Genomic DNA, 57,330 nt, shown 5'->3' with positions numbered 1-57,330 from the left:
CCGCATCGACGGGACGCTCGGCAAGGACTGAAAGGACGCTGACACGGATGTTCCGGCGGACGCGAGGAAGGGCGTGCCCGTGATCGAACACTTCAATTCAAGCGAGGCGGCCTCTGCCGCCTCCATCGTCGGAGAGGGATGATGGTGAAACAGCAATCGACGCGCCGCGGCGCGCTTCCGGGCACGACCAGGCATGCGACGTACCGTCGCAATGCAGGCATCGGTTCGTGGTCGCGGACCGCGCGGAGGGTCTTCGCATGAGCGGCCACGGTATTCCGCGCAAACGCTATCTGATCCTGTTGATGCTGTTCGTCGTCACCACGATCAATTATGCCGACCGCGCCACGCTTTCCATCGCCGGCTCATCGGTCCAGAGCGAGTTGGGCATCAGCTCGATCGAGATGGGCTACATCTTCTCCGCATTCGGTTGGGCCTACGTGCTGGGGCAGATCCCGGGCGGCTGGTTGCTGGACCGCTTCGGTTCCAAGCGGGTCTACGGCATCTCGATCCTGACCTGGTCGCTGTTCACCCTGCTGCAGGGATTCATCGGCTGGGTCCCGGTGGCGATGGCGGTGGGCACGCTGTTCGTGCTGCGCTTCCTGGTGGGCATCGCCGAATCGCCGTCGTTCCCGGGCAACAGCCGCATCGTGGCGGCGTGGTTCCCGACCAAGGAACGCGGCATGGCCGCGGCGATCTTCAACTCGGCCCAGTATTTCGCCACCGTGGCGTTCGCGCCGTTGATGGGCTGGCTGGTGCATGCCTGGGGCTGGGAGCACGTGTTCCTGGTGATGGGCGGCGTCGGCGTGGTGATTGCCATCATCTGGAAGCGGGTCATCCACAGCCCGCGCGAGTATCCGGGGCTGTCGCGGCAGGAGCTGGACTACATCGCCAGCAATGGCGGCCTGGTGGACATGGACAGCGCGTCCAAGGCCGTCAACAAGGCCAAGGGCTCGCAGTGGCACTACATCAAGCAACTGTTGGGCAACCGCATGCTGCTGGGCGTGTACATCGGCCAGTACTGCATCACCACGCTGACCTATTTCTTCCTGACCTGGTTCCCGGTGTACCTGGTCGAGCAGCGCGGCATGTCGATCCTGAAGGCCGGTTTCGTGGCCTCGCTGCCGGCGCTGTGCGGTTTCGCCGGCGGCGTGCTGGGCGGCTTCATCTCCGACTCGCTGATCCGCCGCGGCTTCTCGCTGACCGCCGCGCGCAAGATCCCGATCGTGGGCGGCATGCTGCTGTCCACGAGCATCGTCGGTTGCAACTACGTCAGCGCCGAGTGGATGGTGGTCGGCCTGATGGCGCTGGCCTTCTTCGGCAAGGGCATCGGCGCGCTGGGCTGGGCGGTGGTGTCGGATACCTCGCCGAAGGAAATCTCCGGCCTGTCCGGCGGCCTGTTCAACACCTTCGGCAATACCGCCGGCATCACCACGCCGATCGTGATCGGCTACATCGTCGCTTCCACCGGCTCGTTCGAATGGGCCCTGGTGTTCGTCGGGATCAGCGCCTTCGTCGCGGTGGTGTCCTATCTGTTCGTCGTGGGCGAGATCAAGCGGGTCGAGCTGAAGCACCTCGATGGCGCTCCGGGCGCCCCATCCGCCGTTTCGTCCTGATCTTCCGGTTTCGAGGTAGCCAATGAACATCCCCGCCGTACACACCACCGCGAGCGCCACGCCGCGAGTCACCGAGATCCGCGTCGTGCCCGTCGCCGGCCAGGACAGCATGCTGCTGAATCTCAGCGGCGCGCACGGCCCGTACTTCACCCGCAACGTGCTGATCATCAAGGATTCGGCCGGCAACACCGGCCTGGGCGAAGTGCCTGGAGGCGAGGGCATCCGCCGGACGCTCGAGGACGCCGCTGCGTTGATCGTCGGCCGTCCCATCGCCGACTACCAGCGCATCCTGCGCGAAGTGCGCGAAACCTTCGCCGATCGCGATGCCGGCGGCCGCGGCCTGCAGACGTTCGACCTGCGCATCACCATCCACGCGGTGACCGCGATCGAGTCGGCGCTGCTGGACCTGCTCGGCCAGTTCCTGGAACTGCCGGTGGCCGCTTTGCTCGGCGAAGGCCAGCAGCGCGACGCGGTGGAGATGCTGGGCTACCTGTTCTACATCGGCGACCGCACCAGGACCGATCTGGCCTATCGCGACGGCCGCGGTGCGCGCGATGCGTGGCAGGCGGTGCGCGACCAGGAAGCGATGACGCCGCAGGCGATCGTGCGTCTGGCCGAGGCGGCCTACGAGAAGTACGGCTTTCGCGACTTCAAGCTCAAGGGCGGCGTGCTGCGCGGCGCCGAGGAGGTCGAGGCCGTCGTCGCGCTGCACGAGCGTTTTCCTCAGGCGCGGGTGACGCTCGATCCCAATGGCGCCTGGTCGCTGAAGGAAGCGATCGCGCTGTGCCGCGACCTGCACGGCGTGCTGGCCTATGCCGAGGACCCGTGCGGTGCCGAGAACGGCTACTCGGGCCGCGAGGTGATGGCCGAGTTCCGCCGTGCCACCGGCCTGCCGACCGCGACCAACATGATCGCCACCGACTGGCGCCAGATGGGGCACGCGATCTCGCTGCAGTCGGTGGACATCCCGCTCGCCGATCCGCATTTCTGGACGATGCAGGGCGCGGTGCGCGTGGCGCAGATGTGCCGCGACTGGGGCCTGACCTGGGGCTCGCATTCCAACAACCATTTCGACATCTCGCTGGCGATGTTCACCCACGCCGCGGCGGCCGCGCCGGGCAACGTCACCGCCATCGACACCCATTGGATCTGGCAGGACGGCCAGCGCCTGACCCGCGAGCCGCTGAAGATCGAAGGCGGTCTGGTGCGGGTGCCGGAGAGGCCGGGCCTAGGCATCGAGCTGGACGTCGAAGCGCTGGAAGCCGCGCACGCGGTGTACCAGGGCATGGGGCTGGGCGGGCGTGACGATGCGGCCGCCATGCAGTTCCTGCTGCCCGGCTGGAGTTTCGACAACAAGCGTCCGTGCATGGTGCGTTGAGCATCCGCTGACCAAGCCCCCTTTCGCAGGAGCGGCGCGAGCCGCGACGGCTCCATCGATGACGCCTCGCGGCTTACGCCGCTCCTGCGGCTCGGGTATCGCTCCTTCAAAGCACGACGTGGCGCGCGTTGCGCCACGGCCCGACTGCATCCGCAGTCACACCACATCGGGAGAGGAATGGTGAATCTTCATGCATGCGGGCCCATGCGGCCCTTCGGGAAAACGCTGGTCGGCGCGCTGCTGGCCGCATCGACGCTGGGTGCCGCGGGTATCGCCCAGGCCGAGGTCAAGCTCGACGGTGACGGCTTCAACGCGTCGTCCGACGACGGGCGCTACACGTTCGGCGTACACGGCCGCGTCCAATTCGACGGCGGCTGGTTCGACAACGACGACCGGGGCGCGGACAACGCCAACGGGACCGAGTTGCGCCGCGTTCGCCTGGCGATCTCCGGCAAGCTCGATGACTGGAGCTACCTTGCCGACTTCGATTTCGCCGGGGGCGAGATCACCGGCCAGACCGTGGCGATCTCGCGCGCGCTCGGTCCGGGCACCTGGAGCATTGGCCAGATCAAGCCGTTCTTCTCGCTGGAGTACACCACCGACGATTTGTGGGTGTCGATGCAGGAACGCTCCTGGATCAGCGACGTGATGGCGCCGGGGTATCGCTACGGCACCCAGTGGGTCGGTAACAACGAACACTGGGTATACGGCGTCAATCTCTACAACCAGGCCAACATGGACAGCGATCGCAACAGCGGCGTGGGCGGTTCCGGTCGCGTGGTGTGGCTGCCGCTGGATCGCGATGCGGGCGTGCTGCACCTGGGCGCGGACGTGGGCCGCGACCAGATCGGGCGCGGGCCGGACGACGCATACACAGGCACCAGCGCATCGGTGCGTGCCGCTGGCCACCTGTCCGACCAGTCGCGCTTCACCTTGGTCAAGCTCAACGACGGCCGCGAGGTGGACATCGACAAGTACGTCGGCGAGTTCGCCTATTCGCGCGGTCCGTTCTACGTGCAGTCCGAGTACGGCAAGTCGCACTACGACGACGGCGCGCAGGACGCGGATCTGACCACCGGCTATGCCATCGTCGGCTGGTTCATCACCGGCCAGACCCGCGGCTACGATCGCAAGCGCGCGCGCTTCACCCGGCCTGACGGGATCGGCCCTGGCGGCGCCTGGGAACTGGCCCTGCGCTACGACATGGCGCAGGGCGAGCAGACCGGCCGCGACATCAAGGTGCAGGCCACGGCGCTGGGCGTGAACTGGTACGCCTCGCGCAACGTGCTGTTCCGCCTGGACTACATCCACAGCGAGGCCAAGGACCAACTGGCCAACGCCATATTGGACAAGACCAACGCGGTCACCGGCCGCGTGCAGATCGCGTTCTGAGGTCGCACAATCCGGCGCGTGCCAGGCGGCGGCCCGCGGTATTGAACAGGCAGCAAGCAAGGTGAATCCGATGTCCGCAGTTTCCGCTCGACCGCAATGGCGCAGCATCCAGCTGCGCTCCGAAGACAACGTCGCCGTCGTGGTCAACGACGACGGCGCTCCAGCCGGTGCGATATTCCAGGACGGCATCGTCGCCGTCGAGGCCATCCCGCAAGGGCACAAGGTCGCACTGGTCGATATCCCCGCCGGCGCGGCGGTCACGCGCTACGCCACGCCGATCGGCTATGCCAACCGCGATATCGCGCGCGGGCAGTGGGTGCGCGAGGACATGCTCGACATGCCCGCGGCCCCCGAGCTGGATGCGCTGGACCTGAGCCTGCGTCCGGCCCGCCCGGCCGAACCGCTGGAGGGCTATACCTTCGAGGGTTACCGCAACCGCGACGGCAGCGTCGGCACGCGCAACATCCTCGGCATCATGACCAGCGTGCAGTGCGTGGTCGGCGTGCTCGGCCATGCGGTCGAGCGCATCCGCGCCGAGTTGCTGCCGAAGTATCCGAATGTCGACGACGTGGTCGCGATCAACCACGTCTACGGCTGCGGCGTGGCGATCACCGCGCCGGAAGCGATCATCCCGATCCGCACCCTGCGCAACATCGGCCGCAACCCGAACTTCGGCGGCCAGGCGCTGATCGTCGGTCTCGGTTGCGAGAAGCTGGTGCCGGAGAAACTGCTGCAGGACGACGCCAGCGCCTACGACGGCGGCGTGTATCGCTTGCAGGAAGCGACGATGGGGTTCCAGGACATGGTCGCCTCGATCATGGGGCTGGCCGAGGAACGCCTGAAGCATCTGGACCAGCGCCGCCGCGAGACGGTACCCGCATCCGAACTGGTGGTCGGCATGCAATGCGGCGGCAGCGACGCCTTCTCCGGCATCACCGCCAACCCCGCGCTGGGCGTGGCTGCCGACCTGCTGGTGCGCGCAGGCGCCACGGTGATGTTTTCCGAGAACACCGAGGTGCGCGACGGCATCCACCTGCTGGTGCCGCGCGCCGCCGATGCCGACGTGGCCAAGGCGCTGGTGCGCGAGATGGACTGGTACGACCGCTATCTCGCGCGCGGCGGCGCCGATCGCAGCGCCAACACCACGCCCGGCAACAAGAAGGGCGGGCTGTCCAACATCGTCGAGAAGGCGATGGGGTCGATCGCCAAGTCCGGCAGCAGCCCCATCGCCGGCGTGGTGGCGCCGGGCGAGCGGGTCAAGGGGCGTGGCCTGCAGTACTGCGCCACGCCGGCCAGCGATTTCGTCTGCGGCACCTTGCAGACCGCCGCCGGCATGAACCTGCACATCTTCACCACCGGCCGCGGCACCCCTTACGGGCTGGGCATGGTGCCGGTGATCAAGGTGGCGACCCGCAGCGAACTGGCGCGGCGCTGGTCCGACCTGATGGACGTGGATGCAGGCGTGGTCGCGACCGGCGAAAAGAGCCTGGACGAGCTGGGCTGGGACATCTTCCGCATGTACCTGGACGTGGCCAGCGGCCGCCGGACCTGGGCCGAGCGGCACCGGCTGCACAACGACCTGGCCTTGTTCAATCCGGCGCCGATCACCTGAGCGACGCACGGCGGGCGGACGTGATCTCGCGGCGCGCGGGCCGATACAATGCGCGTTCGTTTTCAGCGTCCACGGAGCCGCCATGTCCCGCCAGATCATCCACACCGACCAGGCCCCCGCCGCGATCGGCCCGTACTCGCAGGCCGTGCGCGCCGGCAACACGGTGTATTTCTCGGGCCAGATCCCGCTGGACCCGGCCACCGGCGAGATCGTGCCCGGCGACATCGGCGCGCAGGCGCGCCGCGCGTTCGACAACCTCAAGGCGGTGGCCGAGGCCGCCGGCGGGTCGCTCGACAGGATCGTCCGCCTGGGCCTGTACCTGACCGACCTGGGCCAGTTCGCCGCGGTCAACGCGGTGATGCAGGAATACTTCCAGGCACCGTTCCCGGCGCGTTCGACGATCGAAGTGTCCGCCCTGCCGAAGGGCGCGGGCTTCGAGGTCGACGCGGTGATGGTGCTCGACTGACCGGTGCCGCGCGCGCGCGCGCCCTCGCCGAACCTGGCTGCAGCCGGCGACGCGGCACTGACGGTGCTGCCCGGCGTCGGCGCCAAGGTCGCCGAGAAGCTCGCCGCGCGCGGCATCGCCACCTTGCAGGACCTCTGGCTGCACCTGCCGCTGCGCTACGAGGATCGCACCCGCCTCACCCCGATCGCGCAACTGCAGGCGGGCGTGCCCGCGCAGGTGGAAGGCCGGGTGGAGGCGGTCGAACGCGGCTTCCGCTACCGGCCGATGCTGCGGGTGGCGCTCGCCGACGATTCGCGTTCGAGGCTGGTGCTGCGCTTCTTCCACTTCCGCGCCGCCCAGGTCGCGCAGTTCGCGCCCGGTGCGCGGGTGCGCGCATTCGGCACGCCCAAGCCCGGCCAGTACGGCTGGGAGATCGTGCATCCCTCCTACCGCGTGCTCGGCGCCGATGAGCAGCCCGGCCTCGGCGATACGCTCGACCCGGTGTACCCGGCGATCGAGGGCGTAGGCCCGGCCAGCCTGCGCAAGCTGATCGGCATGGCCCTGGAGCGCCTGCCCGACAGCGCGTCGCTCGAACTGCTGCCCCCGGACTGGCTGGCCCGGCAGCATCTGCCGTCGCTGCGCGACGCGGTGCTGACCATGCACAAGCCGCCGCTCGGCAGCGATACGGGCGCGCTGCTGGCCGGCAAGCACCCGGCGCAGCAGCGGCTGGCGATCGAGGAACTGCTCGCGCACCAGCTCAGCCTGCGTCGCCAGCGCATCGCCCTGCAGCGCCACGCGGCATCCGCGCTCGATGGCCGCGGCGCGCTGGTGCGCGAGTTGCTGCGCACGCTGCCGTTCCGGCTGACCGGCGCGCAGCAGCGCGTGTTCGAGCAGATCCGGGCCGATCTGGCGCGACCTTCGCCGATGCTGCGGCTGGTGCAGGGCGACGTCGGCAGCGGCAAGACCGTGGTCGCCGCGCTGGCGGCGTTGCTGGCGGTGGAGCAGGGCAAGCAGGTCGCGCTCGCGGCGCCGACCGAACTGCTGGCCGAGCAGCATCTCGCCAACCTGCGCACCTGGCTGGAACCGCTGGGCGTGCGGGTGGTCTGGCTGGCCGGCAAGGTCACCGGCAAGGCGCGCGCCGCGGTGCTCGCGCAGGTCGCCTCCGGCGAGGCGCAGGTCGTGGTCGGCACCCATGCGCTGATGCAGGAGGCGGTGGTGTTCGACGACCTGGCATTGGCGATCGTCGACGAGCAGCACCGCTTCGGCGTGCACCAGCGCCTGGCGCTGCGCGACAAGGGCGCGGCGACCGGCCGCGTGCCGCACCAACTGGTCATGACCGCCACGCCGATCCCGCGCACGCTGGCGATGTCGGCCTACGCCGACCTGGATGTCTCGGCGATCGACGAGCTGCCGCCCGGCCGCACGCCGGTGCAGACCCTGGTGCTCAGCGCCGAGCGCCGCCCTGAACTGGTCGAGCGCATCCGCGCCGCATGCGCGGAAGGCCGGCAGGTCTATTGGGTCTGTACCCTGATCGAAGAGGCGGACGAGCCCGCGAAGACCGCGACGGGACCGGCCCGCGGGGGCGGCCGCCCCGCGAACGGCATCGAGGCGCAGGCCGCGCAGGCCACTTACGAAGCGCTCTCGGCGCAATTGCCCGGCCTGAAGGTCGGGCTCGTGCACGGGCGCATGAAGGCGGCCGAGAAGCAGCAGGTGATGCAGGCGTTCAAGCAGGGCGAGATCGGCCTGCTGGTCGCCACCACCGTGATCGAGGTCGGCGTGGACGTGCCCAATGCCTCGCTGATGGTGATCGAGAACGCCGAGCGCCTCGGCCTGGCGCAATTGCACCAGCTGCGCGGTCGGGTCGGGCGCGGGGCCACCGCATCGAGCTGCGTGTTGCTCTACCAGGCGCCGCTATCGGCCATGGCGCGGCAACGCCTGGAGACGATGCGCCAGACCAGCGACGGCTTCGTGATCGCGGAAAAGGACCTGGAGCTACGCGGCCCCGGCGAGCTGCTCGGTACCCGCCAGACCGGCCTGGCCAGCTTCCGCGTGGCCGATCTCGCGCGCGACGCGGCCTTGCTGCCGCGGGTGCAGCGGCTCGCCGAGGACCTGTTGCGCGACCGTCCCGACATCGCCGACCGCCTGGTCGCGCGCTGGATCGGCGGCGCGGTGCGCTATGCGGCGGCGTGAGGCCGCGATTGGCGATTGGCGATTCGCAAAAGCAGGTAGGCTATCCCCCGAACCACGAATCGCGAATCACATGACCGACAGAATTCCGTTGTTGATCGACACCGACCCGGGCGTGGACGACGCGCTGGCCCTGCTGATGGCCTTCAACGACCCGCGCCACGACGTCGTGGGCCTCACCATCGCCGCCGGCAATGTCGGCTTGCAGCACACCGTGCGCAATGCGCTGAAATTGTGCGAAGTGGCCGGGCGCAGCGACGTGCCGGTGTTCGCCGGCTGCCCCGATCCGCTGGTGCACCCGTCGGTGGACGCCGCCCACGTGCATGGCATCGATGGCTTCGGCGACGTCGGTTTCGAGCCGGCCGGGCGCCAGGCCGAGGCCGAGCACGCGGCGCTGGCGATTCTGCGCCTGTCGCATGAATACGCCGGCGACCTGCTGTTCGTCGCGCTGGGGCCGCTGACCAACGTCGCGCTGGCGCTGAAGCTCGACCCGACCTTGCCGCAGCGGATCAAGCGCTTCGTGGTGATGGGCGGGGCGATCACCGGCCACGGCAACATCACGCCGGCCGCGGAATTCAACATCGCCTTCGACCCGGAGGCGGCCCATATCGTGTTCGGCGCCTTCCCGCACCTGGAACTGGTCGACTGGGAGGCCACCATCGCCCACGGGCTGCTCCACAGCGACGTCGGGCCGTGGCTGGCCGCACCTTCGCCGCGGGCGCGCTTCTACGAGGAAATCTCGCGCAAGACCCGGCTCTGGTCGGAGGACAGCCGCGGCGAGTACTGGTACGCCGCCGACGCACTGGCGATGGCGTACGCGCTGCAGCCGGAAGGCGCCACGCGACTGGAGCCGCGCCCCGTCTCGATCGAGCTGGCCGGGCGCTTCACCCGCGGCATGACCGTCGTCGACTGGAACCGGCAGGAAGGAACCGCGGACAACGCCACGCTGCTGACCGGCTACGACCAGGCGCGCTTTCAGGCGCTGGTCAGGGACGCGCTGGCCGCCGGCTGACGGACGCCGGCCCTGCTTGCGGGGCAGGGCGGCCGTGCAGGCGGTCTGCCCCGCCCTGCAAGGCCCGCTTGGCTCCGGGGAGGAGCCTCTCCCGGGCAATCCGGCCGGCGGCTTGTGCCGGCCGGCCAGGCATGGCTATAATGCCGCTCTTGTCCAGCAGCCCTTAACGGTGCGAGCCCATGAAGGCCGACATCCATCCGAATTACCGCGACGTCGTCTTCCACGACGTGACTTCCGATTTCAAGTTCCTGACCCGTTCCACGATGGCCACCAAGGAAACCATCAAGTGGGAAGACGGCCAGGAATACCCGCTGATCAAGGTCGAAATCTCCTCGGCTTCGCACCCGTTCTACACGGGCAAGCACAAGGTGATCGACACCAGCGGCCGCATCGACAAGTTCCAGAAGCGCTACGCGCGCTGATCCGTCGACGCCAAGGGTTGCAAGCGACGGCCGCGCCCAGCGCGGCCGTCGTTTTTTCGTACCTGGCCACCCGCCCGGGCGGGAATGCAAGCCGTGCCGGAGCAACGGTGCGTCGCGGGCGCGCACCGGCCTCTACGACTTCCGTCCAAGCGACGGGAAAAATGTTGCTGTGCGATAATGGCGGAATCCAATGGGCCCCGTATGGAGCCCGCTGGACGTCCATCACGTACCTGCCCTCGCCAGGGCGGGTGCCTTCCACTGAGGAGCGCACACTGTGTCCGATCTTGATCAGGTCACGCTCAACGCCGGCGACAAGTCGGTCGTTCTGCCGGTTCTGAAGCCCACCCTGGGCAACGATTGCGTCGACATCTCCAAGCTGACCAAGGAAACCGGTCTCTTCACCTACGACTCGGGTTTCACCGCCACCGCCAGCTGCAAGTCGGCCATCACCTACATCGATGGCGACAATGGCGTCCTGCTGTACCGCGGTTACCCGATCGAGCAGTTGGCCCAGCATTCCAACTTCCTGGAAGTGGCCTACCTGCTGATGAACGGCGAGCTGCCGAACAAGGACGAGTTCGCCAAGTTCGAGCACGAAGTGACGCATCACACGATGATGCACGAGTCGCTGAAGGCGTTCCTCAAGGGCTTCCACTACGACGCCCACCCGATGGCCATGCTCGCCGCCTCGGTCGCCTCGCTCTCGGCGTTCTACCACGACAATCTCGACCTCGACGATCCGGAACAGCGCCGCCAGGCCGCGATCCGCCTGATCGCCAAGGTGCCGACGCTGGCCGCTGCCGCCTACCGTTACTCGATCGGCCAGCCGATCCGCTATCCGCGCAACAACCTCGAGTACGTCACGCGCTTCCTGCACATGATGTTCGAGGTGCCGAGCGAGCCGCTGGAACTGAACCCGGTCGTGGCCAAGGCCATGGACCTGCTGTTCATCCTGCACGCCGACCACGAGCAGAACGCCTCGACCTCGACGGTGCGCCTGGTCGGCTCGACCGGCGCCAACCCGTACGCGTCGGTCGCCGCCGGCATCACCGCGCTGTGGGGTCCCGCGCACGGCGGCGCCAACGAGGCGGTGCTGAAGATGCTGGAGGAGATCGGCGATGCCAAGAACGTCGATTCCGCCGTCGCCAAGGCCAAGGACAAGAACTCGTCCTTCCGCCTGATGGGCTTCGGCCACCGCGTCTACAAGAACTTCGACCCGCGCGCCAAGATCATCCGCGAGATGACCCACAAGGTGCTGGGCGAGCTGGGCGTCAACGACCCGCTGCTGGAAGTGGCGCTGAAGCTGGAAGAGGCCGCGCTGAAGGACGACTACTTCGTGCAGCGCAAGCTGTACCCGAACGTCGACTTCTACTCGGGCATCATCTACAAGGCGCTCAACATCCCGGTCGAGATGTTCACCGTGATGTTCGCGATCGCCCGTACCGCCGGCTGGGTCTCGCACTGGCTGGAGCAGCAGACCGACCCGGAAATGAAGATCGGCCGCCCGCGCCAGATCTACACCGGCTACGACAAGCGCGACTACACCTCCGCCAAGCGCTGACCGGCAGGTCCGCGTACCGGAAAACGCCCCGCGACGCGGGGCGTTTTCGTTCGCGGGCGCGGCGCTCCATCCTGGCGGCGTGCCGGCATGCCGCCGGGGTGGCGGTCCTGCAGCGCAACCGGCCGGATGCGTCGCGCCCGGGCTGTACGCAAGCGCCCAAGCTCAGGGCATCGCCTGTTCGTAGCCGCGGATGTCCTCGTCCACCAGCATCTGCCGCAACTGCGGCGCGGAGGCGCGCTGCATGGGGCGTTCGTCCACCTGCGACAACGGCGCTTGGCGCAACGCGATGCGGGGCAGGACGGCGATGTCGAAGGTCAGCTCCTCGGCGCTGAACAACCATACCGGCACGTCGGCGCTGCGTTCGTGGTCCAGGCGCAGGCGCCGCATGCGCGATTCGGCCGGGACGCCCTGTTCCTCCAGGAATCGCTGCACGGTTTCCGGGTCGTCGCTGTGCAGGTGCAGGTGCACCGGCGAATGGCCGTCGGCGGTACCGTCGAGGACCGGCCCGACCAGCCGCGGCGCGAAGGCGTCGAAGAAGTCCATGGCCCGCAGCGCGGCCTCGCGGCGCTGGCGCAATCCCCGGGCGTGCCCGGGGCCGGCGAACAGGCGCTGGTACTCGCGCAACGCCTCTTCGATCTCGCGATTCCGCGGCAGCGAGGCGTCGTCGAAGATGCCGAGCCGGTTGGCGGCCTTGAGCTTGGCCTGGTGGTAGTCGCGGATGCCGCCCTCGGCCATGAGCCGGGCGGCTTCGTGGGCGAGGCGATGGCGGCGTTCGCGGGTGCGGGTCTCGGCGTGCTTGCGTGCGTGATGCATGGCCGGCTGCCCTGTGTGGAACCTGGGCCGACTCTACCGCATGTGGGTTCAAAAGCCGTGATTCGGAGGAGAGAGGCCGGGACCGGGTTGGGGGCCAGGGGGCGGTGCTCGGAAAAGCGACGAGCTGGCTGCGTATCGAAGGCTGTTGTGGAAGGGACTTCAGTCCCGACAGCTGGCCGGTAAAGCCCCGTCGGGACTGAAGTCCCTCCTGCAAAAAGCAAGGGAATCCGCGAAAAGCATCGGATCGCTTGGCGGCCGGACCCAGGCAAAGAGGCTTTCCCGAATCCCGAATCTCGGCCGACCGTCAGAAAATATCGAACGCCTTCTCGTCCGCCTGCTGGTCCTGCAAGCCGTAGTCGTAGTCCTGCAGGCGATCCAGGTCCTCGTTCTTCACCCACTCGACGGCGCCGTTGATCGTGGTCTGGGTCATGCCGTCGGGCGGGTTGTTGGCGGCGATGGGCTGGTCCTTGAGCGCCACCCGCATGTAGTCGATCCAGATCGGCAACGCGGCCTTGCCGCCGTACTCGCGGTATCCCAGCGACTGGAAGTCGTCGCGACCGACCCAGACGGTGGTCACGAACGGCCCGCCGAAGCCCGAGAACCAGGCGTCGCGATGGTCGTTGGTGGAGCCGGTCTTGCCGCCCACGTCCTCGCGGCCGAGCACCTTGGCCGCGGTGCCAGTGCCGCGCTGGACCACGTCGCGCATCATCGAGACCAGCTGGTAGGCGGTGCGCTCGTCGATGGCGCGCGGGGCGATCTTCGCGTCGGCCGGCGGCGCGGGTGCAGGCTCGGCCTCGGCGGCCGGCTTCTGCGCATCCTTGGCGGGCGGCGGCGCGGGCGCGCCGAAGTTGAAACCATCCACCACCTGGCTCACCGGCGCGACCTTGTCGCCCTGCAGGGCGCAGCTGCGGCAGGCGACGGCCGGGTTCTCCTTGAAGAGGACGTTGCCGTCGCGGTCCTTGACCTCGTCGATGACCCAGGTGTCCACGCGCGAGCCGCCATTGGCGAACACCGCATAGCCGCGCGCCACCGACAGCGGGGTCAGCGAAGCGGTGCCCAGCGACATCGACAGGTTCGGCGGCAGTTCGGCTTCGTCGAAGCCGAACTGGTGGATGTACTTGCGCGCGAAATCCACGCCGATCGCGTCCAGCAGCCGCACCGACACCAGGTTGCGCGACTGCACCAGCGCCTCGCGCAGCCGCATCGGGCCCCTGAAGCCGCCGCCGTCGTTCTGCGGCGACCAGGTCTTGCCGCGGCGGTCGCGGAACACGACCGGGGCATCGAGCACGATCGAGGCGGGATTGAAGCCCTTTTCGAACGCGGCCGCGTACACGAACGGCTTGAAGCTCGAGCCCGGCTGGCGGCGCGCCTGGGTGGCGCGGTTGAACTTGTTGCCGGCGAAGCTGAAGCCGCCGACCATCGCCTTGAGCGCGCCGTTGTTGGCGTCCAGCGAGACCAGCGCGGCCTGGCCGCGCGGCAACTGGTCGATGATCCATTCGCCTTCCTTCGCGCCCGCCCGGATCCGGGTCAGGTCGCCGCGCTTGAGCAGGCTGGCCGGGGTCTTGTTGGTCCAGCGGCTGGCGGAGGCGGGCAGGGTGAGTTCGGACTTGTCGTGGCGGACCACCGTGACGCCGCCGTCGGGATGGGTGCGGGCCACCACGACCGGGATCAGGCCCGACTGGGTGAAGATCCCGCTCAGGTGCGAGGCCAGCGCCGCCGCATCGGCATCGGCGGGCACGTCGAAGTGCTGCTCGACGCCGTGCCAGCCATGGCGGTGGTCGTACAGCAGCAACCCGTCGCGGACCGCGGCATCGGCGGCGGCCTGCATGGTCGCGTCGATGGTGGTGGTGACGTGGTAGCCCTTGTTGAGCACGTCGCCGCCATAGCGCGCGATCATCTCCTGGCGCACCATCTCGGCGACGTAGGGCGCGTAGACCTGCACCGGCGGTTCGTGCGGGGTGGCGTGCATCGGCACCGCCTTGGCGGCGTCGGCCTCGGCCTGCGTGATGAAGCCCAGGTCGGCCATGCGCTGCAGCACGTAGTAGTCGCGGCGCTCGCGGGCGCGCTCGGGGTTGCTGATCGGGTTGCCGCTGGACGGGAACTTGGGGATGCCCGCCAGCGAGGCCATCTCGTCCAGGCTCAGTTCGTTCAGCTTCTTGCCGTAGTAGTACTCGGCCGCGGCGGCCACGCCGTAGGCGCGGTTGCCGAAGAAGCTCTTGTTGAGGTATAGCTCGAAGATCTCGTCCTTGGTCAGTTCCGACTCGATCTTGCGCGCCAGCAGGATCTCGGCCAGCTTGCGGGTGTAGCTGTACTCGGAACTGAGGAAGAACTGGCGGGCCACCTGCTGGGTGATGGTCGAACCGCCGGGTACGCGCTTGGCGTCGGTGGTGGCCAGCAGCCAGACCGCGCGGGCGATGCCCTTGTAGTCCACGCCGCCGTGCTCGTAGAAGCGGGCGTCCTCGGTGGCGAGGAAGGCCTGCTTCAGGCGCTCCGGCACGTCCTCGATCCGGATCGGGTAGCGCCGGGTCTCGCCGTAGACCGCCATCAGCCGGCCGTCGCTGGCGTAGACGTACATCGGTTCCTGCAGCTCGACCTGCTTGAGGGACTGCACGTCCGGCAACTTGGACGAGATGGCGTAGTAGACGCCGCCGGCGGCCAGGCCACCCAGCAGTGCGAGCACGACGAACGCGGCCAAGATCCAGCCCAGCCAACGACGGACACGGGGCATCGAGACAGATTCCGATTGCAGATTTCGTGGTCGCAGAGTATAGATTACGCCAGGTCTGGCCGGGGCCGGACCAGGGGATGCCGTTGGACACCGTTGGGGTCGCGTGATCGCCTTCTCGGCTTTCGTGCGAAGTGGTTGCCAACCGAAAAAAAAACTGATTATTAATGCCGGGGTACAGAAGGCGCGTCCAAGTGCCCGCCGGCAGGGGAGTTTCCGTGGGGCTTATTTCCAAGGGGCAGTCGCCGCTCGTCGGCGTCGATATCAGTTCGAGCGCGGTAAAGCTCCTGCAGCTTTCCCGTAGCGGCAACCGTTTCCGTGTGGAGCACTACGCGGTCGAGCCGCTGCCGCCGAACGCCGTGGTGGAGAAGAACATCGTCGAGGTCGAGGCGGTCGGCGAGGCCATCCGCCGGGCGCTGAACCGGTCCGGGTCCAAGGCCAGGTTCGCCGCGGCGGCCGTGGCCGGCTCGGCGGTGATCACCAAGCTGATCCCGATGCCGGCCGAGCTGGACGAGCACGACATGGAGGCCCAGGTCGAGCTCGAGGCGACCAACTACATCCCGTACCCGATCGAGGAAGTGAACCTCGATTTCGAGGTGCTCGGCCCGATTCCCAACAATCCCGAGATGGTGCAGGTGCTGCTGGCGGCCTCGCGCTCGGAGAACGTGGAGTTGCGCCAGTCCGCGCTCGAGCTGGGCGGGCTCGCCGCCAAGGTGATGGACGTGGAGGCGTTCGCGGTCGAGAACGCCTTCGCGCTGGTCGCCAGCGAGCTGCCGGTGGCGCAGGACGCGGTCGTGGCGCTGGTCGACATCGGCGCGACGATGACCACGCTCAACGTGCTGCGCTCCGGGCGCAGCCTGTACAGCCGCGAGCAGGTGTTCGGCGGCAAGCAGCTCACCGACGAGGTGATGCGCCGCTACGGCCTGACCTACGAGGAGGCGGGGCTGGCCAAGCGCCAGGGCGGCCTGCCCGAGAGCTACGAGATCGAGGTGCTGGAGCCCTTCAAGGAGGCGACCGTCCAGCAGATCAGCCGCCTGCTGCAGTTCTTCTACGCCGGCAGCGAGTTCAACCGGGTCGACCACATCGTGCTGGCCGGCGGTTGCGCCGCGCTGGCCGGCCTGCCGGACATGGTGGAGGAGCAACTGGGCGTGGCGACCACCGTCGCCAACCCGCTGGCGCAGATGACGCTGGGGCCGAAGGTCCAGGCCCAGGCGCTGGCGCAGGACGCCCCGGCCCTGATGATCGCCACCGGTCTGGCCCTGAGGAGCTTCGACTGATGGCACGCATCAACCTGTTGCCCTGGCGCGCCGAGCGCCGCAAGCAGCGCGAGCGCGAGTTCTACTCGATGCTCGGCTTCGCCGCGCTGGCCGGCGTGTTGCTCTCCGCGCTGGTCTGGTTCTACTACGACCGGCAGATCGACGGCCAGAACGAGCGCAATGCCTACCTGACCGCCGAGATCGACAAGGTCAAGGCGCAGAACAAGGAAATCGACGAACTCGACAAGAAGCGCGACCGCCTGCTGGCGCGCAAGCGCGTGATCGAGGAGCTGCAGGCCAACCGCTCGCAGATGGTGCACCTGTTCGATTCGCTGGTGCGCACGATCCCCGACGGCGTGGTGCTGACCACGGTCAAGCAGGAGGGCGAGGTCCTGACCCTCGAAGGGCGCTCGCAATCCAACGCCCGCGTCAGCAACTACATGCGCAACCTCGAAGGCTCGGGCTGGATGACCAAGCCCGACCTGTCGATCATCGAGGCGAAGGCGCAGGACAAGACGGCCAATGCCGCGCCGGTGCTGGATACCAAGGCGCTGCCGTACGTGTTCACGCTGAAGGTCACGCTGGCCAACCCGAACCAGAAGGCCGAGGAACAGGCCGGGACCGAGCCGGGCAAGGCCGGCGCGGCGCCGGCGGGCGGCCAGCCGCAGCAGGGGGCAAAGTCGTGAGCCAGAAGAAATTCAGCATCAAGGACCTCGATTTCAACAACATCGGGATCTGGCCGCAGCAGGCGAAGATCGTCTTCTGCGCCCTGGTCGGGGTGTTCATCGTGGCCATGGCGTGGTTCCTGGTCATCAAGGGCAAGAGCGACGAGCTGGAAACCCTGGAGCAGCGCGAGGCGCAGCTGCGCGCCGACTTCGAGAAGGAGCAGGGGCGCGCGGTCAACCTGGAACCGTTGAAGCAGCAGCTGGCGCAGATGGAGCAGGTGCTGCAGCAGATGCTGCGCCAGCTGCCCAGCAGGACCGAGATGCCGGACCTGATCATCGACATCTCGCAGACCGCGCTGTCGAGCGGCCTGAACAACGAGCTGTTCCAGCCCGGCCCGGAGACGCCCAAGGAATTCTACGCCGAGAAGCCGATCGCGTTGCGCATGGTGGGCAGCTACCACCAGTTCGGCGCCTTCGTCAGCGGCGTGGCGTCGCTGCCCCGCGTGGTGATCCTCACCATGCACGACATCAATCTCAAGCCCAAGGACCCCAAGAGCGGCATCACGCAGCGCGGGGCGCTGGAACTGTCCGGCACGGTCAAGACCTACCGCTACCTCGACGACGAGGAAATGGCGGAACAGGAGAAGGCCGCCGCCGAGGCGGCCAAGAAGAACAACAAGAAGAGCTGAGGCATGAGCACGATGTCCTACGAGAGACTTTGTTGTGAGTCCCTCACGAAAGCGGCGCACGTCCCTGTGCGCGGACTCTTTTCCTGCTTCGCTCTGGTGCTCTTGCTGGCCGGTTGCGCGCGCGGGGTGACCAGCACCCCGGGCGATGCCCCGAACCTGGAACGCTGGGTGGCCGAGGTCCGTGCGCGTCCCGCGCCGCCGCTGGAGCCGTTGCCGGTGATGCAGCAGTTCGAGACGTTCGAATACGCCGCGCAGGGCATGCGCGATCCGTTCGCCGACGCCTGGGTCAACCCCGACGGCGGCAACGGCCTGCGCCCGGATCCGAACCGGCGCAAGGAACCGCTCGAGGCTTTCCCGCTGGACAGCCTGGACATGGTGGGGACCATCGGCACCGGTCCGGGGCTGGTGGCGCTGGTGATGGCACCCGACAAGGTGACCTACCGGGTCCGGCCCGGTATCTACATGGGGCAGAGCGATGGGCGCGTGACCGGGGTGTCCGAAGACCACATCGACCTGATTGAACTGGTGCCGGATGGTGCGGGCGGCTGGCTGGAACGGCCGGCTTCGATCGCGCTCGATGATCAATGATTCGATAGGGGATAGCACGATGACTTTTTCCAAAGCCCTGGGCCTGCGTCCGGGCCGGCGCCGGACGACGATCCAGGCTTGCGCGTTGGGGTTCGCGCTCGCCCTGGCGAGCGGTGCCTCGTTCGCAGCCACCGGTGCGGCCGACCTGAACGCCCATGACCCGGCCAAGACGGTGCCGGCCAAGGTGTCGGTGTCCAAGATCGACTTCAAGCGCGGCGAGGACGGTTCCGGGCGCCTGATCCTGCAGTTCGACGGCCAGGGCGCGAGCCCGGACCTGCGCACGCAGGGCAACAGCGTGCTGGTCGAGGTCGGCAACGCGCGCCTGCCTGCCGAGCTGCAGAAACCGCTGAACGTCACCGACTTCGCCACGCCGGTGCAGCGCATCGACGCCAAGCCCCATGGCGGCGGCTCGCAGCTGGTGCTGAGCATCAACGCCCCGTTCGAGTCGCTGGCGTACCAGAGCGGCAACGAGTACGTGGTCGAGATCAGCCCGCGCAAGGGCCAGCCGGCGATGGGCGCGGTCACGGCCGAGTCGGTGAGCAAGGCCGCCGCGCAGATCGCCTCGCGCGGCTACAGCGGCCGCCCGGTGACGTTCAACTTCCAGGACGTGCCGGTGCGCACGGTGCTGCAGCTGATCGCCGAGGAATCCAATCTCAACGTCGTGGCCTCGGACACGGTGCAGGGCAACGTGACCCTGCGCCTGGTCAACGTACCGTGGGACCAGGCGCTGGACATCGTGCTGCGCGCCAAGGGCCTGGACAAGCGCCGCGACGGCAGCGTGATCTGGGTGGGCCCGCAGGCCGAGCTGGCCAAGTTCGAGCAGGACAAGGAAGACGCGCGGATCGCGATCGAGAACCGCGAGGACCTGATCACCGACTACATCCAGATCAACTATCACTCCGCATCGGCGATCTACAAGGCGCTGACCGAGGCCAAGGGGATCGGAAACAGCAACGGCAACAACGGCGGCAGCGGCAACAACCAGAACGAGAACGGTTTCCTGTCGCCGCGCGGGCGCCTGGTCGCCGACGAGCGCACCAACATGCTGATGATCAGCGACATCCCGAAGAAGGTCGCGCAGATGCGCGAGCTGATCGACCACATCGACCGCCCGGTCGACCAGGTCCTGATCGAGGGGCGCATCGTCATCGCCAGCGACACTTTTGCGCGAGATCTGGGTGCGAGATTCGGCATCAGTGGCGCTACCGGCAGGGGCGTCCTGAGCGGCTCCCTGGACAGCAACGTCAACTACATCAATACCTCGGCGCAACGGGCGAACGAGATCGCCAACACCGGGACGAGCGACACCCTGGCTTCGCACCTGTTCCCGAAGGGGTTGAACGTGAACCTGCCTGCGTCCAGCTTCACGAGCGGCACGGCCAGTGGCATCGCCTATACCTTGCTCGGAACCAACTTCAACCTGGACCTGGAGTTGTCTGCGCTGCAGGAGGAAGGTCGTGGCGAGGTCATCTCCAACCCGCGCATCGTCACAGCCAACCAGCGAGAAGGCGTGATCAAGCAAGGCAAGGAAATCGGCTACGTCACCATCACCGGCGGCACGGCCGGTACGGCGGCCACCCCCAACGTGCAGTTCAAGGAAGTGCTGCTGGAACTCAAGGTCACGCCGACCATCACCAACGACAACCGCGTCTTCCTGAACATGAACGTGAAGAAGGACGAGGTCGAGCGCTACATAGAACTGTCCGATTACGGCACCGTCCCCGAGATCAATCGCCGCGAGATCAATACGGCGGTATTGGTGGAGGATGGCCAGACGGTCGTCATCGGTGGCGTCTATGAATTCACGGATCGCAGCAGCGTAAGCAAGGTCCCGTTCCTGGGCGATGTGCCGTTCCTCGGCAACCTGTTCAAGAAGCGCGGCAAGAGCAAGCAGAAGGCGGAGTTGCTGGTCTTCGTCACGCCGAAGGTATTGCGTGTGGCCAAGGCCGGGGGCTGATCGGCTCCGCTTCGGGATCGCGGAAGGGCCGCCGAGGCGGCCCTTCGCTTTTCCTGCATCCCGGCTGAGCGGCGAAGCGGCGGAATTGCCCCCGATGCTGAACCAAACCGGCGCGGATGGGTCAAACTGGGCCTATGAACATGCCTCCCCAGCTCCCTACCGAACCGTTGGGCGGCACCGGCGACGCCCGGTTGCACGCTGCCTTCATCGAGCTCCGTGACGCGCTGTCCGCGCGCATCATCGGCCAGGCCGGCCTGGTCGAGCGCCTGCTGATCGCCTTGCTGGCCGATGGCCACCTGTTGGTGGAGGGCGCGCCCGGCCTGGCCAAGACCACGGCGATCCGGGCACTGGCCTCGCGCCTGGAGGCGGATTTCGCGCGCGTCCAGTTCACGCCCGACCTGCTGCCGGCCGACCTCACCGGGACCGAGATCTGGCGCCCGCAGGAAGGCCGCTTCGAGTTCGTGCCGGGCCCGATCTTCCACCCCATCCTGCTTGCCGACGAGATCAACCGCGCGCCGGCCAAGGTGCAGTCGGCGCTGCTGGAGGCGATGGGCGAACGCCAGGTGACGGTGGGCCGGCACACCTATGCGCTGCCGCCGCTGTTCCTGGTGATGGCCACGCAGAACCCGATCGAGCAGGAAGGCACGTTCCCGTTGCCGGAGGCGCAGTTGGACCGCTTCCTGATGCACGTGCGGATCGGCTACCCGCAGGCCGAGGCCGAGGCCGAGATCCTGCGGCTGGCGCGCGGCAGCGCGCGCGAGGTGCTCGACCGGGCCGAGCATGCGCCGGCGAAGATGCCGCTGGAAGACGTGTACGCGGCGCGCCGCGAGGTGTTGTCGCTGCACGTGGCGCCGCAGCTGGAACGCTACCTGATCGAGATCGTGCTGGCCTCGCGCGACGCGCAGCGCTACGACGCGGCGCTGGCGCGCCGGATCGCCTGGGGCGCCAGCCCGCGTGGATCGATCGCGCTGGAACGCTGCGCCCGGGCGCGTGCATGGCTGGCCGGGCGCGACTACGTCACGCCCGACGATGTGCGCGCGGTGGCGCCGGACGTGCTGCGGCACCGCGTGCTGCCCAGCTACGAGGCGGTCGCCGAGGGCTGGGACGGCGAGCGGCTGGTGCAGGCGTTGCTCGACCAGGTGCCGCTGCCGTGAGCATGCGCTGCGATGGCGGTGCACGGCCGGTAGCGGGCGTGTCGATCGGATGAGATGGGCGTGACGTTGGCGAACGTTCTTTCCGGACAGATGGCCGGATCCGACGGCCTCCGGCCCACGTTGGCCGAACTGGCGGCGCTGCAGCGGAGCGCCGTGCGGCGGCCGCCGCCGCAGCGCGGCCGGTACGGCATGGCCGGGCCGGCCCCGGCACCGCAGCGCGGGCGCGGGATGGAGTACGCCGAATCGCGCGAGTACGTGCCTGGCGACGACGCGCGCCACATCGACTGGCGCGTCACCGCGCGCAGCGGCCGGGCGCATACCAAGCTGTTCCAGGCCGAGCGCGAACAGCTCAGCCTGATCGTCGCCGATACCGCGCCCGCGCTCTATTTCGGTACCCGGGTGCGCTACAAGTCGGTCCAGGCCGCGCGCGCGGCCGCGGTCGCGGCATGGGCGGCGCAGCGGCGCGGCGATCGCATCGCGGCGTTGCGCGGGAGCCTGGCCGAGGCGCCGGTCGCGCCCGCGACCGGCCAGCGCGGCGTGCTGCGGGTGCTGGATGCATTGGTGCGCTGGTATGCGCAGCCGCCGCGTGAGGATGCCGGGCTTCCGGTCGCGCTCGACCATGCCGGGCGGCTGCTTCGGCCGGGCGCACGCCTGTACGTGTTCGCCGATCCGGCGAGCGCGGGTGCGGTGCCGCTGGCACGCTGGGCCGCATTGGCGGCGCACCACGACGTCACCGCCGTGCTGCTGGTCGATCCGCTCGAAACGGCGCCGCCCTCGCAGGCACTCGCGTTCATGGCCGGCGATGCGCAGGTGCAGGTCGACCTGGGAAGCGCCGAGGGCATGCAGCGCTGGCACCAATGTTTCGGCGAGGCAGCGGCGTCGTTGCAGCGCGAGCTGGCGGCGCGGGGCGTGCGCGCGCACCTGCTGTCCACGCCCGATCCCAGCGATGCCTGGATGGGCGGCGGCGTCCGGGAGGGCGTTCCGCAATGAGCCCGGCGCAGCTGCCGTTGCGGGACGTCCACCTGCCGCCCGCGCCGTCGTGGTGGCCGCCGGCGCCGGGTTGGTGGATCGTGTTCGGGATCCTCGCGCTGCTCCTCGGCGTTGCGTCGGCATGGTGGTGGCGCCGTCGGCGGCAGCGTGCGCGCTGGCTGGCGTCGTTCGACCGCGAGGTCGCGGCCGCGCCGGACGATGCCGGCCGCCTGGCCGCGTTGTCCTCGCTGCTGCGCCGGGCCGCGCGCCGGGTCGAGCCGGGGGCGGACCGCTTGCAGGGCGAAGCGTGGTTGCGGCTGCTCGACGGCGCCGAGCGGCGCGACTTCAGCCAGGGCATCGGGCGGGTGTTGCTGGAAGGCGGCTTCCAGCGCGATCCGCAGGTCGAACGGTTGGCGCAGGTCGAGGCGTTGGTGCGCCGGCGCTTCGTCGAACTGATGGCGGGGCGGCGATGAACGGCTTCGATCCGGCGCAATGGCAGCCGTGGTTCTCGCAGTTCGCCTGGCCGTGGGCCTGGGCGCTGCTGCCGCTGCCGTTGCTGATGCGCCTGCTGCCGCGTCGGGCCGAACGCCAAGCGGCGCTGAAGGTGCCGTATCCGGAACGGATCCGCGAGCTGGCCCAGGCGACGACGCTGTCGCACCTGCGTCCGGGACGCTGGCTGGCCTGGTTGGCCTGGGCGCTGCTGTGCGCGGCCCTGGCGCGCCCGCAGGTGCTCGGCGAGCCCATCAGCCCGCCCCAGCAGGCGCGGCAGATGATGCTCGCGGTGGACCTGTCCGGCAGCATGAGCGAACCGGACATGGAGCTGGGCGGCCGCGTCGTCGACCGGCTGACCGCGGCCAAGGCGGTGCTGGCCGATTTCCTCGACCGCCGCGAGGGCGACCGGGTCGGCCTGCTGGTGTTCGGGCAGAAGGCGTATGCGCTGACGCCGCTCACCGCCGACCTCGCTTCGGTGCGCGACCAACTGCGCGACAGCGTGGTCGGGCTGGCCGGGCGCGAAACCGCGCTGGGCGACGGGATCGCGTTGTCGGTCAAGCGCCTGCGCGACCAGCCGAGCGGGCAACGCGTCCTGATCGTGCTCACCGATGGCGTCAATACCGCCGGCGTGCTCGATCCGCTCAAGGCCGCCGAGCTGGCCAAGGCCGAAGGCGTGCGGGTGTACACGATCGCCTTCGGCAGCGATGGCGGCGGCATGTCGCTGTTCGGTATTCCCGTGCAGGCCGGCGACGAGGACCCGGTGGACGAGAAGACCCTGCGCGCGGTCGCCGAGCAGACCGGCGGGCGTTTCTTCCGCGCCCGCGATACCGCGGGATTGGCGCAGATCTACGCCGAGCTCGACCAGCTCGAGCCGGTCGCCGCCGCGGCGCCGGCGGTGCAGCCGCGGATCGAACGCTATGCATGGCCGCTGGCGGCGGCGCTGGTGCTGGCCGGCTTGGCTTTCGTGTTGCCGGCGAGGTGGCGATGAACGCCGCGCTGCAGGACTGGAACGCCTTCCTGGGCACGCTGCATTTCCTGCGCCCGGGCTGGCTGTGGGCGTTGCTCGCGGTACCGCTGGCGGTCGCGCTGTGGGTGTTGCGCCGGCGTCGTGGCGAGGTGTGGAAGCACAACGTCGACGCGCACCTGTTGCCGCACCTGCTGGTTCCGGGCACGCGGCGCGCCTGGGGCGGGCTGGTCGCGCTGGTGCTGGGCACGGTGCTGGCGATCCTGGCGTTGGCCGGGCCGAGCTGGCGCCAGCAGGAACAGCCGCTGTATCGCCCGCACCAGCCTTTGGTGATCGCCCTCGACCTGTCCACCAGCGCGCTGGCCGGCGATCTGCCGCCGTCGCGATTGCTGCAGGCGCGCGCGAAGCTGGCCACGCTGCTGCGCGAGCGCCGCGGCGGCGACGTCGCGTTGCTGGCGTATGCCGGCGAGAGCTTCACGGTGGCGCCGCTGACCGAGGACGCGGCCAACGTCGCGCTGTTCCTCGATGCGCTGTCGCCGGACGTGATGCCGGTGGACGGCAAGCGGGCCGATCGCGCGATCGAGGCGGCGGCGTCCCTGCTGGCGCAGGCGGGCTACCGCCAGGGCGACATCCTGCTGCTGACCGACCAGGCCGATGCGCGCACGCGCGCCGCGGCCGCGGCGGCGCTGCAACGGGGTTTCCGCGTGTCCGCGCTGGGCCTGGGCACCGCAAATGGCAGCGCCTACCGCGATCTGCAGGGACGGATCGAGCAGGCGCGCCTGGACGAGGACGCGTTGCGGGCGCTGGCCGGCAGCGGCGGCGGCCGCTATGCACGCCTGACCGTCGACGACGCCGACCTGCGCAGCCTGGGCGTGCTGGATCCGGCACGGGCGCAGGCGGGAGCCGATGCGTCGTCCAATGGCCAGGCCTGGCTCGACGATGGCTACTGGCTGCTGCCGCCGGTGATGCTGCTGGCCCTGCTGGCGTTCCGCCGGCGCGGGGTCGCGGCCTCCGTGCTGGCGTTGGGCCTGTGCCTGCCGCTGGCCTTTCCGGCGCGGGCCGCCGACGAGGGCGGCTGGTGGCGCCGTGCCGACCAGGTGCGGCAGCAGCGCATCGAGCAGGGCGTGCAAGCGTATCGCAAGGGCGATTTCGCGCGCGCGCAGCAGGCGTTCGACGGCATCGACAGCGACGAGGCGCAGTACAACCTCGGCAATGCGCTGGCGAGGCAGGGGCGCTACGACGATGCCATCGCCGCTTACGACCGCGCGCTCGCGTTGCACCCGGGCATGCCCGACGCCGTCGCCAACCGCGCCGCGGTCGAGGCGGCGCGCAAGCGCCGGCAGAACGGCCAGAAGCAGGGCCAGTCGGGCCAACAGGAGGGACGGCAGGCGCCATCCTCGTCGTCCCCCGGCAATGGCACGTCGCAACCGCCGCAGGACGCGCGCGACCGGTCGTCGCAGCAGGACGATGGGCAGGCGCCCTCGCAGCAGGAGGATCCTCGGCAGGACAAGCCGCAGGCCGGCCAGGGCCGCAACGGCAAGGAACCGCCGCCACAGGACGCGAAGGCCGAGGATGCCCAGGCGCAGCAACAGGCCAACCGGGCGCAGCAGCAGCGCATGCAACAGGCCCTGGACCGGCAGGACCCGGCGCGCAAGCAGGACGCGGCGGCGACGCGGGCGGATGAAACGCCGCAGCAGCGCGAGCAGCGCCAGGCGGTCGAGGCATGGATGCGGCGCGTGCCGGACGATCCGGGCAGCCTGCTGCGGGCCAAGTTCCGGCTCGAATACGAACGCAAGCAACGGGAAGGGCAATGAATCCTCGGCAAGCCTCGTCGACATGGGGATGGATGCCGTCCGTGCTGCTGCTGGCGCTGGCCGGCGCGGCGCAGGCGGAAACGCGCGCCTGGCTCGACCGCGATGCGGTGGCCGTCGGCGAGCCGGTCACGCTCAACATCGAGACCGACCAGGGCTCGGTGGTGCCCGATTACTCGCCGTTGCGCGGCGATTTCTCGCTCAGCGGCGAGAGCAGCAGCCGGCAGATGCAGGTGGTGAACGGGGCGATGTCGGTGCGCGCGCTGTTCGGCGTCGTGCTGACGCCGCGGCGCGCCGGCGACCTGGCGATCCCGGCGCTGCGGGTCGGCGGCGAGACCACCGCACCGCTGCGGCTGCGCGTCTCCGGCGACGCGCGGGACGCCGCGCCGGCGGCCGTGCAGGGCAACGAGCGGGTGTTCGTCGAGACCGTCGTGGACGACAAGCAGCCCTACGTGCAGCAGAGCGTGGGCGTGGTGGTGCGGCTGTACTTCGCCACCCAACTGGCCTCGGGCGAACTGGACCTGGCCACGCCGGACGGCGCCTCGCTGCAGCGTGTCGGCGACGACGTCAGTTCGGTGAAGACGGTCAACGGCCGCCAGTACAACGTGGTCGAACGGCGCTTCCTGCTGGTGCCCGAGCGCAGCGGCCCGCTGACCTTGCCGGGCGCGCGGTTCGACGGCCGCGCGATAGGCGGCTTCTTCGACGATTTCTTCGATCGCGGGAGCGGCACGTTGAGCGCCCGCGGCGCCAACCAGACGCTGCAGGTGCGTGCGCAGCCGGACGACGCGCCGCAGCCGTGGCTGCCGCTGCACGACCTGCGCCTGCGCTATACCGCCACGCCGCAGCAGGCCATCGCGGGGCAGGCGGTGCAGGTAGTGGTGGAGGCCACCGCCGAAGGCGCGACCCGGTCCCAGTTCCCCGACCTGCCGACGCCGACCGTGGCCGATGCCCAGGTATTCGCCGAGCCGGCGCAGTACGACGAGCGCTTCGTCGGCGGCACGCCGCAGCTAAAACTCACCCGTCGCTATTCGATCGTGCCCAACCGGGCCGGCGCGCTGGTGGTGCCCGGCCTGCGCATGGACTGGTGGGACGTGGCGGCCGGTGCCGCGCGCGAGGCGCGCCTGCCCGACATCAAGTTGCAGGTGGCGCCCGGCAGCGGTGGCTTCGCCACGCCGCCACCGCCGGTGCCGGCGCAGTCCGCGCCGGCGGAAGCGAGCACGCGAGCGCCTGGCAACGACGTGGAGGCTGGCGCGGCCGCGCCACGGCCATGGCGCTGGATCGGCCTGACCGGCCTGTTCGCGTTGCTCTGGCTGGCGACGCTGGCCTGGGCGCTGGTGCGCCGCCCGGCCGCGCGCGCGCCGGCTGCGGCCGTGGCGAACGGGGCGGGCGCCACGCCGGCGCCGCGCTACGCCCTGGCCGACCTGCGCCGCGCGCTGGACGCCGACGGCCTGGACGAGGTCGGGCGGGTGCTGTGCGCGATGGGCGGCGTGCCCGACCTGGACCAGGTCGTGGCGAAGCTGGATTCCGCGCCGCAGCGCGAGGCCATCGTGCGCCTGCAGCGGGCGCGCTGGGCCGGCGAGGGCGACGTGGCCGGCGCCCGCCAGGCCTTGCGCGAAGCGTTCCGGCAGGGGCCGCAGTGGCGCGCCGCCGCACCCCGGGAGCAGGAGGTGCTGGAATCGCTGTATCCGCGGTGATCGCGGATACTCCGCTCTCGTGCAGGAGCAGCTTTTGTGGGAGCGGCTTCAGCCGCGATGGGGCTTTCCCGATAACGCTCCATCGCGGCTGGAGCCGCTCCCACATGGCGCTTGTGAGGGACTCGGGTCTCGGCGCGGTTGAGAGCGCCCGGCGCGGCCTTCGGGCCGGGCCTGCTAAGCTCGCGGTTTGTTCAGCCGACAGCAGGTAATGCCGATGATCCCAGCCCCCTCCGCGCCTCGCAAGAAGCTTCCGCTGCATTGGAAGATGGGCATCGGCTTCGGCGTCGGCCTGCTGCTGGGACTGGTGAGCTACTACCTGGCCGGGGACGCCGGCTGGGTGCGCGGGGTGACCACCTGGGTCACCACGCCGCTGTCCAAGCTGTTCCTCAACCTGATCTTCATGCTGATCGTGCCGCTGCTGTTCTCGGCGCTGGTGATGGGCGTGACCGAGATGGGCGACATCCGCGCGCTCGGCCGGATCGGCTGGAAGACCCTGGGCTACACCGTGGTGTTGTCCGGCGTGGCCGTGCTGCTGGGGCTGGTGCTGGTCAACGTGCTCAAGCCGGGCGCGGGCGTGGACCCGCAGCTGGCGCAGCAGTTGCTGGCCGAGAACGCCGAGCGCAGCCGCGAGATCGTCGCCTCCAGCGGCACCCAGCCCAAGGGCATGGACATGCTGATGTCGATCGTGCCGAGCAACGTTGTCGAGGCGGCCTCCAGCAACGGCGCGATCCTGTCGCTGATGTTCTTCGCGGTGATGTTCGGCGTCGGCATGGTGCTCGCGCCGCAGGACAAGGTGGATACGCTCCGGCGCGGCATCGAGGGCGTGTTCGAGATCTCGATGACGCTGATCGGGCTGGTGATCCGCCTGGCGCCCTACGCGGTGGCCTGCTTCATGTTCAACCTGGCCGCGCTGTTCGGCTTCGACCTGCTGGTGAAGCTGGGCGCCTATGTCGGCGTGGTGGTGCTGGCGCTTGGCCTGCACATGGTGGTCAGCTACGGGCTGGCGGTGTGGTTCGCCGGGCGCTCGCCGCTGCGCTTCTTCCGCGAGACGCAGGAGGCGACGGTGATGGCGTTCTCGACCGCCTCGAGCAATGCCACGCTGCCGACCGCGTTGCGCGTGGCCGACCAGATGGGGCTGCCGCACAAGGTATCGCGCTTCGTGCTGACGGTGGGCGCGACCGCCAACCAGAACGGCACCGCCTTGTTCGAGGGCGTGACGGTGATCTTCCTGGCGCAGTTCTTCGGCGTGGAGCTGAGCCTGTGGCAGCAGTTCACGGTGATGCTGGTGTGCATCCTCGGCGGCATCGGCACGGCCGGCGTGCCGTCCGGTTCGCTGCCGGTGGTGGCGCTGATCTGCGCGATGGTGGGCGTCAACCCGGTCGGCATCGGCCTGATCCTGGGCGTGAACCACTTCCTGGACATGTGCCGGACCGCGCTCAACGTCACTGGCGACCTGGCCCTGACCACGCTGGTGTCCAAGGGCGAGAGCGACGAGGCGGAAAAGCCGGGATCCGGGGCGCAGGGACCCGGGAAGAGCGTCGGTGCGGAGGGAGCCGCGTGAAGGCCCCGTCGCGGCCTGCGCCGTTCTTGCAAGCACGAAAGCAGGGGATGCTGGTGGAAGCGGCTTCGGCAGCCACTCCATCGGCGTAGGCGTTTGCGGGACCCGGAGCCCGGGTCCGGCTTCTCATGACTTATCCGGACAGGGGTGGGACAATGTAGGGCCCGGGCGCCCTGCGGCGCCCATCCCGTCGCCTCCGGAACCTCCCTCGCCGCTCATGACCCAGCCCACCCGCCGCCAGCTGGCCAACGCCATCCGTTTCCTCGCCGCCGATGCGGTGCAAGCCGCCAACTCCGGCCATCCCGGCATGCCGATGGGCATGGCCGACATCGCCGAAGTGCTGTGGAACGACTTCCTCCGCCACAACCCGAACGACCCGAAGTGGTTCAACCGCGATCGCTTCGTGCTGTCCAACGGCCACGGCTCGATGCTGCAGTACGCGCTGCTGCACCTGTCCGGCTACGACCTGCCGCTGGACGAACTCAAGCGCTTCCGCCAGCTGCACAGCAAGACCGCCGGGCATCCCGAGCGCAGCGAGACCCCCGGGGTGGAGACCACCACCGGCCCGCTCGGCCAGGGCTTCGCCAACGCGGTCGGCTTCGCGCTGGCCGAGAAGCTGCTGGCGCAGCGCTTCAACCGCCCCGAGCACGAGATCGTCGACCACCGCACCTGGGTGTTCATGGGCGACGGCTGCCTGATGGAAGGCGTCTCCCACGAGGCCGCCTCGCTGGCCGGCACCTGGGGCCTGGGCAAGCTGACCGCGTTCTGGGACAACAACCACATCTCGATCGACGGCAACACCGAAGGCTGGTTCACCGACAACACGCCTGAGCGCTTCGAGGCCTATGGCTGGCACGTGATCCGCGACGTGGACGGCCATGACCCGGACCAGATCAAGGCCGCGATCGAGGCCGCCCTGGCCGAGGAAGGCAAGCCGACGCTGATCTGCTGCCGCACCGTCATCGGCTTCGGCTCGCCGAACAAGGCCGGCAAGGAATCCTCGCACGGCGCCGCGCTGGGCAAGGACGAGCTGGAGGCCACCCGCAAGGCGCTGGACTGGCCGTACGGCCCGTTCGAGATCCCGCAGGAAATCTACGACGGCTGGCGCGCCACCGGTGCCGGCGCGCTGCGCCAGGCCGAGTGGGAGCAGGCGTTCGACAAGTACGCGCGCCAGTACCCGGCCGAGGCCGCCGAACTGACCCGCCGCTCGCATGGCGAACTGCCGACCGCGTTCCTGGCCGAGGCCGATGCGTTCATCGCCAAGGTCCAGGCCGACGGCCCGACCATCGCCTCGCGCAAGGCGTCGCAGAACACCATCGAGGCGTTCGCGCCGCTGCTGCCGGAACTGGTCGGCGGCTCGGCCGACCTGGCGCATTCCAACCTGACCTTGTGGAAGGCCAGCAAGTCGGTCGCCACCGACGACCCGAACGCTAACTACGTCTACTACGGCGTGCGCGAGTTCGGCATGACCGCGATCGCGAACGGCCTGGCGCTGCATGGCGGCTTCATCCCGTTCGACGCGACGTTCCTGGTGTTCAGCGACTACGCGCGCAACGGCGTGCGCATGAGCGCGCTGATCCCGGCGCACGCGATCCACGTCTACACCCACGATTCGATCGGTCTGGGCGAGGACGGCCCGACCCACCAGCCGGTCGAGCACCTGGCCTCGCTGCGCTACATCCCCAACAACGACGTATGGCGCCCGTGCGACGCGGTCGAGTCGGCCGTGGCCTGGAAGGCGGCGATCCTGCGCAAGGACGGCCCGAGCTGCCTGGTGTTCAGCCGCCAGAACCTGCAGCACCAGCCGCGCAGCGCCGAGCAGGTGAGCCTGATCGAGCGCGGCGGCTACGTGCTCGCCGACAGCGAAGGCCACCCGGAGGTGATCCTGATCGCCACCGGCTCGGAGGTCGGCCTGGCGGTGGAAGCGAAGAAGACGCTGGACGCCGAAGGCATCAAGACGCGCGTGGTGTCGATGCCTTCGACCGACGTGTTCGAGCGCCAGGACGCGGCCTACCGCGAGGCGGTGCTGCCGAACGCGGTGCGCAAGCGCGTGGCGGTGGAAGCCGGCGTCACCGGCTTCTGGCGCCAGTACGTGGGCCTGGACGGCGCGGTGGTCGGCATCGACACCTTCGGCGCCTCGGCGCCGGCCGACGAGCTGTACAAGCACTTCCGCATCACCGCCGCGCACGTGGTGGAAGCGGCCAAGGCGCTGTAAGCCCGGGCTGCCTTCGATCCGGCGATGCTCGAGAAGGGCCGGCGCAAGCCGGCCCTTCGACCTTGACAGGATCGCCGCGCCCGCCGGCCGGGATTTCCCCGGTCCCGTGCCGCGCTCCGCGTCGATCAGCGCCGTGCGGTGCGCGCCAGCGCGAGCCGCAGCAACCGCGCCTCGACCCGTTCGCCCACGCCTTGGGGACGCTCCAAGGCCATCCGCTGCAGCGCGGCGCGGTGGTCGCCGGGCCGGCCGGAAGCGGCCAGCGCTTGCCCGAACGTGCGCAGCTTGCCGATCGGCGTTCCCGTGGCGCGCTTGAGCCAGCCGAGCGCACGCAACAGGTCCTGTTCGACCGGGGTGAAGTCGCTGCCGAGCGGGTAATCGGGGAGCGTGCCGTCGGCACGGAACGGGGCGAGCGCGCCGGCCACGTGCCGGCGCGTGTTGCGTTTCCATCGAGTCGGCGCCCGGAAGTCCTCGCGCAGCTTGCGATGGGCGCGCGCCTGGCCGAGCAGGTCGTCCTGGAAGCGCGCATCGCAGATCGAGGTCATCGCGATCACGCAATCCTCGTCGGTGCGGCCGCGCAGGTCGGCGATGCCGTATTCGTTGAGATAGACGTCGCGCAGGTGGCGCGGGATGGTGGCATGGCCGTAGTTCCAGCGCACGTTGGACTGCGCGTGCCGGCCGTCCTCGCGCACGGCGCGGAACATCAGCACGCTGCGCGCGTCCGCCAGCGCATGCGCCATCGCCACGAAGTTGTACTGGCCGCCGACCCCGGACACCACGCGCCCGTCCTCCAGGCCGTCCGAGACCGCCGCGCCGAGCGCGGTCGCCATCATGCAGGTGTTGAAGAAGCGCGCGTCGCGGCGCTGCAGGCGTTCGAGCGCCTCGTTGCCGCCGTAGAGCTGGTTGATCTCGCTGATCCGGCGCATGCCGACGGCGCGGCGGGTGGCATCGTCCATCCCGCGCAGCCAGCGATAGAAGTCCGGCGAACCCAGGTAGAAGGCGCCGTGCAGGAACTCGCCCTCGGCCTCCAGGCGCGCCTGGTCTTCCGGCGATGCCTCGCCTCGCGCCAGCCGCTGCATCAGTCCCGGGTCGTCGTGCACCTTGCGCCGGATCACGCCGCTCTCGACCAGGCGCTTGAAGCCCTCGTTGAGCATCTCGCTGCACCCGTACAACCCCGTCTCGAACGGCCCCAGGCCGCCGCTCTCGACTACCGCCGGATGTCGCTCGATGTCCGGCGCCAGCGCCCGCAGCACGCGCCGGTAGCCGGCGTTGTCGGTATGCCGCAGCACCAGCGCATGGCTGAGCGCGTCGGCCAGCGTGCCGATGCCGATCTGCAACGTGCCGCCGTCGCGCACCAGCGCGCTGGCGTACAGGCCGATCGCGTAATCGACGTCGCCGACCGGCTGGCGCGGCAAGCCGAACAGGCGCGGATGCGGCCCCGGCGGCGCGACCACGAGGTCGAAGAAATCGCGCTCCACCACCGCGCTGCCGCCGATCCACGGCAGCTCCGGATCGATCTCGGCCACCATCAGCGGGCGCGGCAGGCCGCGCGCGCGCATCGCATCGAGCAGGTCCTGGGTGATGTCGGTGTTGGACGACAGCGACAGGCGCGTGCCATCCGGTTCCGCGGCCACTTTCTGCACCACCACGTTGGGTTCGCGCGTGGCGATCGCATCGGCCGCCATCGTGTAGTTGAGGCTGGTGTAGGCGCGCTGAGCCTGGCGCGAATGCAGCAGCGCGCCCGACTGCATGTAGAACTCCTCGACCTGCACGTGCGGTGGCAGGGCGTCGGCCTGCAGCGCATCGACATAGGCCAGGCGCGGGAAATCGTCGCCGAAATGGCGCGCCAGGAAGGGCTTGGCGAAGCGTGCCTGCAGGCCGCTGCCGGGCGAGGGCGGGTTCAACGAGAGCGCGGTGTACAACTGCATCGGCCGCGAGGGATCGTCGACCACGCGTGCGTACAGCGCATTGATCAGCCGGTGCGGCTTGCCGATACCCAGTGGCGCGCCGACGCGCAATTCGCCGGGACGCCGTTCGAGGATGCGGCTGGCGGCGGCGTCGAGATCGGTCGTCAGGTCGGTCATGCATCCAGCCCGGGCTTCGTGTCCTGCGGGAACTCTAAGCGGTCGTTCCGTGAAGCGGTAATCCACGCGAGGCCGGGACCGGGCATCTTCGGCATCCCGGGCGGACGCGGGCAGGGGGTTGACAGGGTGAATATTTACGTGCGTAATCATTAAAAATTACGGGCGTAATCGTATGGCCATCAGCGAAGCCGAAGCCGTGGTGATGCAGGTGCTGTGGGAGCGCCACCCGTTGGGTGCGGACGAGGTGGTCGCGGTGCTGGCCGAGCGCAGCGATTGGGCGGAGCCGACGATCAAGACCCTGCTCAATCGACTGCTCAACAAAGGGGCCGTCCGCGCGGCCAAGCAGGGACGCCGCTACCTGTACTCGCCGGTGCTGCAGCAGGCGCAATGGGTAGCGCAGCAGAGCGAAGGCCTGCTCGAACGCCTGTTCGGCGGCCGCGTGACCCCGCTGGTCGCGCACTTCAGCGAGCGAGGCAAGTTGTCGCGCGAGGACATCGCCGAACTCAAGCGCCTGGTCTCGGAGCTGGACGATGAACCCTGATCCGATCATCGCCGCATTGGCGAAGTCCATGCTTGCCGCGAGCGCGGCGGTACTGATGGTATTGCCGCTGCGCTGGCCGGTCCGCCGCGTGTTCGGTGCAGGAGCGGCGTATGCCTTGTGGTGGTGCGTGCCGGCGGCGATGCTCGCCGTGCTGTTGCCGGTGCGGCGCATCGTGGCCGCGGCGGTACGCCCGGAGCTGGCGGTTCCCATCCACGACGCGGCGTTTCCTGCCGGAAGCGCCGGCATCGCCGGCGCATGGGGGCTGTTGGCGCTCTGGCTGTCCGGCGCGCTGCTCGCGGCGGTGGCGCTCGCGCGCCGCCAGCGCCGTTTCGTGCGCGGGCTTGGAGCCTTGCACGCATGGGAAGGAAGCCGGGTGTTCCGCGCCGAACGTGGCGACGGACTGCCGGCGCTGGTGGGATTGCTGCGCCCGCGCATCGTGGTGCCGCACGATTTCGCCGAACGCTACACCGCGGACGAACGGCGGCTGGTGCTTGCGCACGAGTGGGCGCACCTGCGTCGTGGCGACGGCTGGGCCAATGCCGCCGCATCGCTGCTGCTCTGCGTCCATTGGTTCAATCCGCTGCTGCACCTGGCCATGCGTCGCTTCCGCCTCGACCAGGAACTGGCCTGCGATGCGCTCGTGGTCGCAAGCCATCCCACGGCACGCAAGGCCTACGGCAGCGCGCTGCTCAAGACCCAGGTCGCGGGCCCGCTCGCGCCGGTCGCATGCCAGTGGGCGCCCCACCATCCGCTGAAGGAGCGTATCGCCATGTTGAAAAGGAAAACCCCCTCGCGTGCGAACCGGATGTCCGCCCGCGCGCTGGTGCTGGGACTGTGGGTCGCCAGCGGTTACGCGGCGTGGGCACAGCAGCCGGCGCGGGTCGTCGGCCCGCCACCGGGCAACGCGATGGCCGGGCCTGCCTCGAACGAAGCAGGCGCTTCCTCCCGGGGGGCGCCACCGCAGCCGTCCCAGCCGCCCAGGTATCCCGCCGCCGCGCTCAAGCAGGCGCAGAGCGGCAAGGTCATGCTGCTGATCGACATCGACGCGCAGGGCGTGCCGACGAATGTGCGGGTGGAGAGCAGCCAGCCCAAGGGCGTATTCGATGCCGCGGCCATCGAAGCGGCATACAAATGGCGCTTGCGGCCGGAGACCAGGGACGGACAGCCCGTTGCCGGCCGCGTGCGCGTGCCGGTGTCGTTCGACGCCCAGATGCAGCCGGTGGCGGCGCCTGCCGGTCATGCGGGCGACGCATACGCCTGGTACCGGGTGAACTGGGATCCCTCGGGCAAGCAGATATGCGACCTGGTGTTGTCCGAGCCGGGCGGCGGTCCCGATGCGCCGCCGCTGTGCGGCATCCGCAAGGTGGCGAAGAAATGAGCCTGCGGCTGCCGTGGCCGATACTCGCGACATGCTTGCTGGCGGCCTGTGCCGGCCGGCCCGTGCGCGAGGCCGAACAGGCGGTGTACCGGCAGGACGTGGCCATGCAGATGCTGCCGCCGTCGTCCGGCGGGATGGGTACGGGAGCGGCGCAGAGTTATTCGTTGCAGCCGGGCGAACGTTTCCGCATGCCGGAGCCGTTGGTGGATACGGCGCCGGTGCTGCCGGAACCGGTGTTGACTCGCGAGCTGGCCCCGACCCGGATCTGCGCGCGGGTGGCGATCGGCGCGGATGGCGCGGTGATGTTCGCCGACAGCCTCACGGCACGCGAGGCGTGTACCGCCGGTGACGATCCGGCCAATGCGGCCCTGGTCGAGGCGGCCTTGGCCGCGGTGCGCGGCTGGCGGTTCCGTCCGGCGGTGCTATGCCGGTTTGCGGTCGGTGCGCCGCTGCCGGCCGGTGACGGTTGCGACGGCGCGCGGGAGGTCGAGCCGGTGCCGGTGACGCTGCAGTTCGCCTTCACCTTCGCGGTGCACGCGGGGCGCGCCGAGGTGCATCGCGACGGCATGGCACGCTGAAGGCCTTGGGCCCGGGGCAGCAGCCTGCGAGGGAAGCGTCATTCCAATCGATGCACCGTCTCGGCGATGCGCTCCACCTCGTCGATGTGGTGGCTGACGTAGAGCATCGGCAGCCGTACTTCGTCGCGCACGCGCTGCAGGTAGGGGATCAGTTCCTCGCGGCGCGCGCGGTCCAGCGCGGACAGCGGCTCGTCGAACAGCAGCAGCGCCGGCTGCGCGAGCAGGGCACGGCCGATCGCCACCCGCTGCGCCTCGCCGCCGGATAGGTTGCGTGGCCGCCGTGCCAGCAGCGCGCCGATGCCCAGCAGCGCCACCACGTCGTCGAAACGGAAGCTCGCGTCGCGGTTGCCGTGGCGGCCGTAGCGCAGGTTGCCGCGCACGTCCAGGTGCGGGAACAGCCGCGCGTCCTGGAACACGTAGCCGACCCGGCGCCGGTGCGCGGGCAGGTCGATACGCGCGGCGCTGTCGTACAGCACGCGCCCGTCCACCGCGATGCGGCCGCGCTGCGGGCGCACCAGCCCGGCGATCGCGTTGAGCACGCTGGTCTTGCCGGCGCCGGAAGGACCCACCAGCGCCAGCACGCGCGAGTCGCCGCGGATGGCGACGTGCCGCCGGAAGCTGCCGCGCTGCAGTTCGACGTCGATCTCGAGCATCAGTCCTCCCGCCGGGCGGGGTGCCGTCGGACCAGCCATTCGGAAAGCAGCAGCGCGGCCAGCGAGATCGCCAGCGCGACGCAGGCCAGGCGCCAGATCCCGGATTCCATCCCCGGCACCTGCATCAGGCCGTAGATCGCCGCCGACAGCGTCTGGGTCTCGCCGGGGATGTTGGAGACGAAGGTGATGGTCGCGCCGAACTCGCCCAGCGCCTTGGCGAAGGCGAGCACGGTGCCCGCGACCAGTCCCGGCCAGGCCAGCGGCAGGGTGATGGTGAGGAACACGCGCCATGGCGCGGCGCCCAGCGTGGCTGCGGCCTGTTCCAGGCGGCGGTCGGTGGCCTCGATGGACAGCCGGATCGCGCGCACCATCAGCGGGAATCCCATCACCGCGCACGCCAGGGCGGCGCCGGTCCAGCGGAACGCGAACTGGATGCCCAGGTGCTCCAGCAGCCAGCGCCCGACCGGCCCTTGCGTGCCCAGCGTCACCAGCAGCACGTAGCCGGTCACCACCGGCGGCATCACCAGCGGCAGGTGCAGCAAGGCGTCGAACAGCGCCTTGCCGGGAAAACGCTTGCGCGCCAGCAGCCAGCCGCAGGCGATGCCGGCCGGCAGGCTGGCCAGGGCCGCCGCCACCGCCACTTTCAGGCTCAGCGCGATGGCGGTGGCTTCTTCCGGCGTGAACAGGGCCAATCGTCAATCCTGCAGCGAAAAGCCGCGGCGCACGAAGATCGGCTTCGCCGCCGGCGTCGCCAGCCATTGCACGAATGCGCGCGCCGCCGGGTTGCGGGCGTTCTTCAATGGCGCCACCGGGTAGACGATCGGCGCATGCGAACTGGCCGGGAAGGTGGCGACCACGCGCACCTTCGGCTCGGCCTTCGCATCGGAGCCGTAAACGATGCCGAGCGGGGCTTCGCCGCGGGCCACCAGCATCAGCGCCGCGCGCACGCTCTCGCTCTCGGCGAGGCGACCACCCAGCGCATCCCATTGGCCGAGCTTCTGCAGCGCTTCCTTGGCGTACTTGCCGGCCGGCACGCTGGCGGTCTGGCCGACCGCCAGCCGGCCGGAGGCGCCGAGCGCGGCGGCCAGCGACCCGGCCTTGGCCAGATCGACCCTGGCGGTGCTCGCGGCCGGCGCGACCAGCACCAGCGTATTGCCGAGCAGGTTGCGGCGCTGCGTCGCATCGACCTGGCCGCGCTGCTGCAGGTAGTCCATCCATTCCAGGTCGGCGGAGAAGAACACGTCGGCCGGCGCGCCCTGTTCGATCTGGCGGGCGAGCGCGGAACTGGCCGCATACGAGACGCGCACCGGCGTGCCGGTCGCCTGCTGGTAGGCCGCGGCGGCCTCGTCCATCGATTCCTTCAGGCTGGCGGCGGCGAACACCGTCAGCGGGGATTGCGCATGCGCCAGCATCGGCAGCGCGATGGCCAGCATGCACGACAGGCGCTTGGACCAGGACATGGCGTGGGCTCCTCGGTGGGGATTGCCGGGATGATGACAGGGCCGGCCCCGGCGTGCATGTGGATCAATCTCCCAGGGAAGGATGGCGCCCGCCCTGCAGGTTGGCGCGCAGCGCCGGGCGCATCAGGCGCGGTTGCGGCAGCGTGGCGTCGCGTGCGCGGCGCCGCGCGACGAAGGCGGCCTCGTCGCTGCCGTCGTGCACGTGCACGTTGCCGCGGCGTTGTTCGCCGATGCTGGTCTCGCAGGCCACCGCGCGCCCGCCCGGGCCGTAGTCGTGGCAGACGAACACGCGGGTGGCGTCCGGCAGGGCGAACAGGCGCTGGATCGAGCGATACAGCTGGCCGGCATCGCCGCCGGGGAAATCGCAGCGCGCGGTACCGCCGTCGGGCATGAAGATCGAGTCGCCCGGGAACAGCGCATCGCCGATGAGGTAGGCGATGCTGTCCGGCGTGTGCCCGGGTACCGCGATCACGCGCGCCTGCAGCGTGCCCAGCTGGAACGCCTCGCCGTCGGCGAACAGGCGGTCGAACTGCGCGCCGTCGGGCTCGAAGCCGTCCGGCAGCGCATGCTGCGCGGCGAACGTGCGTTGCACGTGGCGGATGCCTGCGCCGATCGCCAGGCGCGCCTGCGGGCGCTGGCGCCGCAACCAATGGCCGGCGGAAAGATGGTCGGCGTGCGCATGCGTCTCCAGCAGCCAGCGCAATTGCCAGCCCCGTGCATCGAGCGCGTCCAGCAAGGCCTGCGCGGACGCGGTCGAAGCCTGGTCGCGCTCGGCGTCGTAGTCCAGTGCAGGATCGACGAGGGCCGCCTCGCCGGTGGCGGGATCGGCGACGAGATAGCTGAAGGTGTTGCTCTCGGCATGGAAGAACGGCAGGACCTCGGGCGACATGGCGGGCTCCGTCAAGGCGCGCCGAGCGCGGCATCGAGGATCGCGGCGAGGCGGTCGCCGGCCAGGAGCAACTGGGTTTCGGCGACCGGCCGCCAGGTCGCCACGTAGCCGTCGGGCAGCACGTGGCGCGCAGGGTACACGCCTGGCGTGACCGCGATGCGGCACGAGGCCCGTGCCCAGTCGGCGGCCGGCGGCGGCAGCGCGGGCCCGTTGCCGGGGGCGGGGCGCGGCAGCGCGAGCAGTCGCGCCAGGTAGGCGTCGTCGTCCACATGGCGGTCGTAGAGCATGCCGCTGTCCCACAGGGCGTGCAGGTTGGTGCCCTTGCCATCGAACTGCAACTGGAAATCGTTGCCGCCTTTGTCGTGCGCGTAGCCGGCGTGCATGGGCTGGTGGATGTCGCCGACGAGATGGACGACGAACTTCAGCGCTTGCCGGCGCACGGCGAGCGGCTGGCTGCGGTCGGCGAGGAGGGCGGTCTGGGTCCTGAGCGCCTCCACCACGCAGTTGCCGTCCGGGCAGTCGCGCGCCGGCTCGTAGGCGCAATCGTGCTCGCCGAGATTGACGTAGTGCCAGGACGCACTGCGCTTGCCCAGATCGGGATCGGATTTGCGCAGCTCGTCGGCCCAGGAGGCGATGCCGGCCAGCGTCGGGTCGGGTTCGCCGGCGAGCAGGCGGGCGACTTCGGCATGCGCCTGCGGCGTCAGCTCGCGGTCGGCGATGCGCGCGACCAGGCGATGGCCCTGGCCGCCCCAGGCGTGCGCCTGCGGCGAGGGGAAGGAAAGCGCCAGGACGGCGCCGAGCGAAACGATGGCTGAGAACATGTTCATCGTTTCGATTCTAAAGGGCGCGGGAAGACCGGCGCGGGAGGAACCGAAGTCCCTCCCATCGCAACGAGCCCATAGCAGGCTCGCACGGGATGTCGAACGTCAGAACCGGAAGACGTAGGACGCGCCATAGACCAGCGGGTCGATCCTGGCGGTGCCCAGGCGCGCGCCGTCGACCTTGACCTGTGTGTCGATGTCGGCCCAGCGCAGGTCCACGCGCAGCGCGCCCTTGCCGGGCAGCGCGAAGTCCAGGCCGGCATGCGCGGCGATGCCCCATGAATCGCCAAGGTCCAGCTTGGCGCCTTGCAGCGCGCCCTTGCCGTCGGTGTCGAAGAACCGGGTGTAGTTCACGCCCAGGCCGAGGAACGGCGTGACCTTGCTGCGGTTGGCGAAGTGGTACTGCAGCGACACGACCGGCGGCAACTGCCTGGTACGGCCGATCTTGCCGAGGCCTTGGATGCCGACCTCGTGCTCGAACGGCAGCGCGCCCAGCACTTCGAGGCCGATGTTGTCGGCGATGAAGTATTCGAACGTGATGGTGGGCTTGGCGTCGCTGTCGACCTTGGCCGGCAGCGCGCCCAGCCCGAGCGCGGAACCGTCGAGGTTGCCGGCGCCGGACCTGGGATCGACCACGCCCATGCCCACGCCGAGCGTCCAGTCGCCCTTGGACTGGGCCATGGCGGGCGCGGCGGCGAGCAGGGCGGCAGCCAGGGAGGCGGCCAACAGGGAGGAAGACTTGCGCATTGAGGTGCTCTCTTGGGGATGAACCAGGGACGGGCACAGCTTTCGGCTTCCTTAACGCCGCCGCCATGATCCTGATCAAGGCGGCGGCCGGGCGGTTTCCGGCCGACGCGGTCCGGACCTTGCCGGGGGCGGCCTGCTAGAATCGAGATCCCTTTCCATCCCGCCGCGACGGTCGCGGCCGCAGGAGCTCGTGAACATGGCTATCAAGGTCGGCATCAATGGTTTCGGTCGCATCGGTCGCAACGTGCTGCGTTCGGCGGTGCAGAACTTCGGCAACGACATCGAGATCGTGGCCATCAACGACCTGCTGGAGCCGGATTACCTGGCCTACATGCTGCAGTACGACTCGGTGCACGGCCGCTTCAAGGGCGAGGTGTCGGTCGAGGGCAGCACGCTGGTCGTCAACGGCAAGAAGATCCGCCTGACCCAGGAGCGCGACCCGGCCAACCTGAAGTGGGACGAGGTCGGCGCCGAGGTGGTGATCGAGTCCACCGGCCTGTTCCTGACCAAGGAGACCGCCGAGAAGCACCTGGCCGCCGGCGCCAAGAAGGTGATCATGTCGGCCCCGTCCAAGGACGACACGCCGATGTTCGTCTATGGCGTGAACCATGAGACCTATGCCGGCGAGGCGATCGTCTCCAACGCCTCGTGCACCACCAACTGCCTGGCGCCGCTGGCCAAGGTCGTCCACGACAAGTGGGGCATCAAGCGCGGCCTGATGACCACCGTGCACGCCGCCACCGCGACCCAGAAGACCGTCGACGGCCCGTCCAACAAGGACTGGCGCGGCGGCCGCGGCATCCTGGAGAACATCATCCCGTCCACGACCGGCGCGGCGAAGGCGGTCGGCAAGGTGATCCCGGCGCTCAACAAGAAGCTGACCGGCGCGAGCTTCCGCGTGCCGACCTCGGACGTGTCGGTGGTCGACCTGACCGTGGAGCTGGAGAAGCCGGCCAGCTACGAGGAAATCTGCGCGGAGATGAAAGCCCAGAGCGAGGGTGCGCTGAAGGGCATCCTCGGCTACACCGAGGACAAGGTGGTCGCCACCGACTTCCGCGGCGATGCGCGCACCTCGATCTTCGACGCCGAGGCCGGCATCGCGCTGGACAGCACCTTCGTCAAGCTGGTGTCGTGGTACGACAACGAGTGGGGCTATTCGAACAAGTGCCTGGAACTGGCCAAGGTCGTGATGGCGAAGTAAGCGCTGCCACCGTCGTTGTACTCCGAAGACCCCGGCCTTGGCCGGGGTCTTCGCGTTCGTGGGGGGACTCCGGTCCCGACGGGCATTGCCGGTGCTGCTTGGGGCCGATACGCCCGTCGCGGGCAAGCCCCGGGAAACCGCATCCCGGCGGCGCTCGCGGTAGCATGGCCGCATACGAGGGAAGGCGCCTGGCGGCGTGGGGTACGTTTGGAAACGATCATCGTGGCGGCGGTATTGGCCGTGCTGGCGGTGCCGGTGCTGTTGCTGGTGGCGCTGGTCTCGATATCGGGCCTGAAACGCCGCGTTTCCGAACTGGAGCGGCAATTGGCCGAACTCCGGCAGGCAGCGCCTCGGCCGGTGTCCGCGCCGGTACCGCCAGCGCCTGTCCCGGTATGGGACGGGCCGGCCCCGGTTTCGCCGCGGCCCGCGGAAGCCGGGTCCGAAGCGGCGGCCGAGTCCCCGGAACCACCCGTCCCCGAACCTGTCGCGCCGCCTCCGCTGCCTTCGCGCCCTGCCATGGACGTACCGCCCAGCGGTCCTGGCTTGCTGGAACGGGCGGCGAGTGCGCTCAAGCGCTGGTTCACCGAAGGCAACGTGCCGGTCAAGGTCGGCATGCTGGTACTGCTGGCCGGCGTGGCGGCGCTGCTCAAGTACGCCGGCGACCAGGGCTGGCTGGCGCTGCCGCTGGAATTGCGCTACGCCGCGATCGCCGCGGCGGCCCTGGGCGGGTTGGTGTTCGGCTGGCGCCAGCGCGAGCGGCGGCGCGGCTTCGCCCTGGCGTTGCAGGGCGGGGCGATCGGCGTGCTGTTGCTGGTGGTGTTCGCGGCGTTCAAGTTGAGCGGCCTGCTGCCCGCGCCGGCCGCGTTCGCGCTGAGCGTGGCGCTGGTGGCCGGCCTGTGCGTGCTGGCGGTGTTGCAGGAATCGCGAACGCTGGCGCTGCTCGGCATCCTGGCCGGTTTCCTCGCGCCGATCTGGCTGTCCACCGGCCAGGGCAGCCACGTCGCGCTGTTCTCGTACTACGCGGTGCTCAACGCCGCGGTGTTCGCGATCGCGTGGTTCCGTTCCTGGCGCGTGCTGAACCTGGTCGGCTTCGGTTTCACCTTCGGCATCGGCACGTTGTGGGGCGTGCTCGCCTACCGGCCGGAACACTTCGCCACCACCGAACCGTTCCTGCTGCTGTTCTTCGCGTTCTACCTGCTGATCCCGGTGCTGCATGCGCGGCGCGGCGACGGGCAGGCCCGGGCGATCGACGGCAGCCTGCTGTTCGGCACGCCGCTGGTGGCGTTCTCGCTGCAGGCCGGGTTGCTGCATGGCGACCGGCTGGCATTGGCGCTGTGCGCGCTTGGCCTGGCGGCGATCCACGCCGCGCTCGCGGCGTGGCTGCTGCGCGGCGGACGCACGCGGTTGCTGGGACAGGGGCATGCGGTACTCGCGGTCGCGTTCGCCACGCTGGCGGTGCCGCTGGCGTTGTCGGCACGCGCGACCGCCAGCGTGTTCGCGCTGGAAGGCGCCGGCTTGCTGTGGCTGGGCCTGCGCCAGCGGCGCCTGTTGCCGCAGGTCGCCGGGCCGTTGCTGCAGCTGGCGGCGGCGGTCGGTTTCCTGTGGGGCGTGGCTGCCGGATCGGACGACCTGCACGCCATCGCCAACCCGACCTTCATGAGCGCGCTGTTGCTCGCGGCCGGCGGTCTTGCGAGCGCGTGGTGCCTGCGCGACCACGCTCGTTCCTCCCTTGCCCTGGTCGCCTATCTGTGGGGACTGGGGTGGTGGACGTGCGCTTGGCTGGCCGACATCGGCCGTTTCGCGCCCGGGCGCGTCGCGCCGGACCTGGTGCTGGCCTGGCTGGCGGCGAGCGCGTGGCTGGCGGCGGAGGCGCACCGCCGGCGGCCGGCCGGCGCACTGGCCTGGACCTCGATGGTCGCGCTGGCGCTGGCCTTGCCGGTAACCGGGTGGCAGACGCTGGCGCATTCGCAGCCCTTCGGCGGTTACGGCGTTTGGGCGTGGCTGGCGTTCGCGCTGCTGGGCGTGCGTACGTTGGCCTGCCTGCGCGACACCCTCGGCGCGGCCCGTGGCGCGGCGCAGTTCGCCTGGCTGTTGCTGTGGCCCGCGGCGCTTTCGTTGGCCGGCGCATGGCTGGCCGATCGCCACGGCCTCGCCGGAGGTTGGCAATGGGCCTTGCTCGGCTGGCCGTGGTTGCTGCTGGCCGCGCTCGCGCTGCTGCGCTGGGCATGGCTGCGCTGGCCGCAGGGTCGGAGTTTCGACGGGCTGCGCGTCGCGTTCGCCTGCGTGGTGTTCGGCGTGATCGCGCTGGGCTGGTTGCTGGCGCTGTCCGCACCGGTGCCGCCGGCGCCCCTGCCGTGGTTGCCGCTGCTCAATCCGGCCGAACTGGCGCAGTTGGCGGCGCTGGTCTTGCTGGCGTATTGGTTGCGCTCGCCGCATGCGCCGGCGGCGTTGCGGGGCCGGCGCGCGTTCGTGCTGGCCGGTGCCGGCCTGGTGCTGGTGACCGTGACGGTATTGCGCAGCGTCCATCACTGGGGCGGCATCGCCTGGAACGGCGCGCTGCTGTCGTCCAGCCTGGCCCAGACCAGCCTCACCGTGGCCTGGAGCATCCTGGGCGTGATCGGCTGGGTGCTCGGTTCGCGGCGCGGCCAACGTGGCGTATGGCTGGCCGGCGCGTTGCTGATGGCGCTGGTGCTGGCCAAGCTGGTGCTGGTCGATCGCCAGCACCTGGGCAACCTGCTCGGCATCGGCTCGTTCATCGCGTACGGCCTGCTGTGCACGGCGGTGGGCTACCTGGCGCCGGCACCGCCGCGCCAGGGCAATCGGGAGGAGGTGGCATGAAGCGCCTGGGATGGTTGTTGCTGGTGCCGCTGGCGGCATGGGCGGACGTGCGCGGCGACTATGTGCGGCAGTGGCCGCTGCAACTCGAAGACCCGGATGCGGGCGCCTATCGGGTGGCCTTGACCGAGCCGGTCTATCGCACGGTCCGCCAGGCGACGCTGGCCGACCTGCAACCCCTGGACATGGCCGGCAATCCGCTGCCGTCGGCGCTGTTGCCGGCGGACGCGCCATCGCAGGCGCCGCGCCTGCGGGCGTTGCCGTTGTTCGCCTTGCCGCCGGTGCCGGCCGGGGGCGGCGAACTGCAGGTGATCGCCGAGCGCGACGCCAGCGGCGCGGTGCGACGGATCGAGACGCGCACGGGGCAGGCCGCGCGCGAGGGCCTGCCGGCCTGGTTGCTCGATGCCAGCGCCTTGCGCGAGCCGTTGCAGGCGATCCGGCTGGACTGGCCCGCCCAGCAGCGGTTGCAGGCCGAGCTGCGCATCGAGGGCAGCGACGATCTGAACACCTGGCACCTGCTCGATCCGCACGCCACGCTGGTGGAACTGGACAACGGCAGCGAACGCCTGCGGCAACGCCGCATCCCGCTCGATACGCGTTCGCGCTACCTGCGCATCACCGCGTTGTCGCCGCAGGCGCCGGCACTGACCGCGGCCGAGGCCGAACTGGCGCCGGAGCACCGGAGCGCGCCGCTGCAATGGCTGACGCTGGGCGGGCGATCGCGCGAGGGCGGGTTCGAGTTCGAGATGGATGGCCGGTTCCCGATATCGCGGGCCGATGTCGCCAGCGACGGCAACGACGCCGTGGAATGGCGGCTGCAGAGCCGCGACGCCCGCGACGGCACCTGGATCACGCGGGCCGGCCCCTGGCTGGCCTACCGGGTGGGGGCTGGCGCAGGCGGACGTTCCGAGCCGCAGGTGCTGGCCACGACGCGCGACCGCTACTGGCGGCTGGTGCCCGCCGCAGGCACGACGGTCTCCACGCCGCCGCGGTTGCGCCTGGGCTGGCAGCCGGAGGCGCTCGTGTTCGTCGCCCGCGGACAGGCGCCGTACGCGCTGGCCGCAGGCAGCACGCGGGCGTTCCGCAGCGATGCGCCGCTGCAGCCCTTGCTCGATGGCTTGCGGCGCGAACGGGGGCCGCAATGGCAGCCGGCACGGGCCGCGGTGGGCGAACCGGCGCGCGAGCTGGCCGGCGATGCCGCGCTGGCGCCGGTCCGCGACTGGAAGACGTGGATCCTGTGGGGACTGCTGGTGCTGGGCGCGCTGGTGGTTGGCGGTTTCGCGCTGAGCCTGTTGCGACGATCCGGGCCGTCCGGGCATTGAGTCCCGCCGGCAGGGCGTCGCGAGTCGCCCGTGCGTTTGCCGCTCGGCCGCCGAGGCCGGACAATAGCGGTCTGTCTCCGCCACGGGAAAACGCATGTCCATCCTCCGCATGACCGACCTCGACCTCGCCGGCAAGCGCGTATTGATCCGGCAGGACCTGAACGTGCCGATCGAGAACGGCCGCATCACCTCCGAGCAGCGCATCCTCGCCTCGGTGCCGACGATCAAGGCGGCGTTGGAGAAGGGCGCGGCGGTGATGGTGACCTCGCACCTGGGCCGCCCGAAGGAAGGCACCTGGACCGAGGAGGACTCGCTGGCGCCGGTGGCCGCGCGGCTGTCCGAACTGCTCAAGACCGAGGTGCCGCTGGTGCGCGACTGGGTGGAGGGCGTGCAGGTCCAACCGGGCCAGGTGGTGCTGCTGGAGAACTGCCGCATGAACGTCGGCGAGGGCAAGGACGACGAGGCGCTGGCGAAGAAGTACGCCGCGCTGTGCGACGTGTTCGTGATGGACGCCTTCGGCACCGCGCATCGCGCCCAGGCCTCCACGCACGGCGTGATCCGCTTCGCGCCGGTGGCGGCCGGCGGCCCGTTGCTGATGGCCGAGCTGGACGCGCTGGCCAAGGCGCTGCAGCACCCGGCCAAGCCGTTGCTGGCGATCGTCGCCGGCAGCAAGGTCTCGACCAAGCTGGAGCTGCTGACCAACCTCGTCGAGAAGGTCGACCAGCTGATCGTCGGCGGCGGCATCGCCAACACCTTCATCGCCGCGGCCGGCTACGGCGTCGGCAAGTCGCTGTGCGAACCGGACCTGATCGACACCGCGAAGAAGATCGTCGCCCAGGCCAAGGCGCGCGGCGCCGACATCCCGCTGCCGACCGACGTGGTGGTGGCCAAGCAGTTCATGCCGGACGCGGAGGCGACGGTGAAGGCGGTCGACGCGGTGGCCGAGGACGACCTGATCCTCGACATCGGCCCGCAGACCGCGGCGGCGTACGCGGCGCTGATCGCCAAGGCCGGCACCGTGGTGTGGAACGGCCCGGTCGGCGTGTTCGAGTTCGAGGCGTTCGGCAAGGGCACCGAGACGCTGGCGAAGGCGATCGCCGAATCGCCGGCGTTCTCCATCGCCGGCGGCGGCGACACGCTGGCGGCGGTGGACAAGTACGGCATCGCCGACCGGGTGAGCTACATCTCCACCGGCGGCGGCGCGTTCCTGGAGTTCCTGGAAGGCAAGACCCTGCCGGCCGTCGCGGCGCTGGAAGCGCGCGGCTGACGCCGCTTTGGCGTCTCCGTTGGATTCGGCCCCTCTCCCGGTGGAGAGGGGTGAGGTACGGACGAAGCTTCGCGCACTTGAGTTGCTCAAGCCCCATGCCCGGATCGTTTTCCTATCGGGCGCGTGGCGGCGCGTCCATCGTTGCTCCACTGCAAGTTCCGTGCGGCGCGACTCCGCCCGTACCCCCATCCGGCGCTTCGCGCCACCTTCTCCCGCCGGGAGAAGGGAACAGCCTGGATCTCGTTCCCCATGCAAACCCTCTTCTTCGACCTCGACGGCACCTTGATCGATTCCGAGCCCGGGATCATCGGCGGGCTCGTCCATACCTTCGGCGAGCTGGGCCATGCCCTGCCGTCCATGCAGCAGCTGCGCAGCTGGATCGGTCCGCCGCTGCGCGACAGCTTCCACCAGCATTTCGCCGGCGACGCGGCGCTGGTGGGGCAGGCGCTGGCGCTGTATCGCGACCGCTACGACAGCGTCGGCTGGACCGAGCACAGCGTGTTCGACGGCATCCCCGAAACCATCGCGGCGCTGCGCGCGGCGGGCCATCGCATGGCGGTGGTCACCTCGAAGAACGAGCGTTTCGCCCGTCGCATCGTCGAGCACCTGCCGTTCGGCGACTGCTTCGAGGACGTGATCGGTACCAGCGACGACGGCAGCCGCCGCTTCAAGGTGGACCTGATCGCCGAGGCGCTGCGCCGGTTGTCGCTGCAGCCGGCGCAGTGCGTGATGATCGGCGACCGCCGGATGGACATCGAAGGCGCGAACGCGCACGGCATGCGCAGCATCGGCGTGCTGTGGGGCTTCGGCGACGAGGCCGAGCTGCGCACGGCCGGTGCCGGGGCGCTCGCGACCGTTCCGTCCGAGCTGCGCGCACTGGTGGCATAGAGGGCGCCTGCGGCAGGCCGGCGTGCCGGGGCGGGCGCTTCGCCATCGGCGCCAGCGCGGGTGTCGCGCGATGTCTCCATGCGGTCCCGCATGGCATGCAAGACATGCCGCATTCGCGTCGGGGCTATTCCGCAATGCCATCCTGCAAAGCGTGCAGCTGTGCTACTTTTCCGGACTTTTCCGGGGGAGCCCACACCGCCATGATCGAACGCCAGCGCCGCACCAGAATTCTCGCCACCCTCGGCCCGGCCACCGATCCCCCGGGCGTGCTCGAGGAGCTGTTCCGCGCCGGTGTCAACGTGGTGCGCCTGAACTTCAGCCACGGCGATCCGTCCGGGCAGGCCAAGCGTGCCGCGGAAGTCCGCGCCGCCGCCGCGCGCGTCGGCGCCGAGGTCGGCATCCTGGCCGACCTGCCGGGCCCCAAGATCCGCATCGAGCGCTTCGCCGAAGGCAAGGTCGTGCTGAAGGCGGGCGACCGCTTCGACCTGGTCGCCGACGCCAACGCCGCTCCCGGCGACGCCACCCAGGTCGGCGTGAGCTACCTGGGCCTGCCGAAGGACGTCGGCCCCGGCGACGTGCTGCTGCTCGACGACGGGCTGATGCAGCTGCGCGTGGTCGAGGTACAGGGCGAGCGCATCGTCACCACGGTGCTCAACGACGGCGTGCTGTCCGATCGCAAGGGCCTGAACAAGCAGGGCGGCGGCCTGTCGCTGGGCGCGCTGACCGAGCGCGACAAGGAGCTGATCGGCATCGTCGCCAAGATCGGCGTGGACTTCATCGCGGTGTCGTTCTGCCGCAACGCCGACGACATGAACGAGGCGCGCCGCATCGCCCAGTCGCACGGCAGCGATGCCTGGCTGGTGTCGAAGATCGAGCGCACCGAGGCGATCGAGAACCTCAGCGAGATCGTCGAGGCCTCCGACGTGGTGATGGTCGCGCGCGGCGACCTCGGCGTGGAGATCGGCGACGCCGAGCTGCCGGGCCTGCAGAAGAAGATCATCAAGGAGTCGCTGGCGCGCAACAAGATCGTCATCACCGCGACCCAGATGCTGCAGTCGATGGTGGAGAGCCCGATCCCGACCCGCGCCGAGGTGCTCGACGTGGCCAACGCGGTGATCGACGGCACCGACGCGGTGATGTTGTCGGCCGAGTCCGCCGCCGGCGCCTATCCGGTCAAGGCGGTGGAGGCGCTGGCGCGCATCTGCCTGGGCGCCGAGCGCCAGTTCGAGATGGACACCGACTTCGAGGCCGCCCAGCGCAACCTGGAGCGTGCCGACCAGGCGATCGCGATGGCGACGATGTTCCTGTCCGAGCACATCAACCTGGGCGGCGTGGTCGCGCTGACCGAGAACGGCGGCACCCCGCGCTTCCTGTCGCGGTTCCGCTCCAACGTGCCGATCTACGCGTTCACCCGCCACGACGGTGCGCGCCGGCGCATGGCGCTGATGCGCGGCGTGTTCCCGATCAGCTTCGACAGCCGTGGCCTGACCCCGCGCGAGGCCGCGCGCGCGGCGATCCGCCTGCTGGTCGACGGCGGCCGCATGGGGCCGGGCGACCGCGTGGTGTTCACCAGCGGCGAGCACATGGAAACCCACGGCGCGACCAATACCCTGCGCCTGCTCGAGGTCGGCCCGGACGGCCGCGCCAGCGGCCTCGGCGAGCTGTAATCCGAGGCGGGGCCATCCGCGGGAGCGGCTCGTGGAGCGGCTCCTGCGGAAGCCTGCCTATCCTTGTGCGGTGATTGTGGGTGCAGACAGCGCAGCCGCTCACATATCCAATTGAGCTGTAATCGTTTGCACGCCATTCCATGACGGAATGTGTACGTTCCGCCCGGCTATAATTGCGGTCTCCCCCGCTGCTGCCACAGGAACTACATGAGCATCGAACAGCTTGCCGAAACCGCACAGGCCATGGTCGCCCCTGGCAAGGGCATCATCGCCATCGACGAGTCCACCAGCACCATCGCCAAGCGCTTCGCCGGGGTGGGCATCGAGAACATCGAGGAGAACCGCCGCGCCTACCGCGAGCTGCTGCTGACCACGCCGAAGCTGAGCGACTACATCTCCGGCGCGATCCTGTTCGACGAAACCATCCGCCAGTCCACCAAGGACGGCGTGCCGTTCCCGAAGTACATGGCCGAGCACGGCATCATCCCGGGCATCAAGGTCGACAAGGGCGCCCATCCGCTGGCCGGCTGCCCGGGCGAATTGGTGACCGAGGGCCTGGACGGCCTGCGCGCGCGCCTGGAGGAGTACTACAAGCTCGGCGCGCGTTTCGCCAAGTGGCGCGCGGTGATCAACATCGGCGAGGACATCCCGTCGGGCACCTGCATCGAGGCCAACGCCCATGCGCTGGCGCGCTACGCCGCGCTGTGCCAGGAGCAGGGCCTGGTGCCGATGGTGGAGCCCGAGGTGATCATGGACGGCGACCACGACATCGAGACCTGCTACGAGGTCACCGAGGCCACGCTGCGTTCGCTGTTCGGCGCGCTGTACGAGCAGAACGTCGTGCTCGAGGGCACCATCCTGAAGGCCTCGATGGTGATCTCCGGCAAGGACTGCCCCGAGCAGGCCGGCGTCGAGGAAGTGGCCGAGTCCACCGTGATGTGCCTGAAGTCGACCGTGCCGGCGATCCTGCCGGGCATCGTGTTCCTGTCCGGCGGCCAGACCGACGAGCAGTCCACCGCGCACCTCAACGCGATGAACAAGCTCGGCAACCTGCCGTGGCCGCTGAGCTTCTCCTACGGCCGCGCGATGCAGCAGGCCGCGCTGAAGCTGTGGTCGCAGGACATGAAGGGCAACTTCGCCAAGGCCCAGCAGATCGTCTACGAACGCGCCAAGGAGAACGGCCTGGCTGCCCAGGGGCAGTGGAAGGGCTGATCCAGCAAGAACAGGAACGCCGGCGCAAGCCGGCGTTCTCGCATGTGTCCCGCGCTGGCGGGAATCTCGTGGAGGGCCCCTCGCAGAACGGCGCTCGACGGGGACATCGCCCCGCGTGGCGACGCGGCGGGTGCCACGGCTCACTGACCCGCGGGGCGGACTGAAGCCCCTTCCATACACAACGGAAAGCCGCGGCCTCAGGCCGCGTTGCTCTCGCGCTGCGCCATCAGCACGGCCTGTTGCAATGCCTTGGCGGTGGCCTCGTTGTAGGCGACCAGCAGGATGCGCTTCGGCACCGCGTGCGACTTCTGCCAGGCCAACGTTTCGGTGGCGGCGATCCTGGCCGCCTGGTGCAGCGGATAGCCGAACACGCCGCAACTGATCGCGGGAAAGGCGATCGAATGCAGGCCCATCTGTCCGGCCAGCTTCAGCGACTGCCAGTAGCAATTGGCCAGCAACGCGGGCTCGTCGTGGTGGCCGTCGCGCCACACCGGCCCGACCGTGTGCAGGACATGGCGCGCCTTGAGCCGGTGCCCGCCGGTCGCGCGCACCTCGCCGGTGGGGCAACGCACGCCCGGCCGGAGTTCCGGCAACTGGCGGCATTCCTCCAGCAGGCCCGGGCCGGCCGCGCGATGGATCGCGCCGTCCACGCCGCCGCCGCCGAGCAGGGACTCGTTGGCGGCGTTGACGATGGCGTCCACGTCCAGGTCGGTGATGTCGCCCTGCCAGACTTCGATGTTCATGCGGCGATCTTCATGCGATGAGGATGAGCGAACCGTGAGCGGAAGCCGGCCAGCATGAGCCGAAGCTGTCTCCCGGAGTGAGACGCCGGGAGAGGCGAGCGGGGGAACTTGCATGGGTCGCGGTGGTCCGTCGTCCTGGGCCCCGGCGCCGCTGCCGCCCAGGCCGCTTCGTTCACAAGGACCGAGACCGATGAAGCACCGCACCGTTTTCCTTCGCCCTGCCGCCATGGCCCTGTTGCTGTCGTGCGCTTTCCCGGCCGCGCATGCCGGCGAGCGAGCCGACGCATCCTACGCGGCGGCGCTGCTGGAGCTGGGCAGGACCGACCAGGACGCCCGCGAGGCATGGCGGGCGCGCCATACCCCGGCCGAACTGCAGCGGGATCCCGCGCTCGCCAGGCAGGCCGCGCAGGAGCTTGCGCAGGTGCAGCGGCGGAACGAACAGGCCCTGCGCACGCTGGTCGAACGACAGGGTTTCCCGGACCGGGACACGGTCGGGGCCGAGGCGGCCGGGGCGGCGTTCCTGGTCGCCCAGCATTCGACCGATCGCGCCTACCGCGCCTGGTTCCTCGAAGGGATGCAGGCCGCGGTGGACGCGGGACGCTACGACCGGGCCGACTGGGCGATGTTCGTGGACCGCGACCTCGTCCTGGCAGGACAGCCGCAGCGTTTCGGCACCCAGCGCCGGGCCGACGGGACGCTGTTCCCGGTCGAGGCGCCGGAAGCGCTGGCCGGACGCCGCGCGGAAGTTGGCCTGCCGCCGCTCGAACGATGACCCATGCGCAGACGCCGCCCGAGGGCGGCGTCTGGCGGGGCGGGACGTTGCGGCGCGTTCAGGGCAGGCCGGCCAGCCACTCGTCGTCGCTGCCCTCGTTGATGTCGGCGAACAGCGGGGTGGAGAAGTAGCGCTCGCCGGTGTCGGGCAGCACGGCCAGCAGCACCGAGCCCTCCGGCGCCTTTTCCGCCACTTCCAGCGCGGTGGCGACGGTCGCGCCGGCGGAGATGCCGACGAAGATGCCTTCCTCGGCGGCGAGCCGGCGCGAGGTCTCGATCGCACGCTCGTCGCTGATGCTGTACAGCTCGTCGTAGACCTCGCGATCGAGCACGTCCGGCACGAAGTCCGGGGTCCAGCCCTGGATCTTGTGGGGTTTCCATTCGTCGCCCTTCAGCAGCGCGGCGCCGGCCGGTTCGGTGGCGACGATCTTCACCTCGGGGCGGGCGACCTTGAGCACCTGGCCGACGCCGGTGAGGGTGCCGCCGGTGCCCCAGCCGGTGACGAAGTAGTCCAGGCGCTGGCCGGCGAAGTCGCGCAGGATTTCTGGCGCGGTGGTGTTGCGGTGGTACGCCGGGTTGGCGGGATTCGCGAACTGGCTGGCGAGGAACCAGCCATGCTTCTCGGCCAGTTCCCTGGCCTTGCGGACCATGCCGCTGCCGCGTTCGGCGGCCGGGGTCAGGATCACCTTGGCGCCGTAGGCGCGCATCAGCTTGCGGCGTTCGATCGAGAACGTCTCCACCATCGTGGCGACGAACTTGTAGCCGCGCGCGGCGGCGACCATCGCCAGCGCCACGCCGGTGTTGCCCGAGGTGGCCTCGACGATGGTGTCGCCGGGCTTGAGCAGGCCGCGCTGCTCGGCGTCGAGGATGATCGCCAGGGCCAGGCGGTCCTTGACCGAGCCGCCGGGGTTGAACGACTCGACCTTGGCGTAGAGGGTCTTGCCCGTGGGCGCGATGCGGTTGAGCTTGACCACCGGAGTGCGGCCGATGGTGTCGAGGATGCTGTCGTAGATGGGCATGCGAGGGTCTCCGTGGACAGGTCAGGCGGCGTTCGCCAGCGTGGGCGAGGCGGGCTTTGCGGAAGGTGAGGACGAGGCGGCGAGCGGGGCAGGGCCGAACCAGTGCAGGCGGCCGGCCAGCGCGGCGACTTCGCCGACCACCAGCAGGGCGGGCGAGCGCACCGCGTGCAGGCGTGCGGTGCCGGGCAGGTCGGCGAGCGTGCCGGTGACGACGCGCTGCTCGGGCCGCGAGCCGTTCTCGACGATCGCGAACGGCGTGGCGGCGCTGCGGCCGGCCTGCAGCAGGCGCTGCTGGATCGTGTCCAGCCCGGCCACGCCCATGTAGAACGCCAGGGTCTGCCGGTCCTGGCCCAGCGCCTGCCAATCCAACGTGTCCAGCGAGTCCTTGCAGTGCGCGGTGACCAGGCGCAGCGATTGCGCGTGGTTGCGGTGGGTGAGCGGGATCCCGGCGTAGGCGCCGCAGGCCAGCGCGGCGGTGATGCCGGGCACGACCTCGAAGGCGATGTCGTGGTCGCGCAGGAATTCCAGTTCCTCGCCGCCGCGGCCGAACACGAACGGGTCGCCGCCCTTGAGCCGCACCACGCGCCGGCCGCGCTTGGCGTGTTCGAGCATCAGTGCGTGGATGTGTTCCTGGCGGGTGCTGTGGCCCTGCGCCGACTTGCCGACCTCGATGCGCTCGGCGCCGGGCCGGGCCAGGCGCAGTACCGCCTCGCTGACCAGCCGGTCGTGCAGGATCACGTCGGCCTCGCCGAGCGCGCGCAACGCATTGAGCGTAAGCAGCCCGGGATCGCCGGGGCCGGCGCCGACCAGCGTCACCGAACCGGGACGGGCGCGACGCGACGGGGCGGCGGCCGGGGTATTCGTGCTCCTTTCGACCAGCAGCCGGCGCGGCTCGGCGGCGGCGGCGACCGCGCCGGCGAGCCGGGCATCGGCATCGGCGAGGACCACCAGCCAGACCGGCTCGTCCAGCCATGCTTCGTCGAACTCGCCGGCCAGCCAGCGTACGCGACCGGCCTCGGCCCAGCGCCCCAGCGCCGGGGTGAGCGCCGGCGCGCCGACCAGCGGACGCGCGCCCGCCTGCAACAGCGCCTCGGTCCGGCGCTCGGCCACTGCGCCGCCGCCGACTACCAGCACCGGGCGATCACGCAGGTCGGCGAACAGGGGGAACGGGGCGGCGGTCACAGGGGCGAATGGCGGGAAGGGAAGGCCGTGACCGTAAACCCCGCTTATAGCCGTCGGAAATGACTTCATGAATGCAGTAAATAGCTTTCGGTTATAAGCTGCGCGAGCGAACTCCACTACAGTCTCTGGAGCGAATTCCCCACAAGAACCCGGCATATCCACGTACCGGGTCCTGGTGCGACTCCCTCACGAAGCACGGCACGTCCGCGTGCCGGTCTCTGGACTCCGAACCACGCCGATGACGCTGACCCAACTTCGCTACCTGGTGGCCATCGCCGATGCCGAGCTGAACATCACGCTCGCCGCCGCGCGCGTGCATGCCACCCAGCCCGGCCTGTCCAAGCAACTCAAGCAGCTCGAGGACGAGCTGGGCTTCCTGCTGTTCGTGCGCAAGGGGCGCAGCCTGGAGTCGGTGACCCCGGCCGGCGTGGAGGTGATCGAGCGTGCCCGCGCGGTGCTGGCCGAGGCCAACAACATCCGCACCTACGCCGCCAACCAGCGGCGCGAGGCGCAGGGCCAGCTGACCCTGACCACCACCCATACCCAGGCGCGCTTCGTGCTGCCGCCGGCGGTGGCGCAGATCAAGCACGCCTATCCGCAGGTCAGCGTGCACCTGCAGCAGGCGGCCGAGAGCGATGCGCTGGACCTGCTCAGCCAGGGCGACGCCGACATCGCGGTGGTCAGCACCGCCGGCGGCGAGCCGAGCGCCGGCGTCGCGGTACCGCTGTACCGTTGGCGGCGACTGGTGATCGTGCCGCGCGGGCACGCGCTGGACCGCAAGTCCGCGCCGGACATGCAGGCGCTGGCGGAGCAGCCGTTGATCAGCTACGAATCCTCGACGCGGCCGGGCTCGTCCCTGCAGCGCGCCTTCGCCCAGGTCGGGCTGGAGCCGCGGCTGGCGCTGACCGCGCTCGATGCCGACCTGATCAAGACCTACGTGCGCGCCGGGCTGGGGGTCGGCCTGGTCGCCGAGATGGCGATCACCGCCAACGACACCGACCTGCGCGCGTGGGCGGCACCGGCGCCGATCGCCGAGTGCATCGCGTGGGCGGTGCTGCCGCGCGATCGCGTGCTGCGCGACTACGCGCTGGAACTGGTGCACGTGCTGGCGCCGCAGATCGACAAGCGCGACCTGCGGCGGGTGCTCGACGGCAACCAGGAAGCGAACTGGCCGGAGCCGCCGAGCTGGGAATCGCTGACCCAGACGATCACCAGCTAGTCGCGGGTTCCGCGCGGCGGCGCCGGGATTCGTGCCCGGAACCGGGAGGGAATCCGATCCGCGCCGCGGAAGCGCCGATGCGCCAGGGGCCCAGCAAAGCCTTGTGGGAGGGACTTCGGTCCTGAGGGGCATTGCCGAGGTATTGCACTATGCGGGATGACCCCTTCGACGCAAGGGTCGTGAAGCACGCCCACGACCGCCGGGAACCTGCGACCGTTCGTCGCATCGGACGCACGGACCGGATGGCTATCATGCCGGGATGATCCGCTCCCGGCCGTTCCTCGCCGCCATGCACCGGCTCGCGTTCGTCGCGACGCTGCTGATGGTGTGCGCGCCGCTGGTGAGCCGATGGCTGCAAGCGGCGCCTCCCGATCCGCAGGCGCTGTGCACCACCGAGGGCTTGCGGGTGGCCGCGCTCGCGTCGCCCGCGATGGCCGGCGCGCATGCCGGCCACGCGATGGCAACGGCCGCCGGCGAGGCGCACGGCGGCGGGCATGCGCCGGACGACGGGTCCGGCCATGCCGGACATGGCTTTGCCTGCGATTACTGCGTACTCGCCGCGCGGTTGTTGCCGTGGCTCGCGGTGGCCCTGCTGGTGCTGCCGCTGCTGCGTGCGATGGCGCCCGGGTTGCGCTTCGCCGCGATCGCCCCTGCTTCGACGTACTGGCCGGCGGCGGTGCCGCGCGGTCCTCCGCTGCACGCCTGACGACACGCCTGCATTTTCCGCGCGGTGCCCGCAGGGCGCCGTGCGCATCCGCGTTCTTCCGGAGTGCATCGCAATGATTGCCCGTTTCCAAGCGCCAGCGCCGGTGGCGTTGTCCTGTTGCATCCTGCTTTCCCTGGGTTCGCCGCCGGCGCGTGCGGCCGACCCGGCCAAGACCCTCGATACGCTGGTGGTCACCCACAGCGCGCCGTCCACGCCGTTGACCTGGACCACCGACCCGAAGCTGCCGCGCCAGCCGGTGCCGGCCAGCGATGGCGCCGACTACCTGAAGACCGTCCCCGGCTTCGCGATCGTCCGCAACGGCGGCACCAACGGCGATCCGGTGCTGCGCGGCATGTTCGGCTCGCGGCTCAACGTGCTCAGCAACGACGGCAGTCTCGTCGGTGCCTGCCCGGCGCGCATGGACAACCCGTTGTCCTACATCGCGCCGGAAACCTACGACCGGCTGACCATCGTCAAGGGGCCGCAGACCGTGCGTTGGGGCCCGGGTGCCTCGGCGGGAACGGTGCGCTTCGAACGCGATGCGCCGCATTTCGAAACCGCCGCGCTGGAAGGCAACGCCAGTGCGCTGGCCGGCTCGCGCGACCGCAACGACCAGGCACTCGGGGCGACCGCCGGCGGCCCGCTCGGTTACGTGCGCCTGGACGGGAACCGTTCCGAGTCCGACGACTACACCGATGGACGCGGCGATGTGGTGCCGTCGCGCTGGCGCAAGTGGAACAGCGACGTCACCGTGGGATGGACGCCCGATGCCGATACGGTGCTGGAACTGTCGGCCGGCACCGGCGATGCGCTGGCACGCTATGCCGGGCGCGGCATGGACGGGGCCCGGTTCCGCCGGACCAGCTACGGCGCGCGCTTCGAGAAACGGCACTTGTCGGAAACCTGGCAATCGCTGTCGGCCAACGCCTACTACAACGAGGCCGACCACGTGATGGACAACTACACGCTGCGCAGGCC

At 69.9% G+C, this 57,330-nt stretch carries 49 protein-coding genes (2 of these 49 cut by a window edge); 37 read left to right on the top strand and 12 right to left on the bottom strand.

Annotated elements, in window-relative coordinates:
* From FD678_RS04020 to FD678_RS03975, 10 genes are all read left to right on the top strand, one after another.
* On the top strand, positions 1-31 hold the final stretch of the coding sequence (locus tag FD678_RS04020) for an aldehyde dehydrogenase (NADP(+)) (protein ID WP_140719504.1). Its footprint begins 1,553 nt before the window's first position; the window shows 31 of its 1,584 coding nt (coding positions 1,554-1,584); its start codon lies beyond the left edge, outside the window; the stop codon is at positions 29-31.
* A 226-nt stretch (positions 32-257) separates the two neighbouring features.
* Positions 258-1,613 carry an MFS transporter gene (locus FD678_RS04015; RefSeq protein WP_140719502.1) on the top strand — a complete coding sequence of 452 codons (1,356 nt, stop codon included), beginning with the start codon at positions 258-260 and terminating at the stop codon, positions 1,611-1,613.
* A 22-nt stretch (positions 1,614-1,635) separates the two neighbouring features.
* Positions 1,636-2,991, top strand: a complete 1,356-nt coding sequence (gudD, locus tag FD678_RS04010) for a glucarate dehydratase (RefSeq protein ID WP_140719499.1) — start codon at positions 1,636-1,638, stop codon at positions 2,989-2,991.
* 204 nt (positions 2,992-3,195) lie between these two features.
* Complete coding sequence (locus tag FD678_RS04005) at positions 3,196-4,383, top strand: OprO/OprP family phosphate-selective porin (RefSeq protein WP_177497551.1); 1,188 nt, start codon at positions 3,196-3,198, stop codon at positions 4,381-4,383.
* 70 nt (positions 4,384-4,453) lie between these two features.
* Complete coding sequence (garD, locus tag FD678_RS04000; RefSeq protein ID WP_140719495.1) at positions 4,454-5,995, top strand: galactarate dehydratase; 1,542 nt, start codon at positions 4,454-4,456, stop codon at positions 5,993-5,995.
* An 82-nt stretch (positions 5,996-6,077) separates the two neighbouring features.
* Positions 6,078-6,461: a RidA family protein gene (locus FD678_RS03995; protein WP_140719493.1), complete on the top strand. Its 384-nt coding sequence runs from the start codon at positions 6,078-6,080 to the stop codon at positions 6,459-6,461.
* Between the two features lie 33 nt (positions 6,462-6,494).
* Positions 6,495-8,630 carry an ATP-dependent DNA helicase RecG gene (gene recG / locus FD678_RS03990; RefSeq protein WP_218569510.1) on the top strand — a complete coding sequence of 712 codons (2,136 nt, stop codon included), beginning with the start codon at positions 6,495-6,497 and terminating at the stop codon, positions 8,628-8,630.
* A gap of 70 nt (positions 8,631-8,700) precedes the next feature.
* Complete coding sequence (locus FD678_RS03985) at positions 8,701-9,639, top strand: nucleoside hydrolase (RefSeq protein WP_140719489.1); 939 nt, start codon at positions 8,701-8,703, stop codon at positions 9,637-9,639.
* Positions 9,640-9,818: 179 nt separating this feature from the next.
* Positions 9,819-10,061, top strand: coding sequence for a type B 50S ribosomal protein L31 (locus tag FD678_RS03980; RefSeq protein WP_140719486.1), 243 nt, complete (start codon positions 9,819-9,821; stop codon positions 10,059-10,061).
* A 274-nt stretch (positions 10,062-10,335) separates the two neighbouring features.
* Positions 10,336-11,622: a citrate synthase gene (locus FD678_RS03975; protein WP_140719484.1), complete on the top strand. Its 1,287-nt coding sequence runs from the start codon at positions 10,336-10,338 to the stop codon at positions 11,620-11,622.
* 162 nt (positions 11,623-11,784) lie between these two features.
* Here FD678_RS03975 and FD678_RS03970 read toward each other — a convergent pair whose 3' ends face one another.
* Positions 11,785-12,435, bottom strand: a complete 651-nt coding sequence (locus FD678_RS03970) for a hypothetical protein (RefSeq protein WP_140719482.1) — start codon at positions 12,433-12,435, stop codon at positions 11,785-11,787.
* Between the two features lie 304 nt (positions 12,436-12,739).
* Positions 12,740-15,163, bottom strand: a complete 2,424-nt coding sequence (locus FD678_RS03965) for a penicillin-binding protein 1A (protein WP_140719479.1) — start codon at positions 15,161-15,163, stop codon at positions 12,740-12,742.
* A gap of 215 nt (positions 15,164-15,378) precedes the next feature.
* On the opposite strand from FD678_RS03965, the gene FD678_RS03960 reads away from it, so the two are divergent.
* The 13 genes from FD678_RS03960 to tkt all read left to right on the top strand — a co-directional run bounded on the left by FD678_RS03960 (position 15,379) and on the right by tkt (position 31,172).
* Positions 15,379-16,437 carry a pilus assembly protein PilM gene (locus FD678_RS03960; protein ID WP_140719477.1) on the top strand — a complete coding sequence of 353 codons (1,059 nt, stop codon included), beginning with the start codon at positions 15,379-15,381 and terminating at the stop codon, positions 16,435-16,437.
* Complete coding sequence (locus tag FD678_RS03955; protein WP_140719475.1) at positions 16,437-17,102, top strand: PilN domain-containing protein; 666 nt, start codon at positions 16,437-16,439, stop codon at positions 17,100-17,102. The genes FD678_RS03960 and FD678_RS03955 overlap by 1 nt, the downstream gene beginning before the upstream one ends.
* Positions 17,099-17,770, top strand: a complete 672-nt coding sequence (locus tag FD678_RS03950; RefSeq protein ID WP_140719473.1) for a type 4a pilus biogenesis protein PilO — start codon at positions 17,099-17,101, stop codon at positions 17,768-17,770. Before FD678_RS03955 ends, FD678_RS03950 begins: the two co-directional genes overlap by 4 nt.
* Before the next feature lie 3 nt (positions 17,771-17,773).
* On the top strand, positions 17,774-18,358 hold the full coding sequence (locus tag FD678_RS03945) for a pilus assembly protein PilP (RefSeq protein ID WP_218569479.1): 585 nt from the start codon (positions 17,774-17,776) through the stop codon (positions 18,356-18,358).
* A gap of 19 nt (positions 18,359-18,377) precedes the next feature.
* Positions 18,378-20,315, top strand: coding sequence for a type IV pilus secretin PilQ (locus FD678_RS03940; protein ID WP_140719471.1), 1,938 nt, complete (start codon positions 18,378-18,380; stop codon positions 20,313-20,315).
* Positions 20,316-20,455: 140 nt separating this feature from the next.
* Positions 20,456-21,469, top strand: coding sequence for an AAA family ATPase (locus tag FD678_RS03935; RefSeq protein ID WP_218569509.1), 1,014 nt, complete (start codon positions 20,456-20,458; stop codon positions 21,467-21,469).
* Between the two features lie 90 nt (positions 21,470-21,559).
* The gene (locus FD678_RS03930; protein ID WP_218569478.1) at positions 21,560-22,459 is read left to right on the top strand and encodes a DUF58 domain-containing protein; all 900 of its coding nucleotides are present in this window, start codon (positions 21,560-21,562) and stop codon (positions 22,457-22,459) included.
* Entirely contained in the window at positions 22,456-22,911 is a 456-nt protein-coding gene (locus FD678_RS03925; protein WP_140719465.1) for a DUF4381 domain-containing protein, read from the top strand. Before FD678_RS03930 ends, FD678_RS03925 begins: the two co-directional genes overlap by 4 nt.
* The gene (locus tag FD678_RS03920; protein ID WP_140719463.1) at positions 22,908-23,918 is read left to right on the top strand and encodes a vWA domain-containing protein; all 1,011 of its coding nucleotides are present in this window, start codon (positions 22,908-22,910) and stop codon (positions 23,916-23,918) included. The genes FD678_RS03925 and FD678_RS03920 overlap by 4 nt, the downstream gene beginning before the upstream one ends.
* The gene (locus FD678_RS03915) at positions 23,915-25,708 is read left to right on the top strand and encodes a tetratricopeptide repeat protein (RefSeq protein WP_140719461.1); all 1,794 of its coding nucleotides are present in this window, start codon (positions 23,915-23,917) and stop codon (positions 25,706-25,708) included. Before FD678_RS03920 ends, FD678_RS03915 begins: the two co-directional genes overlap by 4 nt.
* 32 nt (positions 25,709-25,740) lie before the next feature.
* Positions 25,741-27,399, top strand: a complete 1,659-nt coding sequence (locus tag FD678_RS03910) for a BatD family protein (protein WP_218569477.1) — start codon at positions 25,741-25,743, stop codon at positions 27,397-27,399.
* A gap of 214 nt (positions 27,400-27,613) precedes the next feature.
* On the top strand, positions 27,614-28,960 hold the full coding sequence (locus FD678_RS03905) for a dicarboxylate/amino acid:cation symporter (RefSeq protein WP_140719456.1): 1,347 nt from the start codon (positions 27,614-27,616) through the stop codon (positions 28,958-28,960).
* 214 nt (positions 28,961-29,174) lie between these two features.
* Positions 29,175-31,172 (top strand): transketolase, encoded by a 1,998-nt coding sequence (gene tkt, locus FD678_RS03900; protein WP_140719454.1) that lies wholly within the window; start codon positions 29,175-29,177, stop codon positions 31,170-31,172.
* Positions 31,173-31,297: 125 nt separating this feature from the next.
* On the opposite strand, the gene FD678_RS03895 is transcribed toward tkt, so the two are convergent.
* Positions 31,298-33,253: an acetyl-CoA hydrolase/transferase C-terminal domain-containing protein gene (locus FD678_RS03895; protein WP_140719452.1), complete on the bottom strand. Its 1,956-nt coding sequence runs from the start codon at positions 33,251-33,253 to the stop codon at positions 31,298-31,300.
* A gap of 172 nt (positions 33,254-33,425) precedes the next feature.
* Between FD678_RS03895 and FD678_RS03890 the strand changes: the two genes are divergently transcribed.
* From FD678_RS03890 to FD678_RS03880, 3 genes are read left to right on the top strand one after another with little or no spacing between them, the layout of a single operon-like run.
* The gene (locus FD678_RS03890) at positions 33,426-33,794 is read left to right on the top strand and encodes a BlaI/MecI/CopY family transcriptional regulator (protein ID WP_140719450.1); all 369 of its coding nucleotides are present in this window, start codon (positions 33,426-33,428) and stop codon (positions 33,792-33,794) included.
* Entirely contained in the window at positions 33,784-35,172 is a 1,389-nt protein-coding gene (locus tag FD678_RS03885; RefSeq protein ID WP_140719448.1) for a TonB family protein, read from the top strand. The genes FD678_RS03890 and FD678_RS03885 overlap by 11 nt, the downstream gene beginning before the upstream one ends.
* Positions 35,169-35,750: a hypothetical protein gene (locus FD678_RS03880; RefSeq protein WP_140719446.1), complete on the top strand. Its 582-nt coding sequence runs from the start codon at positions 35,169-35,171 to the stop codon at positions 35,748-35,750. Before FD678_RS03885 ends, FD678_RS03880 begins: the two co-directional genes overlap by 4 nt.
* 38 nt (positions 35,751-35,788) lie before the next feature.
* Here the strand turns inward: FD678_RS03880 and modC are convergent, their stop codons facing one another.
* From modC to FD678_RS03850, 6 genes are all read right to left on the bottom strand, one after another.
* Positions 35,789-36,403, bottom strand: a complete 615-nt coding sequence (gene modC / locus FD678_RS03875) for a molybdenum ABC transporter ATP-binding protein (RefSeq protein ID WP_140719444.1) — start codon at positions 36,401-36,403, stop codon at positions 35,789-35,791.
* Positions 36,403-37,095 (bottom strand): molybdate ABC transporter permease subunit, encoded by a 693-nt coding sequence (gene modB, locus FD678_RS03870; protein ID WP_140719441.1) that lies wholly within the window; start codon positions 37,093-37,095, stop codon positions 36,403-36,405. The genes modC and modB overlap by 1 nt, the downstream gene beginning before the upstream one ends.
* A gap of 3 nt (positions 37,096-37,098) precedes the next feature.
* The gene (modA, locus tag FD678_RS03865; protein WP_140719439.1) at positions 37,099-37,863 is read right to left on the bottom strand and encodes a molybdate ABC transporter substrate-binding protein; all 765 of its coding nucleotides are present in this window, start codon (positions 37,861-37,863) and stop codon (positions 37,099-37,101) included.
* Positions 37,864-37,927: 64 nt separating this feature from the next.
* The gene (locus FD678_RS03860) at positions 37,928-38,752 is read right to left on the bottom strand and encodes an MBL fold metallo-hydrolase (protein ID WP_140719437.1); all 825 of its coding nucleotides are present in this window, start codon (positions 38,750-38,752) and stop codon (positions 37,928-37,930) included.
* Positions 38,753-38,763: 11 nt separating this feature from the next.
* Entirely contained in the window at positions 38,764-39,579 is an 816-nt protein-coding gene (locus FD678_RS03855) for a S1/P1 nuclease (RefSeq protein WP_140719435.1), read from the bottom strand.
* Positions 39,580-39,678: 99 nt separating this feature from the next.
* Complete coding sequence (locus FD678_RS03850; RefSeq protein WP_140719433.1) at positions 39,679-40,320, bottom strand: OmpW/AlkL family protein; 642 nt, start codon at positions 40,318-40,320, stop codon at positions 39,679-39,681.
* A gap of 196 nt (positions 40,321-40,516) precedes the next feature.
* Here FD678_RS03850 and gap point away from each other — a divergent pair, with 196 nt between their 5' ends.
* The 7 genes from gap (at position 40,517) to FD678_RS03815 (ending at position 50,712) form a co-directional block, all read left to right on the top strand.
* On the top strand, positions 40,517-41,521 hold the full coding sequence (gene gap, locus FD678_RS03845; protein WP_140719431.1) for a type I glyceraldehyde-3-phosphate dehydrogenase: 1,005 nt from the start codon (positions 40,517-40,519) through the stop codon (positions 41,519-41,521).
* A gap of 207 nt (positions 41,522-41,728) precedes the next feature.
* A complete protein-coding gene (locus tag FD678_RS03840) occupies positions 41,729-44,359 on the top strand; it encodes a DUF2339 domain-containing protein (protein ID WP_140719429.1) in 2,631 nt (876 codons plus the stop codon).
* Positions 44,356-45,678 (top strand): DUF3999 domain-containing protein, encoded by a 1,323-nt coding sequence (locus FD678_RS03835; protein WP_140719427.1) that lies wholly within the window; start codon positions 44,356-44,358, stop codon positions 45,676-45,678. The genes FD678_RS03840 and FD678_RS03835 overlap by 4 nt, the downstream gene beginning before the upstream one ends.
* A gap of 94 nt (positions 45,679-45,772) precedes the next feature.
* Entirely contained in the window at positions 45,773-46,945 is a 1,173-nt protein-coding gene (locus FD678_RS03830) for a phosphoglycerate kinase (RefSeq protein ID WP_140719425.1), read from the top strand.
* A 249-nt stretch (positions 46,946-47,194) separates the two neighbouring features.
* Positions 47,195-47,833, top strand: a complete 639-nt coding sequence (locus FD678_RS03825; RefSeq protein WP_140719423.1) for an HAD family hydrolase — start codon at positions 47,195-47,197, stop codon at positions 47,831-47,833.
* A 200-nt stretch (positions 47,834-48,033) separates the two neighbouring features.
* The gene (pyk, locus tag FD678_RS03820) at positions 48,034-49,500 is read left to right on the top strand and encodes a pyruvate kinase (RefSeq protein ID WP_140719421.1); all 1,467 of its coding nucleotides are present in this window, start codon (positions 48,034-48,036) and stop codon (positions 49,498-49,500) included.
* A 207-nt stretch (positions 49,501-49,707) separates the two neighbouring features.
* Positions 49,708-50,712 (top strand): class I fructose-bisphosphate aldolase, encoded by a 1,005-nt coding sequence (locus tag FD678_RS03815; RefSeq protein WP_140719419.1) that lies wholly within the window; start codon positions 49,708-49,710, stop codon positions 50,710-50,712.
* Positions 50,713-50,909: 197 nt separating this feature from the next.
* On the opposite strand, the gene FD678_RS03810 is transcribed toward FD678_RS03815, so the two are convergent.
* Positions 50,910-51,455 carry an O-acetyl-ADP-ribose deacetylase gene (locus FD678_RS03810; protein WP_140719417.1) on the bottom strand — a complete coding sequence of 182 codons (546 nt, stop codon included), beginning with the start codon at positions 51,453-51,455 and terminating at the stop codon, positions 50,910-50,912.
* Between the two features lie 226 nt (positions 51,456-51,681).
* On the opposite strand from FD678_RS03810, the gene FD678_RS03805 reads away from it, so the two are divergent.
* The gene (locus FD678_RS03805; RefSeq protein WP_177497547.1) at positions 51,682-52,227 is read left to right on the top strand and encodes a DUF6624 domain-containing protein; all 546 of its coding nucleotides are present in this window, start codon (positions 51,682-51,684) and stop codon (positions 52,225-52,227) included.
* A gap of 58 nt (positions 52,228-52,285) precedes the next feature.
* Here FD678_RS03805 and cysK read toward each other — a convergent pair whose 3' ends face one another.
* Entirely contained in the window at positions 52,286-53,245 is a 960-nt protein-coding gene (gene cysK / locus FD678_RS03800) for a cysteine synthase A (RefSeq protein WP_140719412.1), read from the bottom strand.
* Between the two features lie 21 nt (positions 53,246-53,266).
* The gene (gene cobA, locus FD678_RS03795) at positions 53,267-54,427 is read right to left on the bottom strand and encodes a uroporphyrinogen-III C-methyltransferase (protein ID WP_177497545.1); all 1,161 of its coding nucleotides are present in this window, start codon (positions 54,425-54,427) and stop codon (positions 53,267-53,269) included.
* Positions 54,428-54,665: 238 nt separating this feature from the next.
* On the opposite strand from cobA, the gene FD678_RS03790 reads away from it, so the two are divergent.
* From FD678_RS03790 to FD678_RS03780, 3 genes are all read left to right on the top strand, one after another.
* On the top strand, positions 54,666-55,646 hold the full coding sequence (locus tag FD678_RS03790) for a LysR family transcriptional regulator (protein ID WP_140719408.1): 981 nt from the start codon (positions 54,666-54,668) through the stop codon (positions 55,644-55,646).
* 259 nt (positions 55,647-55,905) lie between these two features.
* Complete coding sequence (locus FD678_RS03785; RefSeq protein ID WP_140719406.1) at positions 55,906-56,352, top strand: DUF2946 family protein; 447 nt, start codon at positions 55,906-55,908, stop codon at positions 56,350-56,352.
* Positions 56,353-56,425: 73 nt separating this feature from the next.
* Positions 56,426-57,330, top strand: partial view of a TonB-dependent copper receptor gene (locus FD678_RS03780; RefSeq protein WP_140719404.1) — the beginning only. It continues 1,147 nt past the right edge of the window; only the first 905 of its 2,052 coding nucleotides appear in the window; its start codon is at positions 56,426-56,428; its stop codon lies off the right edge, out of view.

It is taken from the genome of Pseudomonas sp. Hp2 (genome assembly GCF_006386585.1).
GTDB classification, from domain to species: Bacteria; Pseudomonadota; Gammaproteobacteria; order Xanthomonadales; family Xanthomonadaceae; genus Pseudomonas_S; species Pseudomonas_S boreopolis.
The sequence above is the reverse complement of the archived record's forward strand: the minus strand, read 5'-3'. Positions and strand labels throughout refer to the sequence as shown.

Bases quoted from the DNA above. Each gene is read 5' to 3' on its own strand.
- FD678_RS04015 (WP_140719502.1), top strand. From the start codon at position 258: ATGAGCGGCCACGGTATTCCGCGCAAACGCTATCTGATCCTGTTGATG.
- gudD (WP_140719499.1), top strand. From the start codon at position 1,636: ATGAACATCCCCGCCGTACACACCACCGCGAGCGCCACGCCGCGAGTC.
- FD678_RS04005 (WP_177497551.1), top strand. From the start codon at position 3,196: ATGCGGCCCTTCGGGAAAACGCTGGTCGGCGCGCTGCTGGCCGCATCG.
- garD (WP_140719495.1), top strand. From the start codon at position 4,454: ATGTCCGCAGTTTCCGCTCGACCGCAATGGCGCAGCATCCAGCTGCGC.
- FD678_RS03995 (WP_140719493.1), top strand. From the start codon at position 6,078: ATGTCCCGCCAGATCATCCACACCGACCAGGCCCCCGCCGCGATCGGC.
- FD678_RS03985 (WP_140719489.1), top strand. From the start codon at position 8,701: ATGACCGACAGAATTCCGTTGTTGATCGACACCGACCCGGGCGTGGAC.
- FD678_RS03980 (WP_140719486.1), top strand. From the start codon at position 9,819: ATGAAGGCCGACATCCATCCGAATTACCGCGACGTCGTCTTCCACGAC.
- FD678_RS03970 (WP_140719482.1), bottom strand. From the start codon at position 12,435: ATGCATCACGCACGCAAGCACGCCGAGACCCGCACCCGCGAACGCCGC.
- FD678_RS03965 (WP_140719479.1), bottom strand. From the start codon at position 15,163: ATGCCCCGTGTCCGTCGTTGGCTGGGCTGGATCTTGGCCGCGTTCGTC.
- FD678_RS03955 (WP_140719475.1), top strand. From the start codon at position 16,437: ATGGCACGCATCAACCTGTTGCCCTGGCGCGCCGAGCGCCGCAAGCAG.
- FD678_RS03945 (WP_218569479.1), top strand. From the start codon at position 17,774: ATGAGCACGATGTCCTACGAGAGACTTTGTTGTGAGTCCCTCACGAAA.
- FD678_RS03940 (WP_140719471.1), top strand. From the start codon at position 18,378: ATGACTTTTTCCAAAGCCCTGGGCCTGCGTCCGGGCCGGCGCCGGACG.
- FD678_RS03935 (WP_218569509.1), top strand. From the start codon at position 20,456: ATGCCTCCCCAGCTCCCTACCGAACCGTTGGGCGGCACCGGCGACGCC.
- FD678_RS03930 (WP_218569478.1), top strand. From the start codon at position 21,560: ATGGCCGGATCCGACGGCCTCCGGCCCACGTTGGCCGAACTGGCGGCG.
- FD678_RS03925 (WP_140719465.1), top strand. From the start codon at position 22,456: ATGAGCCCGGCGCAGCTGCCGTTGCGGGACGTCCACCTGCCGCCCGCG.
- FD678_RS03920 (WP_140719463.1), top strand. From the start codon at position 22,908: ATGAACGGCTTCGATCCGGCGCAATGGCAGCCGTGGTTCTCGCAGTTC.
- FD678_RS03915 (WP_140719461.1), top strand. From the start codon at position 23,915: ATGAACGCCGCGCTGCAGGACTGGAACGCCTTCCTGGGCACGCTGCAT.
- FD678_RS03910 (WP_218569477.1), top strand. From the start codon at position 25,741: ATGCCGTCCGTGCTGCTGCTGGCGCTGGCCGGCGCGGCGCAGGCGGAA.
- FD678_RS03905 (WP_140719456.1), top strand. From the start codon at position 27,614: ATGATCCCAGCCCCCTCCGCGCCTCGCAAGAAGCTTCCGCTGCATTGG.
- tkt (WP_140719454.1), top strand. From the start codon at position 29,175: ATGACCCAGCCCACCCGCCGCCAGCTGGCCAACGCCATCCGTTTCCTC.
- FD678_RS03895 (WP_140719452.1), bottom strand. From the start codon at position 33,253: ATGACCGACCTGACGACCGATCTCGACGCCGCCGCCAGCCGCATCCTC.
- FD678_RS03890 (WP_140719450.1), top strand. From the start codon at position 33,426: ATGGCCATCAGCGAAGCCGAAGCCGTGGTGATGCAGGTGCTGTGGGAG.
- FD678_RS03885 (WP_140719448.1), top strand. From the start codon at position 33,784: ATGAACCCTGATCCGATCATCGCCGCATTGGCGAAGTCCATGCTTGCC.
- FD678_RS03880 (WP_140719446.1), top strand. From the start codon at position 35,169: ATGAGCCTGCGGCTGCCGTGGCCGATACTCGCGACATGCTTGCTGGCG.
- modC (WP_140719444.1), bottom strand. From the start codon at position 36,403: ATGCTCGAGATCGACGTCGAACTGCAGCGCGGCAGCTTCCGGCGGCAC.
- modA (WP_140719439.1), bottom strand. From the start codon at position 37,863: ATGTCCTGGTCCAAGCGCCTGTCGTGCATGCTGGCCATCGCGCTGCCG.
- FD678_RS03860 (WP_140719437.1), bottom strand. From the start codon at position 38,752: ATGTCGCCCGAGGTCCTGCCGTTCTTCCATGCCGAGAGCAACACCTTC.
- FD678_RS03855 (WP_140719435.1), bottom strand. From the start codon at position 39,579: ATGAACATGTTCTCAGCCATCGTTTCGCTCGGCGCCGTCCTGGCGCTT.
- FD678_RS03850 (WP_140719433.1), bottom strand. From the start codon at position 40,320: ATGCGCAAGTCTTCCTCCCTGTTGGCCGCCTCCCTGGCTGCCGCCCTG.
- gap (WP_140719431.1), top strand. From the start codon at position 40,517: ATGGCTATCAAGGTCGGCATCAATGGTTTCGGTCGCATCGGTCGCAAC.
- FD678_RS03835 (WP_140719427.1), top strand. From the start codon at position 44,356: ATGAAGCGCCTGGGATGGTTGTTGCTGGTGCCGCTGGCGGCATGGGCG.
- FD678_RS03830 (WP_140719425.1), top strand. From the start codon at position 45,773: ATGTCCATCCTCCGCATGACCGACCTCGACCTCGCCGGCAAGCGCGTA.
- FD678_RS03825 (WP_140719423.1), top strand. From the start codon at position 47,195: ATGCAAACCCTCTTCTTCGACCTCGACGGCACCTTGATCGATTCCGAG.
- pyk (WP_140719421.1), top strand. From the start codon at position 48,034: ATGATCGAACGCCAGCGCCGCACCAGAATTCTCGCCACCCTCGGCCCG.
- FD678_RS03815 (WP_140719419.1), top strand. From the start codon at position 49,708: ATGAGCATCGAACAGCTTGCCGAAACCGCACAGGCCATGGTCGCCCCT.
- FD678_RS03810 (WP_140719417.1), bottom strand. From the start codon at position 51,455: ATGAACATCGAAGTCTGGCAGGGCGACATCACCGACCTGGACGTGGAC.
- FD678_RS03805 (WP_177497547.1), top strand. From the start codon at position 51,682: ATGGCCCTGTTGCTGTCGTGCGCTTTCCCGGCCGCGCATGCCGGCGAG.
- cysK (WP_140719412.1), bottom strand. From the start codon at position 53,245: ATGCCCATCTACGACAGCATCCTCGACACCATCGGCCGCACTCCGGTG.
- FD678_RS03790 (WP_140719408.1), top strand. From the start codon at position 54,666: ATGACGCTGACCCAACTTCGCTACCTGGTGGCCATCGCCGATGCCGAG.
- FD678_RS03785 (WP_140719406.1), top strand. From the start codon at position 55,906: ATGATCCGCTCCCGGCCGTTCCTCGCCGCCATGCACCGGCTCGCGTTC.